56 protein-coding genes and 2 pseudogenes (2 of these 58 running past the window's edge) are annotated in these 57,671 nt (G+C 36.2%); 16 read left to right on the forward strand and 42 right to left on the reverse strand.

The window, feature by feature from the left end:
- The 3 genes in view from phnC to ACTNEP_RS09345 are tightly spaced (at most 25 nt apart) and all read left to right on the forward strand, a layout consistent with a single transcriptional unit that may run on beyond the window.
- Positions 1–588: the 3' portion of a phosphonate ABC transporter ATP-binding protein gene (gene phnC, locus ACTNEP_RS09335; protein WP_441161619.1), read on the forward strand. The gene continues 177 nt to the left of window position 1, outside the view; 588 of the gene's 765 nt are visible here — the last part of the coding sequence; its start codon lies off the left edge, out of view; it ends in the stop codon at positions 586–588.
- Positions 578–1,375 (forward strand): phosphonate ABC transporter, permease protein PhnE, encoded by a 798-nt coding sequence (gene phnE, locus ACTNEP_RS09340; RefSeq protein ID WP_441161620.1) that lies wholly within the window; start codon positions 578–580, stop codon positions 1,373–1,375. Before phnC ends, phnE begins: the two co-directional genes overlap by 11 nt.
- 25 nt (positions 1,376–1,400) lie before the next feature.
- Complete coding sequence (locus ACTNEP_RS09345) at positions 1,401–2,000, forward strand: histidine phosphatase family protein (protein ID WP_441161621.1); 600 nt, start codon at positions 1,401–1,403, stop codon at positions 1,998–2,000.
- Positions 2,001–2,395: 395 nt separating this feature from the next.
- Here ACTNEP_RS09345 and ACTNEP_RS09350 read toward each other — a convergent pair whose 3' ends face one another.
- From ACTNEP_RS09350 to ACTNEP_RS09385, 8 genes are all read right to left on the reverse strand, one after another.
- A complete protein-coding gene (locus ACTNEP_RS09350) occupies positions 2,396–5,602 on the reverse strand; it encodes an SNF2 helicase associated domain-containing protein (RefSeq protein ID WP_441161622.1) in 3,207 nt (1,068 codons plus the stop codon).
- A 242-nt stretch (positions 5,603–5,844) separates the two neighbouring features.
- Positions 5,845–6,714 (reverse strand): ribokinase, encoded by an 870-nt coding sequence (rbsK, locus tag ACTNEP_RS09355; RefSeq protein WP_441161624.1) that lies wholly within the window; start codon positions 6,712–6,714, stop codon positions 5,845–5,847.
- Positions 6,715–6,741: 27 nt separating this feature from the next.
- A complete protein-coding gene (locus tag ACTNEP_RS09360; protein WP_441161626.1) occupies positions 6,742–8,238 on the reverse strand; it encodes a tripartite tricarboxylate transporter permease in 1,497 nt (498 codons plus the stop codon).
- A 15-nt stretch (positions 8,239–8,253) separates the two neighbouring features.
- Positions 8,254–8,736, reverse strand: coding sequence for a tripartite tricarboxylate transporter TctB family protein (locus ACTNEP_RS09365; protein ID WP_441161627.1), 483 nt, complete (start codon positions 8,734–8,736; stop codon positions 8,254–8,256).
- Positions 8,737–9,711 carry a tripartite tricarboxylate transporter substrate binding protein gene (locus tag ACTNEP_RS09370; RefSeq protein ID WP_441161629.1) on the reverse strand — a complete coding sequence of 325 codons (975 nt, stop codon included), beginning with the start codon at positions 9,709–9,711 and terminating at the stop codon, positions 8,737–8,739.
- A gap of 13 nt (positions 9,712–9,724) precedes the next feature.
- Complete coding sequence (locus ACTNEP_RS09375; RefSeq protein WP_441161631.1) at positions 9,725–10,738, reverse strand: LacI family DNA-binding transcriptional regulator; 1,014 nt, start codon at positions 10,736–10,738, stop codon at positions 9,725–9,727.
- A gap of 74 nt (positions 10,739–10,812) precedes the next feature.
- Positions 10,813–11,715 (reverse strand): dihydrodipicolinate synthase family protein, encoded by a 903-nt coding sequence (locus tag ACTNEP_RS09380; protein WP_441161632.1) that lies wholly within the window; start codon positions 11,713–11,715, stop codon positions 10,813–10,815.
- 553 nt (positions 11,716–12,268) lie between these two features.
- Positions 12,269–12,442, reverse strand: coding sequence for a Spo0E family sporulation regulatory protein-aspartic acid phosphatase (locus ACTNEP_RS09385; protein ID WP_441161634.1), 174 nt, complete (start codon positions 12,440–12,442; stop codon positions 12,269–12,271).
- Positions 12,443–12,838: 396 nt separating this feature from the next.
- Between ACTNEP_RS09385 and ACTNEP_RS09390 the strand changes: the two genes are divergently transcribed.
- Entirely contained in the window at positions 12,839–13,066 is a 228-nt protein-coding gene (locus ACTNEP_RS09390) for a helix-turn-helix domain-containing protein (RefSeq protein WP_441161636.1), read from the forward strand.
- Between the two features lie 153 nt (positions 13,067–13,219).
- Here the strand turns inward: ACTNEP_RS09390 and ACTNEP_RS09395 are convergent, their stop codons facing one another.
- The 7 genes and pseudogenes from ACTNEP_RS09395 to ACTNEP_RS09425 form a co-directional block, all read right to left on the reverse strand.
- Positions 13,220–13,624 carry a cupin domain-containing protein gene (locus tag ACTNEP_RS09395; protein WP_441161638.1) on the reverse strand — a complete coding sequence of 135 codons (405 nt, stop codon included), beginning with the start codon at positions 13,622–13,624 and terminating at the stop codon, positions 13,220–13,222.
- Positions 13,625–13,648: 24 nt separating this feature from the next.
- On the reverse strand, positions 13,649–14,482 hold the full coding sequence (locus tag ACTNEP_RS09400; RefSeq protein WP_441161639.1) for a carbohydrate ABC transporter permease: 834 nt from the start codon (positions 14,480–14,482) through the stop codon (positions 13,649–13,651).
- 3 nt (positions 14,483–14,485) lie between these two features.
- Positions 14,486–14,962 carry a carbohydrate ABC transporter permease gene (locus tag ACTNEP_RS09405; protein WP_441161641.1) on the reverse strand — a complete coding sequence of 159 codons (477 nt, stop codon included), beginning with the start codon at positions 14,960–14,962 and terminating at the stop codon, positions 14,486–14,488.
- Between the two features lie 42 nt (positions 14,963–15,004).
- A pseudogene (locus ACTNEP_RS09410) lies at positions 15,005–15,073 on the reverse strand (hypothetical protein); the annotation flags it as partial.
- Positions 15,074–15,274 (reverse strand): annotated as a pseudogene (tnpA, locus tag ACTNEP_RS09415) (IS200/IS605 family transposase); the annotation flags it as partial.
- Between the two features lie 178 nt (positions 15,275–15,452).
- A complete protein-coding gene (locus tag ACTNEP_RS09420; protein ID WP_441161642.1) occupies positions 15,453–16,403 on the reverse strand; it encodes a formylglycine-generating enzyme family protein in 951 nt (316 codons plus the stop codon).
- Entirely contained in the window at positions 16,319–16,654 is a 336-nt protein-coding gene (locus ACTNEP_RS09425) for a hypothetical protein (RefSeq protein ID WP_441161644.1), read from the reverse strand. Before ACTNEP_RS09425 ends, ACTNEP_RS09420 begins: the two co-directional genes overlap by 85 nt.
- Positions 16,655–17,275: 621 nt before the next feature.
- Here ACTNEP_RS09425 and ACTNEP_RS09430 point away from each other — a divergent pair.
- The 6 genes from ACTNEP_RS09430 to ACTNEP_RS09455 all read left to right on the forward strand — a co-directional run bounded on the left by ACTNEP_RS09430 (position 17,276) and on the right by ACTNEP_RS09455 (position 24,339).
- A complete protein-coding gene (locus ACTNEP_RS09430; protein WP_441161645.1) occupies positions 17,276–18,064 on the forward strand; it encodes a TSUP family transporter in 789 nt (262 codons plus the stop codon).
- Between the two features lie 112 nt (positions 18,065–18,176).
- Entirely contained in the window at positions 18,177–19,058 is an 882-nt protein-coding gene (locus ACTNEP_RS09435; RefSeq protein WP_441161647.1) for a LysR family transcriptional regulator, read from the forward strand.
- A gap of 205 nt (positions 19,059–19,263) precedes the next feature.
- Positions 19,264–19,761 carry a PTS sugar transporter subunit IIA gene (locus ACTNEP_RS09440; RefSeq protein WP_441161648.1) on the forward strand — a complete coding sequence of 166 codons (498 nt, stop codon included), beginning with the start codon at positions 19,264–19,266 and terminating at the stop codon, positions 19,759–19,761.
- 248 nt (positions 19,762–20,009) lie between these two features.
- The gene (locus ACTNEP_RS09445; RefSeq protein ID WP_441161650.1) at positions 20,010–20,789 is read left to right on the forward strand and encodes a MurR/RpiR family transcriptional regulator; all 780 of its coding nucleotides are present in this window, start codon (positions 20,010–20,012) and stop codon (positions 20,787–20,789) included.
- Between the two features lie 319 nt (positions 20,790–21,108).
- Complete coding sequence (locus tag ACTNEP_RS09450; protein ID WP_441161651.1) at positions 21,109–22,476, forward strand: PTS transporter subunit EIIC; 1,368 nt, start codon at positions 21,109–21,111, stop codon at positions 22,474–22,476.
- Positions 22,477–22,560: 84 nt separating this feature from the next.
- Positions 22,561–24,339, forward strand: coding sequence for a sulfatase (locus ACTNEP_RS09455; protein ID WP_441161653.1), 1,779 nt, complete (start codon positions 22,561–22,563; stop codon positions 24,337–24,339).
- A 390-nt stretch (positions 24,340–24,729) separates the two neighbouring features.
- Here ACTNEP_RS09455 and ACTNEP_RS09460 read toward each other — a convergent pair whose 3' ends face one another.
- The 9 genes from ACTNEP_RS09460 to ACTNEP_RS09500 all read right to left on the reverse strand — a co-directional run bounded on the left by ACTNEP_RS09460 (position 24,730) and on the right by ACTNEP_RS09500 (position 34,802).
- Positions 24,730–25,992 carry an MFS transporter gene (locus ACTNEP_RS09460; RefSeq protein WP_441161655.1) on the reverse strand — a complete coding sequence of 421 codons (1,263 nt, stop codon included), beginning with the start codon at positions 25,990–25,992 and terminating at the stop codon, positions 24,730–24,732.
- A 375-nt stretch (positions 25,993–26,367) separates the two neighbouring features.
- Positions 26,368–26,631 (reverse strand): hypothetical protein, encoded by a 264-nt coding sequence (locus ACTNEP_RS09465; protein ID WP_441161656.1) that lies wholly within the window; start codon positions 26,629–26,631, stop codon positions 26,368–26,370.
- Positions 26,628–26,990 (reverse strand): DUF2252 family protein, encoded by a 363-nt coding sequence (locus ACTNEP_RS09470; protein WP_441161821.1) that lies wholly within the window; start codon positions 26,988–26,990, stop codon positions 26,628–26,630. The genes ACTNEP_RS09465 and ACTNEP_RS09470 overlap by 4 nt, the downstream gene beginning before the upstream one ends.
- A gap of 255 nt (positions 26,991–27,245) precedes the next feature.
- A complete protein-coding gene (locus tag ACTNEP_RS09475) occupies positions 27,246–27,983 on the reverse strand; it encodes a glucosamine-6-phosphate deaminase (protein ID WP_441161657.1) in 738 nt (245 codons plus the stop codon).
- Between the two features lie 18 nt (positions 27,984–28,001).
- Positions 28,002–30,512: a hypothetical protein gene (locus ACTNEP_RS09480; protein ID WP_441161658.1), complete on the reverse strand. Its 2,511-nt coding sequence runs from the start codon at positions 30,510–30,512 to the stop codon at positions 28,002–28,004.
- 9 nt (positions 30,513–30,521) lie between these two features.
- Entirely contained in the window at positions 30,522–31,346 is an 825-nt protein-coding gene (locus tag ACTNEP_RS09485; RefSeq protein ID WP_441161660.1) for a carbohydrate ABC transporter permease, read from the reverse strand.
- A 2-nt stretch (positions 31,347–31,348) separates the two neighbouring features.
- A complete protein-coding gene (locus ACTNEP_RS09490) occupies positions 31,349–32,209 on the reverse strand; it encodes a carbohydrate ABC transporter permease (RefSeq protein ID WP_441161661.1) in 861 nt (286 codons plus the stop codon).
- Between the two features lie 95 nt (positions 32,210–32,304).
- Positions 32,305–33,576 carry an ABC transporter substrate-binding protein gene (locus ACTNEP_RS09495; RefSeq protein WP_441161663.1) on the reverse strand — a complete coding sequence of 424 codons (1,272 nt, stop codon included), beginning with the start codon at positions 33,574–33,576 and terminating at the stop codon, positions 32,305–32,307.
- Between the two features lie 89 nt (positions 33,577–33,665).
- Positions 33,666–34,802: an ROK family transcriptional regulator gene (locus ACTNEP_RS09500; RefSeq protein WP_441161664.1), complete on the reverse strand. Its 1,137-nt coding sequence runs from the start codon at positions 34,800–34,802 to the stop codon at positions 33,666–33,668.
- Between the two features lie 653 nt (positions 34,803–35,455).
- On the opposite strand from ACTNEP_RS09500, the gene ACTNEP_RS09505 reads away from it, so the two are divergent.
- From ACTNEP_RS09505 to ACTNEP_RS09525, 5 genes are all read left to right on the forward strand, one after another.
- Entirely contained in the window at positions 35,456–36,232 is a 777-nt protein-coding gene (locus ACTNEP_RS09505; protein ID WP_441161665.1) for a MurR/RpiR family transcriptional regulator, read from the forward strand.
- Positions 36,233–36,356: 124 nt separating this feature from the next.
- Positions 36,357–37,295 carry a 1-phosphofructokinase gene (pfkB, locus tag ACTNEP_RS09510; protein ID WP_441161666.1) on the forward strand — a complete coding sequence of 313 codons (939 nt, stop codon included), beginning with the start codon at positions 36,357–36,359 and terminating at the stop codon, positions 37,293–37,295.
- Positions 37,288–38,730 carry a PTS fructose transporter subunit IIC gene (locus ACTNEP_RS09515; RefSeq protein ID WP_441161667.1) on the forward strand — a complete coding sequence of 481 codons (1,443 nt, stop codon included), beginning with the start codon at positions 37,288–37,290 and terminating at the stop codon, positions 38,728–38,730. Before pfkB ends, ACTNEP_RS09515 begins: the two co-directional genes overlap by 8 nt.
- On the forward strand, positions 38,711–39,166 hold the full coding sequence (locus tag ACTNEP_RS09520; RefSeq protein WP_441161669.1) for a PTS sugar transporter subunit IIA: 456 nt from the start codon (positions 38,711–38,713) through the stop codon (positions 39,164–39,166). The genes ACTNEP_RS09515 and ACTNEP_RS09520 overlap by 20 nt, the downstream gene beginning before the upstream one ends.
- A 25-nt stretch (positions 39,167–39,191) precedes the next feature.
- The gene (locus ACTNEP_RS09525; RefSeq protein ID WP_441161670.1) at positions 39,192–40,103 is read left to right on the forward strand and encodes a class II fructose-bisphosphate aldolase; all 912 of its coding nucleotides are present in this window, start codon (positions 39,192–39,194) and stop codon (positions 40,101–40,103) included.
- 703 nt (positions 40,104–40,806) lie between these two features.
- Here the strand turns inward: ACTNEP_RS09525 and ACTNEP_RS09530 are convergent.
- From ACTNEP_RS09530 to ACTNEP_RS09600, 15 genes are all read right to left on the reverse strand, one after another.
- Entirely contained in the window at positions 40,807–41,757 is a 951-nt protein-coding gene (locus ACTNEP_RS09530) for a D-2-hydroxyacid dehydrogenase (RefSeq protein WP_441161671.1), read from the reverse strand.
- Between the two features lie 69 nt (positions 41,758–41,826).
- Positions 41,827–42,477, reverse strand: coding sequence for a bifunctional 4-hydroxy-2-oxoglutarate aldolase/2-dehydro-3-deoxy-phosphogluconate aldolase (locus ACTNEP_RS09535; protein WP_441161672.1), 651 nt, complete (start codon positions 42,475–42,477; stop codon positions 41,827–41,829).
- Positions 42,478–42,492: 15 nt separating this feature from the next.
- Positions 42,493–43,434 (reverse strand): sugar kinase, encoded by a 942-nt coding sequence (locus ACTNEP_RS09540; RefSeq protein ID WP_441161673.1) that lies wholly within the window; start codon positions 43,432–43,434, stop codon positions 42,493–42,495.
- A gap of 29 nt (positions 43,435–43,463) precedes the next feature.
- Positions 43,464–44,744: a TRAP transporter large permease gene (locus ACTNEP_RS09545; RefSeq protein WP_441161822.1), complete on the reverse strand. Its 1,281-nt coding sequence runs from the start codon at positions 44,742–44,744 to the stop codon at positions 43,464–43,466.
- Positions 44,745–44,775: 31 nt separating this feature from the next.
- Positions 44,776–45,267: a TRAP transporter small permease gene (locus ACTNEP_RS09550; protein WP_441161674.1), complete on the reverse strand. Its 492-nt coding sequence runs from the start codon at positions 45,265–45,267 to the stop codon at positions 44,776–44,778.
- Entirely contained in the window at positions 45,264–46,256 is a 993-nt protein-coding gene (locus ACTNEP_RS09555) for a C4-dicarboxylate TRAP transporter substrate-binding protein (RefSeq protein WP_441161675.1), read from the reverse strand. Before ACTNEP_RS09555 ends, ACTNEP_RS09550 begins: the two co-directional genes overlap by 4 nt.
- A 25-nt stretch (positions 46,257–46,281) precedes the next feature.
- Positions 46,282–47,535 carry an enolase C-terminal domain-like protein gene (locus tag ACTNEP_RS09560; RefSeq protein ID WP_441161676.1) on the reverse strand — a complete coding sequence of 418 codons (1,254 nt, stop codon included), beginning with the start codon at positions 47,533–47,535 and terminating at the stop codon, positions 46,282–46,284.
- 44 nt (positions 47,536–47,579) lie between these two features.
- Positions 47,580–48,335, reverse strand: a complete 756-nt coding sequence (locus tag ACTNEP_RS09565; protein ID WP_441161678.1) for an SDR family oxidoreductase — start codon at positions 48,333–48,335, stop codon at positions 47,580–47,582.
- Between the two features lie 15 nt (positions 48,336–48,350).
- On the reverse strand, positions 48,351–49,361 hold the full coding sequence (locus ACTNEP_RS09570; protein WP_441161679.1) for a zinc-dependent alcohol dehydrogenase: 1,011 nt from the start codon (positions 49,359–49,361) through the stop codon (positions 48,351–48,353).
- A 12-nt stretch (positions 49,362–49,373) separates the two neighbouring features.
- Positions 49,374–50,081, reverse strand: a complete 708-nt coding sequence (locus ACTNEP_RS09575) for a GntR family transcriptional regulator (protein WP_441161681.1) — start codon at positions 50,079–50,081, stop codon at positions 49,374–49,376.
- Positions 50,082–50,410: 329 nt separating this feature from the next.
- A complete protein-coding gene (locus ACTNEP_RS09580; protein ID WP_441161682.1) occupies positions 50,411–51,052 on the reverse strand; it encodes a cysteine hydrolase family protein in 642 nt (213 codons plus the stop codon).
- A gap of 19 nt (positions 51,053–51,071) precedes the next feature.
- Entirely contained in the window at positions 51,072–52,427 is a 1,356-nt protein-coding gene (locus ACTNEP_RS09585; RefSeq protein WP_441161683.1) for a uracil-xanthine permease family protein, read from the reverse strand.
- Positions 52,428–52,474: 47 nt separating this feature from the next.
- Positions 52,475–53,131 carry a FadR/GntR family transcriptional regulator gene (locus ACTNEP_RS09590; protein WP_441161684.1) on the reverse strand — a complete coding sequence of 219 codons (657 nt, stop codon included), beginning with the start codon at positions 53,129–53,131 and terminating at the stop codon, positions 52,475–52,477.
- A gap of 230 nt (positions 53,132–53,361) precedes the next feature.
- Positions 53,362–54,525, reverse strand: coding sequence for an MFS transporter (locus ACTNEP_RS09595; protein ID WP_441161685.1), 1,164 nt, complete (start codon positions 54,523–54,525; stop codon positions 53,362–53,364).
- A gap of 164 nt (positions 54,526–54,689) precedes the next feature.
- Entirely contained in the window at positions 54,690–54,872 is a 183-nt protein-coding gene (locus ACTNEP_RS09600; RefSeq protein WP_441161686.1) for a Spo0E family sporulation regulatory protein-aspartic acid phosphatase, read from the reverse strand.
- A 189-nt stretch (positions 54,873–55,061) separates the two neighbouring features.
- On the opposite strand from ACTNEP_RS09600, the gene ACTNEP_RS09605 reads away from it, so the two are divergent.
- On the forward strand, positions 55,062–55,460 hold the full coding sequence (locus ACTNEP_RS09605) for a helix-turn-helix domain-containing protein (protein WP_441161687.1): 399 nt from the start codon (positions 55,062–55,064) through the stop codon (positions 55,458–55,460).
- Positions 55,461–55,559: 99 nt separating this feature from the next.
- On the opposite strand, the gene ACTNEP_RS09610 is transcribed toward ACTNEP_RS09605, so the two are convergent.
- The 3 genes in view from ACTNEP_RS09610 to ACTNEP_RS09620 are tightly spaced (at most 51 nt apart) and all read right to left on the reverse strand, a layout consistent with a single transcriptional unit that may run on beyond the window.
- Positions 55,560–56,726 (reverse strand): nucleotide sugar dehydrogenase, encoded by a 1,167-nt coding sequence (locus ACTNEP_RS09610; RefSeq protein WP_441161688.1) that lies wholly within the window; start codon positions 56,724–56,726, stop codon positions 55,560–55,562.
- Between the two features lie 13 nt (positions 56,727–56,739).
- Positions 56,740–57,468: a nucleotidyltransferase family protein gene (locus tag ACTNEP_RS09615; RefSeq protein WP_441161690.1), complete on the reverse strand. Its 729-nt coding sequence runs from the start codon at positions 57,466–57,468 to the stop codon at positions 56,740–56,742.
- A gap of 51 nt (positions 57,469–57,519) precedes the next feature.
- A protein-coding gene (locus ACTNEP_RS09620) for a GHMP family kinase ATP-binding protein (RefSeq protein WP_441161692.1) crosses the window boundary here: on the reverse strand, positions 57,520–57,671 show its end. Its footprint extends 1,057 nt past the window's final position; the window shows 152 of its 1,209 coding nt (coding positions 1,058–1,209); its start codon lies off the right edge, out of view; it ends in the stop codon at positions 57,520–57,522.

Here is a 57,671-nt window from a genome sequence, read left to right on the forward strand (position 1 = left end):
TTACTAGGAGGTCAATCAATCCCTCATGCTAACCGAAAGGAAATGAGAAAGCTACGAACCAAAATGGGACATGTTTTCCAAAAATTTAATCTAATTCCGACGGTATCTGTATTTCAAAATGTTCTATTTGGTGCATTGAGCAGACACCCCTTCGTCTTCACGGCATTACATCCATTCGCAAAAAAGAAGCTGCGTGAGAAAGCGATGTATTGTCTTGAACGAGTGGGTCTCGCTCCTTTAGCAACAAGGCGTGTAGACCAGTTATCAGGTGGCCAGCAACAGCGAGTGGCCATTGCGCGAATGTTAATGCAAGAGCCTGCCATTATATTAGCAGATGAACCGATTGCTTCACTTGATCCAAAGGCTGGGATTGAGGTAATGGACTTACTGGTTGATGTCGTAAAAGAAAATAAAATGACGATGATTTGTACCCTTCATCAGCTCGATTTAGCCGCATCCTATGGTAGTCGCTTTGTCGGATTACATAAAGGACAGTTAGTATTAGATGAGCAGAAGAATAATCAGACAGCCCATTCGTTTGCATGGTTGTATGATGAACTGAAAGAGGTACATAGTTATGTCGAATAGCACCTATAAAGATACACCTCCACGTTTTTCGATGCCACCCGTATGGTCTTGGATTGTCATGGTTGTCTTTCTCCTGTTTTTTATCACAGGGGTAGTTCATGCCAATATTTCTTTCACACGGATTTGGGAAGGCACAGCAAATATCGGTACCTTCCTGGCACGAGCCTTTCCGCCAGACATGACTCGTTGGGATAGTATTTTATTGGCAATGCTTGAGACATTTGAGATTGCACTAGTAGGCACCGCATTTGGAGTATTGATTAGTCTCCCGACCGCTTTATTGATTTCCCAAAACACAACTCCCCATTTCTTGGTGAGTAGGGTGCTTCGCTTTATTGTTTCTGTGATGCGAACGGTGCCAGATTTAGTGTGGGCATTAATTTTTGTGATCTCGGTGGGCCTTGGTTCTTTTGCTGGTATTTTAACAATTATGGTTGATACCATCGCTTTCTGTGCCCGTTTCTTTTCCGAAAGAATTGAGGAAATTGAGAAAGGACCTGTTGAAGCAATTCATTCGACTGGCAGTAACCGCTTAGGTGTCTATGTAGCTTCGATTATACCAATTGGCTTTCCTTCCTTTGTTGCCACAAGCTTATATTCTGTAGAAAAAGCCATACGGTCTGCCGTGGTGCTTGGACTTGTTGGTGCAGGTGGAATCGGGATAGAATTATCAACGTCTATGTCATTGATGAAATACAATGAGGCTTTTATGATCATTATCATTATTTTTATTGTCGTTGTCTCTGTAGAACAGCTGTCAGCATTAATTAGGAAAAAATTAATTTAAGGTACATGTTGGAGGAGGAAGCAAATTGCTTTTTTTAATACGTCATGGAGAAACAAAATGGAATCAAGAGAAAAAACTGCAAGGACAGCTAGACATTCCTTTAAGTGAAAGGGGAATGGACCAAGTACAACGCTTAGGGGAATACTTTGATGACCACCAAATTGTTTTTGAGCATGTGTATACTAGTGACTTGTTAAGAGCACGTCAAACAAGTCAAATAATTTCAAAAAATATGCCAGTTCAACAAATTAAAACGGACTCAGCACTCAGGGAACGTTATTACGGAGAATTGGAAGGGAAATATATTGAAGAAATTTTAACGATTATGCCTGATTATCACACAAATTTTGGGGTTAAAATGCAGTATGGAGTGGAATCACTAGAGCAGGTGCAACAGCGAATGGTGTCATGTATCACAGCTATTGCCACTCAGACAGCAGGGGCTCCCACGTTAATCGTTTCACATGGAGGAGCCATTAATGCCTTTCTCCATTACATTACAAAAGGGAAGTTAGGCACAGGAAAAGGTAAGCTGGCGAACACCTCCATTACGCGCTTGCAATGGAGGGAGCCTTTATTTAATGTACAAATGTATAATGACACCCCACATTTACTGGTGAAATAAGGGGGAAGGAATGGTTCTGTTATGAAAAACGGAGCCATTTTTTATGGTCTGTTCATGTGAAATAATTTGAAGTATCTCCCCAGCAAATACGACTCTCATCTCTATCGATAGTTTTGGCACTTAATCAGTTTGCACTTTCCACCGATCACACTAAAAGAAAATCCTTGAAAAGCAATTTATCCAATCAAGGTTTTTCTTCTAATCTATTAAGTTTTAATTTATTATCAATTATACCGTTATCTTTATTCTCTCTTCCACTTGTTTTATGCTTGGCATACCATGTTGTGCACCTAATTGCTCGATTGCTATTGAAGCAGCAATATTTGCTTTGAATATAGCATCCTCTATGGCGTGTCAGAAGCTATAAAAAAAGCTAATGCACCATTAAATGTTCTTTATTGCTCCATTCTCAATAGCTCCTTAATATCTTCTTCTGTAAGTTGAATGGAAGAGTTCCCTTTGTTTCCAATAATCTCGTCAATTAGCTCTTGCTTTTTCTCTTGCAGCTCGTTCATTTTTTCTTCAATGGTCCCACGAGCAATCAGCTTGATTACCTCTACCTTTTTGGTCTGACCCATTCTGTGGGCACGATCGGCTGCCTGTTCTTCAACAGCTGGGTTCCACCAGAGGTCGTATAAGATAACGGTATCTGCACCTGTTAGATTAAGACCTGTGCCGCCTGCCTTCAATGAAATCAGAAATAGTTCACGCTCCCCTGTATTAAATCGATCACATAATTCCACTCGCTCTTCTGAAGGGGTTTGCCCATCCAAATAAAAGAAGGGTCGCCCTTGTAATGCTAGTTCATTCCCAATCAACTTCAGCATTTTCGTAAACTGTGAGAAGATGATTACTCTTCTGCCGGCTTGTTGAGACTCTTCTATCATCTGTTGTAGCTGTTCAAATTTGGCCGAACTACCTTTGTATCCAGCAACAAATAAAGATGGATGACAACAAATCTGCCTGAGTCGAGTCAATCCGGCTAGAATTTTAATCCGATTCTTTTGAAGTGCATCTTTATCCAAGTGCTTTAGCGTATCTTCTTTTAATTTTGCGAGATATGCTGCATATAACTTCTTCTGTTCGGGAAGCAATTCAATTGATTCGATTGATTCTGTTTTTTCTGGAAGCTCTGCTAGTACATCTTCTTTCAGCCTTCGAAGCAAAAAAGGCCTGATTCTTCTTGAAATCTTGCTCCTAGTAAGATTACTGTATTCCTTTAGACCAAGCAAAAGTTCTGGGAATACAACGTGGAAAATCGACCACAATTCTTCCAATGAATTCTCGACAGGTGTTCCAGTAAGGGCGAATCGGTGATTTGCTTGGATTTTTTTTACTGTTTTTGCTGTTTGCGTGTAGGGGTTCTTAAATGCCTGTGCTTCATCAAAAAATACTGTATGAAACGACTGCTTTTGATACCATAGAATATCTTTAAGTAATAACGGATAGGAAGTAATGAGCACATCAGACACATCATTGTCCATTATATCCTTCTGTAAGTTAATTCGATCTGCCTTCTTACCATCTACAATTGTTGCTTTTATTTCCGGACTATATTTATTTATTTCACTCAACCAGTTATAAGTTAATGTTGATGGACAAACAACCAGAACTGGCAGCTTCCTTTCACGGATATTCGGTAGTTCTGATACAATAAAAGCAATACTCTGTAATGTTTTTCCTAACCCCATATCATCTGCCAAAATCCCACCAAAACCATATTCAGCAATTGTTTTCATCCATCTATAGCCTTGTAGCTGATAGTCCCGCAAAATAGGTGACAAACTTACTGGTACTTTAAACGCCATTTCCTCCGGGTGTTCGATTTTTCTTAGGAATCGGCGGAAAGATTCCTCTATCGTGAAGGTTTCATCATTTACTACATCTAACAGCCTTAACCCTTGAACAAGCGGTACTTGGAACCCACTTTCAAGATCTTGATCTTGGATAGGTTCTGCATGTAAAAAGCGTCTGATCTCTTCAAACTCTTTTGTCTCCAGTGAAAGAAGTGATCCATTACGCAGTCGGTAATATTTTCGCTTTTCCTCCAAGGCGAGTAACAGCTCACGAATATGCTTTTCATGAATGCCTTCCATTTCAAATTTGAATTCCAACCAATTGGTTCGTTCTTTTTTCATTGCCACCCTTATCTTCGGACGTGCATTCCCTTTAAAAATTCGGTTACGGACAGCAGTTGTAGCATAGATCTGGACAAGAGATTCCAACTTCGGCATAACATTGTGCAGGAATTCATACTCCAGCTCTTCGTTATGCAAGAAATAGCCACCCTCTGTTTTAGCAAACGAGCTTTCATCCATCAACTTTAGTATCTCTTTTTCCTTTTCTTCGTCTCTTATAAGTGAGGTAGTTGTAGGGATTTCACGATCCTCTAATGGATTGATAAAGATATTTCCATAATGGAACTCCAACCCTGCAAGCAGGCGATTTTTGACTCTGTCTACGTATAGCTTAGCAACTAACGGTGTCTTGTCGAACCGCTCCTTTATTCCTCTTGATAGGCGTACAACTCCTAATTTCCGTAATCCGGGAACAACTTTTTCCATAAAAAGATCCATCTGTGCTTGTGGAATAGGTATTTGATTGGTTCCTGAAGCATCCAGTAATTGTTTAAGATTGGTGAGTTGCTCCATTTGTTCGTCAGCCATTTTAATAATTTTCCCATCATATAACACAAATTGATAGGATGGCATCACTGTTAACTGATTAAATCCATGTATCTTTAGATAATAATCCTTTCCATCCATTTCAGAAAATTGAAACAGTAAAGGAAGCCGTTCCTCGGATACCTGAAGATGATCATATGTATACCCCTCATATTCTATCTTCACCAGTGGTGCTTTTGTCAGTAAGGAAATCAGCATACCACTGGAGGATGGCGGAATTAGTAATAAGTGTGTCGGAGTACCATCCTTATATTTACGAAGTAGTGCATCTTGATCTTGGTTCACCTGCATAAGTTGCCTAAGAACCGCATCTGTTTCTACTGGGAAACAGTGAAGATCTGGATCATAGGTAAATGACTTGGATAATGTGACAGGTGCCCCCTCTTTCACTTGCTTCAAAAAATGATGAATATTCTTCACTCGAATTGGACCGATATTCACTTGTATGCCAAACATGTACTGTTCCTTATTAATAGGGATAGGTTTACATGTGAAGAATAAATGAAGGACTTGACGATTTTCAAAATGTGCCTGATGACTGCTTGAACGGATAGGTTGATGATGAAAAATTGTCTTAAGACCTTCCGTCAAATCTTGATTTTCTTTCATTTTCGACTCAACAATCGGCACTGTTCCTTGTCGTTGGTGCTCATTAATGGCTACCAAGACTGCTGCAATATGCTGACAATCGTGTGTGAAGGATGGTAATGTGATACAGGTACATGCTGTCTTGATTTTATCTCCCGCATTTTGGATTGTAACATGGAAGTTCTCAGATCCTTCGACAGTTGCCTCACAGCTATCAGGAGTATATTGATGAAAGGTTACTTTATTAGCTTGATGATAGGAAGTTCCTCTTTTAAAGGAGATATTCCCACACATATCTTTAACGATCTTCTGATTTAACTTTATGTTCATGCATTTTTGCCCCTCACTTGATATTCCATTTCGAAACTAATTATCACCATTATAGTATACGATTGAGGTTAGTTGAATACAAAGGGGCTATGTTTTAGTCTAAAAACACACTAAATTAATGGAAAAATGGGAAAACACACTAAGTTCCTTTTTTGGAACAATAGTGTGTCTCTTTGCCATCTCTGTTAATATAATTTGATTTGCTATCGCCACAGAAATTATCTTACCGATCGAATAGACAGCTATTTTATCTTGTTTATTCTATCTTCCACTTGTTTTAGGCTTGGCATACCTTGTTGTGCCCCTAATTGCTCTATTGCTATCGAAGCAGCAATGTTCGCCTTATATATAGCATCCTCTATTGGTATATTAGAGGCTATGAAATAAGCTAATGCACCATTAAATGTGTCTCCAGCTCCAGTAGTATCCACCACATTGGCTGGATACGTTTCTATAATATTGCCTTTATACATGGCCCCTTTGGCACCAATTGTTGTGATAAGCTTATCGTAGTAATTTTCTTTGATATTACCGAATAGATAGTTACCTTCTTCTTCGTTTGGAGTTATATATATAGCTTTCTCCAATATATTCTTTGGCAATTTCGTTGCAGGTGCAGGGTTAAGGATAAAAGGAATATTATGTTCACTGCATAGATTAGCACACCAAATAACCGTCTCTATAGGAATTTCCATTTGCATTAATACGATATCGCTATCTAAAATTTTATTCTTCCATCTATTTACGTATTCTTCATTGACGCTCTCGTTTGCTCCAGGAATGATCATTATCCTGTTATCTTTTTCATAGAGAATAATATTAGCAATACCTGTGCTTAAGTCTTGGTCAATTTCTACACCCGAAACATCGATATTTTCACTCTTTAGATGAGCTAACAAATCCTGTCCTAATACATCATTACCTACTTTACCAATAATAGATACATGTGCTCCTAATCTAGAGGCAGCTACCGCCTGGTTTGCACCCTTCCCGCCAGGCATCATTTCAAATGTTTCCCCAATCATTGTTTCTCCTTGATTAGGCAATCTAGATACTGATGTTAATAAATCCATATTAATACTTCCTATAACCGTTACTTTTGGTTTATACAATTTTGTCACCCCTTGTTTAAAGAGCTCTTATACATTTCTTCTTTTCCGCTGTATCATTTTATTTAAGACAGGCAGGATAAGAGATAATATTGCTATAATAATTAAAACTAATGATATTGGTCTTGTGAAAAATATGGAATAGGGAAAATCTCCACCCATTAATAGCGCTCTTCTAAAATTGGATTCAGCCATAGGTCCTAATAATAAACCGAGAATCAGCGGTCCTAAAGGATAATCCAACTTCCTGAATATCAGTCCTACCATACCACTAATAAACACTATCCATACATCGAAAAATGAGTTATTTAAAGCGAATGCACCGATTATACTAAATAGAATGACAGAGATCCAAATATATTCCTTGCGTATTAACATTATACGGGCAAACAAATTAGATCCGATTAACCCTAATATAATAACTAAGATATTGGCTAATAGTAATAAACCAATAATGGTATATACAATATTTGGGTCCTCCACAAATAAATTAGGTCCTGGTTGTAATCCATACATCATTAATGCTCCAATTAAAATCGCTGTTACAGCATCACCAGGGAGCCCAAGTGTAAGCATTGTAGTAAATGCACCGCCAATCACTCCATTGTTAGCAGTAGTTGTTGCTGCTAAACCAGCCAAAGATCCTTTACCATACTCTTTTTTCTTTTCTCCTTTGACAAAGCGTTTACTTTGCTCCCATGTAACAATAGATGCTATATCTCCACCTGCTCCTGGTATCGCTCCAATAATAGGAGAGAGAACGGAAGAAAATAAAAAAGGTTTTCTCATTTCTTTTCTCTCTTTTCTATTAGGTAAGATTCTATTTAAGCGTTTAGTCACATTACTCTTTCTATTATTACTTTGGTCATTTTTGGATAGAAATTGGAAAAAGACTTCACCTAACCCAAATAAACCAATCATTATCGGAATAAAGGATATTCCCTCATACAAATCACTTTGATTAAATGTAAACCTTTGAGTACTCGTGATAGGATCTAACCCGACTGTAGCAATAAGCAACCCGATAAAACCACTAATTAGTCCTTTTCTTATTGATTTACCTGAAACACTTACCATGATTGATAAACCAAAAATGGCTAATGCGAAATACTCAGCTGCTCCAAAATTCAAAGCAAATTGTGCGATAGGCTTAGAAAATATCATTAAGAATATAACACTAATGATTCCTCCTAGTCCTGAATAAATAGCATTTACTCCTAGAGCCAAGCCAGGCTTACCTTGTTTTGTTAATGCATATCCATCAAAACTCGTTACCATAGATGCAGGTGTACCGGGTGTATTAACTAATATAGCTGGTATTCCTCCAGCAAATATAGCCATACAATATATAGAGATAAGCATCGCTAAACCTTGTTCTGGCGGGAGCCAAAAAGTCATAGGGGTTAAAATGGCAACCCCCATAGTAGCACTCAACCCAGGAAGTGCTCCGATAAATAATCCTAGAATGCTACCTAACAATAAAAACAATAGTGTACTAGGCATCAATATTTGTGATATGACTTCCATGAGAATGTCTCCAATCTATAGCATTATATTAAATCCTTCAATGAAGACGAAATGTACTACTACACTTAGTCCGACAGATACTAATATAGAAGGGATTAAAGGTAGCTTAAGTACCATACAAAGTAAAAACATTGAAGCACTTGCGACCAAAATAAACGGTAAAACTCCTAAAAGACTGATGAACCCTGCAATGACTGCAATAAATAAGAATAATTGTAAAACTCGCCTTCTGCTTTCTTTAGAAAATAAACGTTTACTACTCTTGGCTCTTAGACTGAAAAATAATTCTATTATAATAGTGATCATTATCAACATTATTATTAGCCTCGGAAAGTAAGCAGGCCCTATTCCGTCTGAACCGAACATAGTAGAAAAATTGTAAGTCTGCCAATACAAAAATCCGCAGATCATCAATATCACAAGACTAAAACTAACATTAGCAATTCTCATAATCTCACTCCTGACAAGAATTTGAATGGGCCTTGCTATCGTATACATTTAGTTACTGAGGTCTATATTTGGTATCAATTCAGAAAAATACTCATACTGTTCTTGAGCAAATTGTTGAAATTCTGCTCCATCTTTATAGTTTAGATTCATTCCTCTTTCTTCTAGTAATTTTGTAAATGCCTCACTTTCAGCAGCACTTTTAAATGCAGCTTGTAAGATATCTATTACTTCATCTGGTGTGTCTTTTGGAGCAACAAATCCACCCCAACCAGAAAGATTAATATCATATCCAAGCTCTTGTAAGGTAGGTACATCAGGTACATTTGCATCACGCTCTTCACTCATGACTGCCAATACTTTGAAATCTTCACTGTCCAAACCAGCAACTACTTCCGAAGGACTAACTGACACTGCATCTACATGTCCACCCATTAAAGCTGTTACAGCAGGAGCCGCTCCATCATATGGAATGTACTCTAATTCAAGATCTAATTCCTGAGCAAAGGCTGCAGCTGCAATATGCCAAATAGAACCTGTTCCAGAATTACCTACCTTTACTTCACCTGGATTCTCTTTCGCATATGCAATGAAATCCTCTATTGTGTTATATGGCGCATCAGCACTAACAGTGATTGCAGCAGGAATTGTCATTAGTTGTCCTATCGCTTTATAGCCATCAGGAGTAATGTCTGCTAAACCTAATTCTTCTACCATCGCTAACTCAACTGGAACATATCCGATTGTATAACCATCTGGATTCGCATCTCTTGTTGCGAGCATTCCTGAAGTTCCCGAACCACCTGTTTTATTTGAAACAACAACAGGAACATCAAGTTCATTTTCCATTTCTGTAGCGATTGTACGTGATACAAGGTCAGATGCTCCTCCCGCCGCAAATGGCACCACTACTTCTATCTGATTTTCTGGAAAGTTGGAATGATCTGCACTCCCACTGTTAGAGCCACATGCGGATAATATACCTATAATTGTTAGAATGGATATAGTTACTAATAATTTTTTCATATTTATCTCCCTCTCATCGAATATCTTTCGTAGAATCTCCTTCTACATACGTTGGTTTGATAACAATCTCTTTAGGCGGAAATTCAGAATTAAGTATTAAACGGTTTTTCAACAAAATAGTGGCTTCTAATCCAATACGATTTACTGGCTGTGTCATTAATGATAACTTCGGTTCTAGAAGCTCCCATTGCTGACTATCACCAAAGGCAATGACAGATAATTGGTTTGGTATTTGGATCCCTTGCTCCTTAATCGCTTTCAACATCCCTTTAGTAATAGTATTGTTACAAGAATACAAAGCAGTAGGTGGATTAGGAGATAGTAACAATTCCATTGTTAACCGATATGCTATGTCTTCTGCAAAATTGGTTTCCTTCCATAAAGAAGTATCTACTTGTATGCCTAAATCATTAAAAGCATCAAGTGCACCAGCGTATCTGTCCCTTCCGATAGAATTTTTCTTATGACCATATAAAACACCAATCTTTGTATGGCCTAACTCATATAACTTTTTTATACTTTCATACGATCCGTAATAATTGTCGTCTACTATCAAATCCGTCTCTATACCATCTACTTTCCGATCCAATGCAATAACTGGAATATTGTTATTTAAGATTTGTTGGATCATATCAGCATTTCCGCCAGTAGGAATAATGACTAATGCATCTACTTGTTGTTCCATTATTATCTGTAAAGATGCGAATTCTGCCTCTTTCTCATCATTATGACTCAACAGAATCATATGAAGCCCTAATGAACGAATTGTCTTTTCAACTTCTTTAGCAATAGTCATTAAATATAGATTGGAAATATCCGAAATTAATACAGCTACTTTATTTGATTTTGAGGATTTTAGGCTACGCGCATTAGCATTAACGCTATAACCAAGTCGGTTAATCGAATCTATCACTTTACTTAATGTTTCTTTACTGACGTAACCCTTCTTATTTATCACTTTAGATACCGTTGCAATTGAAACATTACAGTCATTTGCAACATCTTTTATCGTTACTCTTTTCTTCATCATTTACCTCCGCGTGAACTAAAGTTACTATCTATTATAAAAAACGGAAGTATTGCATGGAACAATAAATACCATTATAGCTTCGAATATTTTTCTTTCCATTGATTAATTTCTGTTTCTAATGCGGAAACATTCTCACTATTAATATCAAGATGAGGCGCTTTCACTGAACCTGCATGAATACCTCGCAACTCTAGTGCTTTTTTAAAATAAGACATATTTGCTCCACCACGTAAAATCTGAATAATTTCATCAGCTTCATGTTGAAAGCTTAATGCCTTTTCTATTTGATTTTTTTGATAGTGTTCATATAAGTTAACAAATGACTCTGGAAATACTCCAGATACCCCTGACACTACTCCATCACATCCCATTGCCAATGCTGGTAAAAATAGCGTGTCAGCTCCTGTAAGAACAGAGAACTCCCCTGATCTAACCTTTGTATAATCCTTTAACGTAATAAAATCAGGATAGCTATATTTAATTCCCACGATATTCGGAAACTGTTCTGCTAACCTTGTAACAACCTCTAGTGATAATTTATTTCCTGATAACTGAGGAATACTATATAAATAAATCGGGAAATCATCAGGTAATTTTTCGGCAATTGTTGCATAGTAATTCTCAATTTCTAAATCACTTGCCGTAAAAAATGCCGGAGTAACTACACCGATTCCATCTGCACCTGATTGATATGCATGCTTTGCCAGATCTAATGTATCTGATGTATTCATAGCCCCTACATGAATAAAAACATTTACTCTGTTTTCTGCAGTATTAATTACTCTTTCAGCGATTTGTTTACGCTCATCAATTGTTAATTTAAACATTTCCCCAGTAGTTCCCAAAGGATACAAGCAATCTATCCCTTTTTCAATCAGAAAATTGGTTAGCTTTTCTGTCTCTTGCAAGTTAACCGTCCCATCTTCATTCATAGGAGTAACCATAGCTGTCGTTACGCCAAATAATTTTTTCATACTAATCCCCCCAAAAATAGTAAAACGTTTTACTATAACATTAAAAAAAATTGAATTATAAAATTAATAAACCATTCATAACACGTTTTTAACTAGTAAAACGTTTTATCATGATACTATCATGAATGCGTTTGCTACGCAAGTCTTTTTTTTTGTAACTGCTAAACTAAAATAGGCATAAAGTGTTCAATATGATTGAACACTTTATGCCAATATAAATGAACTATATAATTAGTTAACCAATTATTTTAACTTCTAACAAAGTGCCAAATGATTGAGGTGAGTTATTAGTAGATCCAGTAATTACTGTAGCCATGCCATATTAGATAGAATCATTCACCGAGTTCTGAAGCTATGGACCTAATTTGGTACTTAAAACAGTTTTAAGTACCAAATGCACAGAATGCCGAGACTAATTTAGTACTTATATGAAAAATTAACTGCCAAATCCATTAAATATAATTAATAAAGGAAAGTAATAAGACTATACTTTCCTTTTTACTTACTTCTAACTTAAACTTACATAGATTGTTAGCTAACCTAATAAATAATATTATCTATCACTTTTTAATTTTTGATAAATTTCTATTTGTTCATCTAATAATTCACTATATTCAATTGTAGAGGGTGCAGTTAATCCATCTCGCAACCCTATGTCCACTAATTTTTTTCGCATTATTTCAATTCGTTCTAATAGTAATTCTTTATCAATTTCACTATTACTCATAATTGAATCCCCTTTTTCCACTAGCAGGTAAGATAGATCGATTACATAATAATTCTATTTGGAGTATAGAAGATCTAGCATGAGGATAATTACTATAGAAAGTCATTAAAGCTTACTATTCAGTAAGTTATATAAAGAGCCAAGCTTTGTCATAATCTTTGGGTTAGCTATTAAAAACAGCTCTACAACAGCCCACATTGATTATAACTTTCCTTCCCAATGAATCCATCCTTCTAATTCACATAGAGCCATATACAGAAAAAGTAATTACCAAAACCTGATGTCCCATAGAGAACATTTCGCAGTTTATTGGTACTTAATAACGTACCACTCATAAGTAAATACTATGGTAAATTCAATTTAAAGTCAACTAATACTTAAATTTAAGGGTGTATTATGAATAAAAAAGTGGTCGTAAAAATTAATAGTATATTAAATAAACACAATATTTCATTAAGAGAACTTTCACGAAGAACCGATATCAGACATGCGACGCTTAGTGAGCTCTCTAATGAAAAGCGACAGAATATCAACTTCCAACATATTGAAAAAATTGCTGAAGCACTTGATATTCAAGATATTCGAGAAATCATTGATTTTAAATCAGAATATGATGATGAATGAGTAGCATTTTTAAGCGTTGGTTATTGGATTAGTTACGCTTTTCTCTTCACGTTAAATTGGGAGAAAAATTATACTCTCTAGTAGACACAAATTAGTCCTCAAATAACTTATTTCATTATGAAAGCTGCCACTAAATTATGTGACAGCTTCTTTTTAGTCATTGCTTATAAGTTCTTTTAATTTTTCAATCTGTTTACCTTTTAACTCTATTATTTCGCTATTTTCCATACTAGTATTTGGTGCTTCGATCAGTACTAACTTCGCATCTTTTGTTGTTATTGTGTTATGCCACAGCCCTTTAGGGATGTTATACACTTTACCTTGCTCCATGCGAACATTACCAAACTGCCAATCACCTGCTGATTCTTCTCCAAACACAAGGTTACATCCACCTTCTAGAAGTACAAATAATTCATCCGTTTCATTATGTTTTTCTAGACTATTGAAACCATCTATATCATTTGAAGGCTTCCAATTCTTCAAACCAACCATCCAGTCATTATTACTATATACTTTCTGCATACCTTCTTCATTAAACGCATACTGTTCAATAATCATTGATAAAGACCTCCTCTAATTCTGTTATCCTTTTACCGATCCTGCCGTCATACCTTCAATTAATTTCTTCTGTGCAAAAAAGAATAGGACACAGACTGGAATAATCGTGATAATACCTCCTGCTGTCAGTAAATCCCACTGAACACCTAATTGACCGATTAGGTTTTTTAACGTAACAGGAATTGTCCTTGTTTCTTCATTAGTAAATAAAACTGCAAACGTATATTCATTCCAAGACTGAATAAAAATATAGACACCTGTTGCGATAATAGATGGCATTAATACAGGCAAAATCACTTTAATAAAAGCTTTAGCACGATTGGCTCCATCTATCATTGCAGCTTCTTCTAATGATGAAGGTAAATCTTTTAAATAACCAGTAAGCATCCATACAGAAAAAGGTATGGTAAACGTTGCATAAGCAATAACGAGTGAAATTGGTGTATGTAGTAAATTAACACTACGCATAATCGCAAACAAAGGAATTAACAATAGAACATTGGGGAACATATTATTTGTTAAAAACAACCCCATAAATACCTTCTTACCAAAAAACTCATATCTAGTGAATGCATATGCCGCTAATGTCGACACAATCAAAGTGACAATCGTTGTGATTATTGCAACGGAAAAACTATTAAACATTGGTAATATAAAATTAAATTCGCCAAATAACTTTCTATAAGCTTCTAACGTAAAATTTTCTGGCCAGTAAGTAACAACTGGACCGTATAATTCATTTTCAGGTTTTATTGATGTAATGAATGTCCAATAAAAAGGAAAAAGCAAAAACACCATAATAATTGTAAGTGGTAAATATAATAGGAGTATCTTTTGAAATAGACCTTTCTGCTTCATTAATTATCTCTCCTTAAATGAATTCTTCAAGTATGGTATTGCAACAACTGCGAGCATCACCATTAAGAATAATGCCATACTGGAAGAATACCCTAAGTCTAGTACTGTCGCTTTGTTAAAAATATAGACACTTAAGGTTTGTGTAGAATAAGAAGGGCCTCCACCAGTCATATTATGAATAATATCTACCGAGTTTGCTACCCAAATAACTCTTAGTAAAACCGTGATAAATATTACATTTTTCAAAGATGGAATCGTAATTCGTAATAATTTCTGTAACTTAGTCGCACCATCAATATCGGCAGCTTCATACATCTCTGTAGAGATTGCTTGAAGACCGGCTAATAACATAATCGCAAAAAATGGGATTCCTTGCCAAATGATCGTAACAATTACAGACCCAAACGCTGTTGACGTTTGTGATAGAAAAATAATTGGCTGATCAATGATGCCTATTTTCATTAACAAATCGTTTAACACACCATAGTTTCCATCATAAATCCATTTATAGCCACTTCTTGCCTAAGCTGAATACAAAGCAAGACATGTATGCCCATTACTTAATACATAGCGATCCCTCTCTTCCCAACTTGATTTTAATAATGTTAAATGATCAGCCATAGCATTAGCTTCATGAATAGTTACACCTTTCGACTCACATTAATCTCGAATAATTTGGCCGATACTTCTTTTATATTTTCCATAAATGATTCGCCTTTTATATTTTGGAGCGAAAACAATATGATACGTACAATTCCACGTTGTGTGTTCTAAACTATTCTTGTCCTTCATGGGACACGCCTCCTTCTTTGGTGCGATATAGTGGTCGGGAAACCAACTTTACCTTACCATGAAGTGAGGCTTTTTTTGACCCATGCTAAAAGCTTTCCGGAACCCATAGCACAGCCAGGGGTTTTTAAAAACATTAATAAAAGACATACCCCATCGCTGGGACATGTCTAAGCTATGATTATATATCCGCCACACAACGAAAGCCCAAATTGCCTGTTGAACTGTCCATTGTATTCGCGCTACGTGCTGCTACTCGGTATCGATTACAGTAGGAATGGTGACACAGGTAGGAACCACCTCGTATCACTCGTGGTATTTGGTTTCCTGGGTATTTTAATTGTTTGGTGTTATCATTTTCAAACGGATCAGCACACCATTCCCAAACATTTCCTGAGACATTGTATAGGCCATAACCATTTGGCGGAAACGAGACAGCTGGTGCAGTACCTATATAGCCATCCTCCTTCGTATTACTCGTAGGAAATTCACCCTGCCATATATTGCAGTAATGTTCACCATTCGGGTGCAACTCATCTCCCCATGCATATTTCTTTTGTACTAATCCACCACGAGCAGCATACTCCCATTCTTTCTCAGTCGGAAGTCGCTTCCCTGCCCAGTCACAAAAAGCAACCGCATCATTCCAGGAGACATGAATAACCGGGTGGTCCATCCGCTCGTCAATCGAGGATCCGGGACCTTCTGGTTGATACCAGAATGCCTCATCCACTGCTAACCACCATGGTGTTCCTGGAACCCTTCGTTCTTCTATCACCTGTTCCTTCCGAAGAAACAAATGAAAAACAAATGACCAACCAAAATTTTCTGCTTCGGTTTTGTAGCCAGTATCATCCACGAATGCCTTGAATTCGGCATTAGTCACCGTGTGGCTATCGATATAAAAAGGCTTCACCTCTTCTTTTCTTACAGGACCTTCCTGATCAGCTGGAAAGCCGTCATCATCCTCTGTCCCCATTAGAAATGCTCCACCATCAAGTAATACCATTTTATCTTTAAATTTAATGGTTTGCTTTTTTTGATTTGTCACAGGTGACGTTTCTGTTTTTGCATCTGTAAAGCTTGCTCTGCTGACTGAACAACAAGAAGCTTGCTGATTCTCCTTTTCCACTCCAAAAACTCCTTTTTCCATGCTATATGTTCATTATAGCATGGGGTACAAGTGTATAATGAGTCCACACGTAAGGTCATATTTAATTGATAGAAAAGACGTGCCTGTTCCTCTTTAGCCACATTGTCCTTGATCCAATTTCTGATGTCATCCTCTGTTACAACAGCATTTGTTTCTTGCACGTACTGTTTCATGGCTTGTGCCTTTGTTTTATCCTTAAGTGCATGAACTAACGTAAGGTAGCCATCCATTACATGATATTTTACAAATGTTATCTCTTCCGTTACCGCTTCTTGCTCACGATTTAGTGCTACATGTTCCTTTCTTACATCTTAAACAGGATCTCTGACTTATTCATCAATACTTTGGCAAGTTTTTCTGAAATGCCTTTGGTCTGTAGGACAAAGTTTTTTTTATCTTGGATTTATCAATTTCATCGCCAACTTTATTTGGAAGGCTAATGCATTTCCTTGCTAGTTAAGCTCATTATGGGAAATAACGACATTATTATGTAATATTTTATCAACTCACATCTATCCTCTCCCTCGCGAGAAACTATAGCAATCATATTGCGACTATAAAACAAAGAAAAAACCTAAATTTGAATATAATTCGCTCCTTTTAGAAGCTTTCATTCAAATTTAGGTTTTGCCTATCCCTATAGTAACAATCCTAAAATATTAATTTGTTGTTGAAATAATAGCAGCATATTCGACATGTAATGGAAAACCTTTTCTTCGGTTCTTTTTTCCTACCCCTATATCTTTTGGTTATAGGCTATTAAAGAATGGTATTACCGAAATGTGAAAACCTCTGCTAATATTAATTTCGTCAAAACAACAAAAGAAATAGAACATCGGAGTTGAAATTTTATGTTAATTATATATTTTATCGTTGGACTCTTTGCCTCTACCCTCGGAGCAGTTGCTGGTCTTGGTGGTGGAGTCATTATTAAGCCTACTTTAGATTTACTTGGACATTTTGATTTAGCAACAATCGGAATTTTATCTGCTGCTACTGTCTTATCGATGTCATCTGTATCATTAATTAAATGCAGGAAAAACAAAGAAATGAGAGTTGATAGAACAAGTAGTTCGATAATCGCTGTAGGTTCGATTATTGGTGGAGGTACTGGAAAAGCATTATTTAATCTGCTCACTATATCACTAAATATCCCAACTATAACAGCTATTGTCCAATCAGCTGTATTAGCTAGTCTTCTCTTGTTAATCTATATCTATTTTAAGAAGAAACACAAATTAAATACCTTTGTAATAGAAAACAAGTTGATTATACTTGGAGTAGGCTTTACTCTCGGATTGCTTTCCGCATTCTTAGGTATTGGCGGTGGACCAATTAATGTAGCTGTTTTATCATTGTTTTTCTCGATGAACACCAAAAATGCAGGAATTAATTCTATCTTTATCATTTTTTTCTCCCAGTTGGCAGCCCTAGTTTTAATTGCATTCACAACAGGTTATGGCAATTCTGATTTATCTATGCTTTACTATATGATTCCAGGTGGAATTCTTGGCGGTATAATTGGTTCTACTATTGTCACAAGACTGACAAATAGGCATGTGGAAAAAATATTTAATATTAGTATTCTATTTATTATTGGTATGAATCTATACAATATTATGAAGGTTACCCTTACTTAATGACGATAACTATCCATCCGTTCTGACCTGCTACTTTTATATAAAGTAGCACTTATTGTTTAACCTTTTCATTTGGTTTATAATTATCTACGTCCTTAAGGAGGAAATACCAATGAATATCGCTACCCTACAGATGTTCTGTTTGGTTGTAGATGTAGGAAGCATTAGCCAGGCTGCCAAACTTTCTTATGTATCACAGCCAGCAGTGACTAAACAAATACACCAATTGGAAACTACGTATAACACCTTACTTTTTGATCGAAAAGATGGCAGACTAACACTAACGGAAAACGGTAAAATCTTGTATCCTTTTGCTAAATCCATTGTAGAAGATTTCAAACGATCGAAGGATGCCATAGAAGTGAACAATAAAAAATACCATGAATTCTTGAAGGTCGGTGCAAGTCTTACGATAGGAGAGTATTTATTACCAGGGTTTCTAGGTAGATTCAATAAGAAAAATCCCAACATAAATATATCACTCTTAGTAGAGAACACACCACGTGTACTTGAAGCTTTGTCTAATGGCATTATCGACCTTGCTTTGGTAGAAGGCATTATCACAGATAAAAACTTACAAGTAGAAAGTATTGCAGAGGATGAATTAATCCTCATTCATTCTCCTGATCATGCTTGGAAGGATCGTGAATCCATTACCCTTCAAGAGCTAGCAAACGAAAAAATGATTTGGCGTGAACCTACGTCTGGTACACGACTTATCATCGAGAACTTTTTAAGAGAATATGACATATTAGATAGCATCGAAAGCTACATGGATTTAGGAAGTACACAGGCAATCAAAAGTGCGGTGGAGGCTAATCTAGGAGTAAGCATTGTCTCTAGTTTAACCGTTAAGCGTGAGCTAGAAGTAGGTTTATTATGCGAAACCAAAATCAAAGACGTTGCATTTAAACGGAACCTTTGGCTAGTTACTAGAAAACAACGCTTCAGTAAGAATAGTGCGAGGGCATTTGTTGAATTTATCAAAAAGTGATTCCATCATAATTACAGTAAAGTGGAACGGTTAATGCGGCACAAACTCTCTATTAAGTGATAGGGAGTATATTATCAATCAACAGTTATAGGGTATAAATATATTGAATAACCACCCTTCTCTAAATTGTTGTAAAATTTAATTACATTAATAATAAAATTAATGTTAGATGACATAGGACAACAAAAGAGAGGATGCATGTTACATGTTAGGTAAATTGTTTTCAAAACGAAAAAAGCTAGATGAGGTATGGCTAGCACCATTAACAGGCGAGCTTGTCAATATAGAAGAAGTACCGGATCCTACATTTTCCGAAAAAATGATGGGAGAAGGATTAGCCATTAAACCTACGGAAGGTAAGGTTTTATCTCCTGTTGATGGCGAAATTATTCAAGTTTTTCCCACTAAACACGCAATCGGGATCAGATCTGCTAATGGAGCTGAAATTTTAATACACATAGGCTTGGAAACGGTGTCGCTAGATGGAGAGCCTTTTGAATTACATGTGAGCGACGCTGACAAGGTACAAGCGGGACAGTTGTTAGTATCATTTGATTTGGAGGAAATTAGTAATACGGCCGCAAACACCATTACCCCAATTGTTCTTACAAACGGTGACAGCATTGAAAATCTAGTAAAAAAAGAAAACTGTGATGTACAAGCTGGAAAAACAGAAATTGTAAGCTATCAAGTAAACAACTAGCATTCAGCTCACTGCTAAGAAGTATATCATTTTCACAAATAGTTTATAGAAAAAAGTGTTGAGACGTAGCGGTTTCTTAACACTTTTTTCTTGATCAAAAACTCTCATTTCCATTTTTTTTAAAAACAAATATATTTGGTCAAAAGAACTTTTAAGGATATAATTATGATAGGAGTACTTTCAATTCTATTACCATCAGCAAAATTTAGTAATTTATTCAAATATATGATATACAGAAGGTGTTTTCAGTGAAAATTGAGGAATTAATTAATAAAAACTACTCCGCTTTTAGTGAAGGTGAAAAAGAGCTGGCAAAATTTATGTTAAGTCATAAAGAAGACATCTATGACCTAAGTATTAATGAGTTCGCCTCTCAAAGCTTGAGCTCTAAATCGTCTGTTTTACGATTTGCTCAGAAATTAGGATTCACGGGCTATACAGAAATGAAAAATTTAATGAAATGGGAAAGCCATTTGTCAGAAGGTCATATGTCACAGGTAGATTTCGGCGAAATAGTGATCCAAAATGTGAAGAGAACCATCAGCCATTTAAATAATATCAACCTTTCCAAAGTATGTGAACTAATGGAACAAGGTGCTAACATTTATCTAATGGGAACAGGTCTCCTACAGCAAAACCTTGCCCTGGAAATGCAACGAATGTTCTTAGGTATTGGGGAAAATATGCAAATTATTCCCATGGATATCAATACGGAGATTTATCAATTGGTAACAGAGAGAATGTCAGAGGATGATCTTCTTATCATTTTTTCAAGATCCGGCAATAACCCCACCCTTAAAGACGCGCTTAGTATTCCATTGATAAAGAATGTTAAAATCCTAGCCATCACGGCTTCCGAGAATAACTGGTTAACCAACCACTCCACTTTCTTTATCCCGGTATATGTGGACCAACACTCTAAACTGATTAGTGACTGGTTTTACTCATCAAGTGCCTTTCACAGTATTGTCGAAACACTAGCTTATCATTACTTTGAATATAAAAACAGATCACTTACAGATAAATAATTATTTCATTTAAACCAAGAAACAGTGCCCTGAGATAAAACAAAGCGCCGAACAACAAGTCGAATTATATCAGATAACACTCGCCCTTGTTCAGTTACTTTTCTTTGGCGTTTTTATCGATACTCCGAATGTCTCGTTGTTGCCACCTAAGCTTATTTCATCTAAATTCAGGTGAGATTGAGGAACACTTCACTTTTTTATTCCCATCCTATGAAACCTTTTCCCGATATCCGTGTAAGCCCTTCATTTAAACAAGCACATCCACTATAATCTCATTATGGTAACGTTACCTTAACAGCTTTAGAAAGGGGATTGGACAGTGAATGATAAACAACTCGCACAGAAAATAATTGAATTATCTGACGGCGCATCGAATTTTTCAAATATAACAAACTGTATGACAAGAGTAAGAATCAGTTATAAAGATGAATCAAAAGTAGATGTAGAAAAGATTAAAGAACTAAAAGGGGTCATGGGGGTTAATCAGGAAGAAACGACCCAGATTATTGTTGGACCTGGTCGCAGTACAAAAGTAAGAGAGGAAATTGAAAATCTCCTAAGTTCTTCATCAGATGCCGAAGTAACAGGTTCTGAGGAAAACAATGAAAAAAAACAAGGATTTTTGAAAACACTAGCAAGTATATTCGTTCCTGCAATACCAGCAATTATCGCTTCCGGTGTTGCCATGGGGATTAACAACATTATTAAAAACCTTGCGACTGCTGAAGTTGCTAAACAAGGCGTAAGTGCTACAGATAGTTTAACAGCACAAGAAGTAGTACTGGAATCTTGGAATATGCTGGAGGTCAGTACACTTCTTGCCATCATTGGAGATGCTACTTTCGCATTTTTAGCTATTTACATTGGGATAACATCCGCTAGAGTATTCAAAACTGATATGATCCTTGGTGGTGCACTTGGTGCGATTACGATTGCAAGTCAACTCGAAATGCTCGGTTTGACAAGTGGACAAGGGGGACTCTTTGGTGTCATCTTAGGGGTCTATATACTGGCCAAGGTTCAAAAACTTTTAAGAAAAGTAATACCAAATATTTTAGACGTAGTATTAACACCTACTTTTACGATTTTGATAACAGCTATTATCTTTGTGTTTGCCGTAATGCCAATTGCTGGATTTGTATCTGATTGGTTAATTGAAGGAATTATGTATGTCATTGATAAAAGTGGTATTTTAGGTGGTTTCTTATTATCAGCATTATTCCCATCATTAATTGCAACAGGGTTACACCATGGGTTAGTACCCATTCACTTAGAACTAATTAATGCAACAGGAACAACTGCGATATTCCCTGTGCAGATCATGAGTAATTCAGGTCTAGTTGGCGCAGGTCTGGCGATTTATTTACTTTCTAAAAGTGAAAAAGTAAAAGAAATTGCGAAAGGTGCTGTTCCAACAACCTTCTTATCTGTTGGTGAACCGACAATGTATGGTGTTGTTTTACCTTCTGGCTTTGGTTTTATTACGGCATCCATTGGTGCTGGTTTTGGAGGTATGATGATTCGCCTACTTGATGTACAAGCATCCGCTTACGGTGCAGCCGGCATGTCTGCAATTCCATTAATTGCAGATGGTAAGTATTTACAATATCTATTATCCTATGCGGTTGGTTTTACCGCCTCCTTTATCCTTACTTATATCGTAGGAAAATTGCGAAATTACAGCTAACTGCCTCAGCAAGGGGGATTGCCTTATAGAGAATGGTCCCCCTTACATTTTATTAAACACTTTGTAATAATGGAGTTGAAAAGAATGAAAGTAATTCAAGTAATGTTTGATACGTTAAAAAGAAATTACCTAAGTCCTTATGACACCTCAGATGTTCGTACACCAAATTTCACACGACTCGCTACCAAGACGGTTCGTTTTGATAACTTTTTTGCGGGAAGTTTGCCCTGTATGCCGGCAAGACGTGATATGCAAACGGGACGTTATAACTTTTTACATCGAGGGTGGGGGCCTTTAGAACCGTTTGATGATTCGATGCCAGAGTTATTAAAGAACAATGGTATTTACACACACCTTGTCACAGATCATAAACATTATTGGCGAGATGGAGGCTCCACCTATCACCCACGTTATTCCTCCTATGAGTTGATTAGAGGACAAGAGGGTGATAATTGGAAGCCAAAAGTAAATAAAAATACAAACATTGATGGATTAGAAAAGTTAGACTCGGAAGGGCAAAAACGAAAAATGGTAAGTATGTCCCAGGATGCCATCAACCGTTCACACATGCCAAATGAGGAAGATCATCCCCTCTTTCGAACAGTAGAAGCAGGACTAGAGTTTTTAAGAGAAAACCAAGATGCAGATAATTGGTTCTTACAGATTGAAAGCTTTGATCCGCATGAACCATTTTTTGTTCCTGAAAAATATTTAGAGATGTATGGTGTTTCTCAAGAGGATTACAATGGTTGGTTACTCTATTCATATGATGATTATTCCGATGAGCATAGAAGAATTGTACAAGGCTACTACAAAGCACTCGTAACCATGTGTGATGCGTATTTAGGTAAAGTATTAGATTACATGGACGAGAAGGACCTTTGGCATGACACGATGCTCATTGTCAATACAGATCATGGCTTCATGCTAGGGGAACATGAATGGTGGGGTAAAAATATTATGCCTGTTTACAATGAGATTGCCCAGCTGCCCTTCTTTATTTGGAACCCAAGCATACGCCGTCAGAATGACAGTACGGATGAATTAGCACAAACGATTGATATTCCTGCTACCATTCTGGATTTCTTTAATATTGAAATACCTAAGGATATGCAAGGGAAATCTTTAAGCAATGTCCTAGAACACGACCAAGCTAATCATAATGGTCTGTTATTCGGTTATTTTGGCAGTAACATTAATATTACCAATGGCGAATATGTGTACATGAGGGCACCAATGCCGAATGTGGAGCATCTTTTATATGAATACACATTGTCACCTATGCGAATTAACCGACGCTTTACTATCGATGAATTACAAGGTGCGATCCTAACTGAACCATTTGATTTTACAAAAGGATTAAATGTGCTAAAAATCAAATCCAATGATATCATGGCGAAGAATTACCAAAGATTTGGCCATAAATTATTTAATTATAAACAGGACCCGAATCAGGAACACCCAATTGATGATATCTCCATCGAATATGACATGATCGTACAGTTAAAAGAATTAATGAAAGACCATGATGCTCCAGAAGAATTGTATGCCTATTATGGTTTAGACAAGATCCATTCGGAAGAAGATGTGCGTAGAGAACATGAACAAACTAAAAAGAGAAATGAAGCATTACTTCATGACATAAAGTTTGAAGAAAGTTCGGTGAAAGAAGGCTACCTTGCACTGCAATCGTCAGTAAAGGATTCTAAGCTCATAGAGTCTTTGAAACAATATTTACAGGAGGCAAGCAAAGAAAACCCGGTGACAAAAACACAATTAAGAACATGGGTAAAAGAAAAAATACCAGCAGAGAAACAATCATTTATAAGCTATCAATTGAATTTATCAATGAGAGTGCATTAAGAACGAAGATGAGAAGGGAGATTTTGAGCAATCTTCTTACCGAAACACAAAAAAGCCCCACCTTCAAACTTTAACATGCGCCCTATAGGGTACTTTAATGTATATGGGAAATACACATCTCATACTTTTGGCGTGTTATGGGATTTGGTGTTTGTTGTTGCCCTGGGGGGACAACAACACCAAACACCTCGCGCCAGCATTACATAGAATAGGAAAGCTAAAATGAGTAAGAAAACATTTACAAATAATTCGGTGTTTTCGTTAACAACATATAAAAAAACCACCTATATTCAAATAGATGGGGTTTACTGCAATTACAAGTATGTTAGTTAGCACCTATTTCAACGATCATATTATGTGCTTTAGCTAATTCTTCATCTTTCTTTCCTCTTAACTCATTGCCTTGATTTTCTTATCAGAAGGGACAAAGAATAAAACAATCATGCCTATTATAAATAGGGCGATCAAGCTTAATATACCAGCATTAGATTTCCCAGTGACTTGTGATGTAACACCTACTAATAATGGTCCTGTTACAGAAGCAAATTTTCCAAAAATGTTATAAAAGCCAAAGAATTCATTTGACTTATGTTTCGGGATTAGTTTAGCGAAGTATGATCGACTTAAGGCTTGCAATCCACCTTGAGAGGTCGCTACAAGCATAGCAAGTATCCAAAAATCAACCGCCGTTTCCAGAAAATATCCATAAATGCATACTACAATATATATCATGATCCCTATATTCAGCATTATTTTTGCGGAGAAACGATCTGCCAAGCGCCCGTATAAAATAGCAAATGGTGCCGCCACTATTTGTGTAACAAACAGCACAATTAGCAATACCGTTGCATCCACTCCCACATCTGTTCCATATGCCGTTGACATCGAGATAATCGTACCTACACCATCTATGTAGAAAAAGTAAGCAATCAGGAATATTGTTAAATACTTGTACTCTCTAATATGTGTGACTGTTTCTTTCAAACGAAGGAAACTTGTGCGAATCGGCTTAGGATCACGTTTAATCGCATGAACTTGCTTTACATTTTTCAATAGTGGAATAGAGAAAATTGTCCACCAAATACATGCGATTAAAAAGGCAATTTTACTTGCTGTAGTGCTTGAGATTGGAATAATCCCTTGCTGAGCAAGCAGAATAACAGCGATACTGAATACGAATGGGATAGCCCCTCCTATATAACCTAAACCAAATCCTCTCGCAGATACTTTGTTCATCCTCTTATTTTCTGTCACATCTACTAAAAAGGCATCATAGAAAAGATTGGCACCCGTTGACCCAAGCGAAGCCAGTGTGTAGAAAATAAGTAGTAGTAACCATTCCCCTTCAGGAACAAAAATAAGTGCGAACGTAGAGAATATACCTAACGATAAGAAGCTAATAAAAAACTTCTTTTTGTATCCTTCATAGTCTGCAATTGTTCCTAAAATCGGCCCAATAATTGCTAATATAAAGGTAAAAATAGCAATCGTGTAACCTAAATATGCTGTCGAATCTGCCCCGTCTACTCCTGACAATGTAGCTTGGGCTTTGTAAAAGATAGGAAACACTGCGGTGGTAATAATAATTGAAAAAGCATTACTGGCCCAATCATATAACATCCAGCTTGTTTCCTGCTTCGTATATTTCTTCATAGTCTCACCGTCCTTATCATACTATTCTACTAGACTGCTTCTTAAAAAACGAAAATAATGTAAAAATTTACAATAATTTAACTTCATCTGTCTTTCTTTATTCCACCCTCTTAAAGATATTATGTAAAAACAATGTTTACAAGCTACCTTGAGATTTTAGAGGGAGGGTTTTTTATGGAATAACGAAGTCCCTCCAAATAAAAAGTAGATGTCGTGCAATTGTTATATGTTTTTCTATGCATCCTGCAAAAAAGCCAATGCACACGATGTTCGAGCATCGTACACATTGACTCATCAGCGTAAACAAACTTCTAGTTATAGCTTATATCTTGCTACTCTTCCTTTTATAAATCCAAAATACGATACCACCTAAAACTAGTAGAGCCGTACCAAAAAGCAGAAAGTTAAATATCGATGTCGCTGTTTGGGTAATAATTTCTCGTTATTCTGATCCGTATCGCTTTCCGAAGAATTTTTTTCTTCTAATCGATTATTGGTTAAATCGAATACTCGTCCCTCTTTTACCGTTGTCCATTTTGCTAATTCACCGTTCAATGGCTCTTCACTTACTTCTTTTACCAATTTGCTAATAAAGCCTTCTAAATTATCCTTTGTGAAGTAGTTTTCCTGAACGTTCACGGCTCCATCCGCAACATGCTTAATTGCTTCTCTATAATACGTTCCATATTGTTCGACAGTCTCAATTCAACCTCAAGCTGCAAATTAGGTGCAGCGTCATTCAGAAGATATAGACTTGTCCCATAATTTAACAAATCGAAATAAAATAGCGCAATAGTTGCTTCATCAAAATCATTCAATTCAAAAATAGCCTCACCATTTCTATTGCCATAAAACCCCAGATTCTCTATATGCAAATCACCAGTAATCCAAGTATTGGCTTGATTAAGCGACGACCAACTTTCTGGAATTTTCACTACTTGATTCTTCACATAAAGAACAAAGAGTAAAGCCGTTCCCCGGTAAAAAGCAGCATGGATTAGCCGCTAGTCACTCAAGCTTTGATGACCTTACATTACTATTCTTAATATATTGATAATATTCCATAATATATTGCTGAACCGTATCCATTCTTTCTGACCCAGCTAATGAATTTACATCTTCCAGATTCAACAGCAGGACCATCCGATATTACAAAATCAGTATCTTCAATTTCATCATAGTAGTGCGCTACAAGAGCTTAATTAAATATTACATTGATTTACTGTTAATCGAGCTTAGTTCTAATAAAAAAATCATTTCGAAAAAGCCTCTTCATCCACAACTAATTGAAAATCAGGATGTTTTCGTAAGATACTTGCAGGGCATTGAGAGGATACCTCTTTATAAAGTAAAGATTTTACAGCATCTCTTTTTTTTCTACCATTTGCAAGCGCCATTACTTTTTGTGATTTCATAATTTGATTAATCCCTAAAGTAATTCCCATATGAGGGGCTTTCTGTTTCTCTTTGAAATATTTCTCTCCTACCTTCTGTGTAATCTCATCTAAATGAATCACGTGTGCATTACTTGAAAAATCGACACCTGGTTCATTAAAACCAATATGTCCATTAACACCGATACCTAAAATAACTAGATCCAGACCTCCTATTGCTTCTAGCTCTTTATTAATTCTTGTGCATTCCCCTGCTAAATCTTCTGAGGTGGCATCGAAGGCATGTATTTGATCTTCGGTAATATTTAATGGATCAAACAAATTTTCATAGAGGAAAAACTGACAACTACCTTTATCTTCTCGATCTAAACCTACCCATTCATCTAGTAGAAAAAAGTGACAACTCGAAAGATCTATTTTTTTCTGTTCTGTTAAATGTGACAAATAGTTTAACATTCCTCTTGGGGTATCACCACCAGCAATACACAATACGGAATCTGGCTTTTTGGTAATTTGCTCCACCAGTACATTCGCCGCTAATTGAGACATTTCATCATAGTCATTCGTAACATTCAGTAAGGTATTTATACTTTGCAATTAAAGACACCTCTCCTATTAATAAAAATTAATCTTTCCATCTATTGTTCTAGATTGTATTGTCATCTTTGTATCATTTACTTTTAGATCCTCATCCCAACTAAATGAACATGTTCCTATATGAGGATCTATCCAATAGATTTCTTGTTTATCACTTATCTCCATCTTTCCCTCGATCAGCATACGCTGAAAAGTATCAAAACTACCAAATTCTTCGCTAGATCCCATCCGTACTATCCACAGGTTATTTCTCCCGGGAGAAATAACCTCGCGATTTTTATTCATACCCTCTCCAACAAGTTGTATTCCATTCTGAGCGAATAAGCCAATGTAACTATTACCTTTTTGTAAAAAAATCCACTTATCAACTATCTTCGAAAAGTCAAAAGCAAATAAAGGTGTATAAGCATGAGTAAAATCTACATCATGTTCCTCTTCGATGTTAAATATGGCAAATGCGATGGATTTATATTGAGCTACTTTAGGCAAATATCCATTCCCTGCCCAGTAACTAGGTCTGCCACTACTCTGAACCGATTTTTCTCCTGGATGATTAACCCATACATTCGCTTCTGGACCAATACTCGCTTGTAATACATGCTCCTGATAACCCTTTTCTCCTGGTTTAAAATGTAAAGCAGAAGAAAGCATATATGCGGAGGTTTTATATGTGTACAGGTTAGCGAAATCATCTGGACCTTGTTTATGAAGATACGAAAGAGCATTGCCATTAGGAACAGACAAAAATTTTGAATATTTCACAGGTGGAATATAATCAGAAAGAGATAAAGCAACAGAACCAAATGTTGAATAATTAAGCGCTCCTTCTCCCCAAGCAAGCCAAGCCAAACTAGTAGTTTGAGTATTGTAATTTCCTTTTAACTCTTTCTCATATACACGTCCTTGTGAACATGTTAAAAACCCTTGGTAACTGTTAAGCGCAAGCCATTTAAAAATTTGATCCAATGCTCTTTTTGCATAAGTTTTCAACACACTGGAATCAATGAGATCATATAAGGTAGTTAATCCTATAACATTAATTGGTATATAAGGAGCTGAGTTCCATTCGGATAATCCTTCATTAAAAAATCGTTCAAACCATGCATGCAACCTTGCCTCTCCTCTTTGATAATGCTCCCTCCCTGAAATTCCAGCATTTGTGAAATGTTCATCTGGAAACATTTGACCGGCGAGTATTTCACATGTATGGAACATAAGTGCGTGATTTTCACTAAAAAACCACATGACATCATTACCCGGCTCATCCATCCAATATCTAAAATGAAGGATCATTTGCTTGATTTGATCAATTGTTTTTGCTGTGACGATATCACTCTTATGGTAATCACGTAGAAATCTAAAAAACATGATTAAGCTAAAGTCACTACAATCGCTACGTTCATTGATTTTCTTCATTTCACCTTCCAATATTTCATGAAACATTTTCGGATTTATCTCATATGAGCCAATGTCCTCACTACAATACAAAATTGAAAGCAGTTTATGCATATTGGGTTCACCGTGTAAAGAGGTAAAATCTAAGGCCATTCTTTTTCTATCCTCGATATGATCTGTTTGTAATTTCAAATAAACTTCAGAATATATTTCAATTCCAAAATGCTTTGTTATGCAAATATCGCCAACCATAATCTCCATTTCTATTGCTGTGTAACCAATTTGAAAATTATAAATATCCCCCAGCACTACCTCTGTACTTCCCTGCTTCACATCACATTGAATGATTTGCTTTACACACCTTTCCACTTGCATAGTAGCTTGCAACGAAAAGTGTTGTTCAACGATACGATCAAATTGCAACACAACATTACCACTTTTGAAAGTATCAACTGGAAAATAAGCTCCTTCCAACAATTGTTCTAAATGGATAATTTCAGTAGCAGAATAATTTCCAATCGGCAGTTGAATTTCTAACTCATCTTTACCCAAGTAATCCAACCTAAATGAGAATTTTGTATCTCGTTCTGCAAGGTCATCAAAATAAACTTCTATTTTATTGTTACCTTTTTTCAATGGCAAATGGATGGAAGTATAAGTTAATTGATTACGTGTAAAAGGTTCAAAATGAACTTCTGGATAATTATTCACCCATATTTTTAACCCGCCACATGTAGCTAATGAAAAGCGATACTCCCCCTCTACTTCGCAATTAATTTCCGTATATGCCCTTGATTCAAGGTGGGTAGGAACATTCCAAAAACCTTCTTTTTCAACCAACGGATTACCAAATGGCATGTAAATCAACCATTGTTTAGGAACATCTTTATAGATTTGCACTGCTCCTGGAAATATGTTAGTAGAATCCGTTACAATTGGCTCTTGAAAACTCCGCTCTTTTAAAAATTGTTTTTTGCCTGGAAATTCATGAATAGCGTGTCCCTTCAACAACCAATCATTAATATTTCCCTCTTGGGTTGACTGGTCAAATTGCTTCTTGGTTTCTAGCATTTCGAGAAGCAACCATCGATTTAATGACTCACCTTGTTTTAAAGAATATGTCAATTTATTCATCATATCCCCCTATTCTTTGACACCTGCAGCCATAATTCCCTGCACAAAGAAGCGTTGAAAAAATAAGAAAACGATAATCATAGGTACCATTGTGACAACTGCCATTGCTAAAAGCGGTCCCCAATCAACCGAATACTCTCCAACGAAGTTAGCAATTGCTAACTCTAATGTATACAACCTTGTATCTGAAATAGCAATTAATGGCCATATATAATCCTGCCAGCGCCACATTACAGAGAAAATGGTGAGCGTTGCAATAACAGGAGCAGATAATGGAATAATTACCTTCATAAAAACTTGCCATTCATTGGCACCGTCCATTTTTGCTGCTTCAATCATTTCATCTGGTAATGAAAGAATATATTGTCTAATCAGAAACACGCCAGTTGGAGTTGCTGCTGGTGGAATAATAATCCCCCATATCGAATTATATAATCCTAATGTTTTTAGAACGACAAACATAGGAATCATTAGTGCCTCTAAGGGAATCATTAAAGTAGATAAAAATAAGATCAGTATGAATGTACTCCCTTTAAACCGGAACTTTGCTAAAGCATAGCCAGACATCGTGTTAATGATTAGTGTAAGAGCGGTAGCCACTATCGTAACAAATATGGTGTTAAACAAATAACGACCAAAATTTGCCTCTTTGAAAGCACTAATGTAATTCTCAAACGTAATATCATTCGGAAAGATCGTTGGTGGCCAAGAAAACAACTCTGTACCGGATTTTAGAGAGGAACTTAACACCCATAAAACTGGAAAAAGCATGAATACGGACAATATAATTAATATGGTATAAATGAGCCATTGGGATTTTTTATTTTGTGTCATTGTTATACACGCCCCCCATCACTGATCTTCCATTGAATCAAAGTAATAACTGCCATGATGATAAACAATATCAATGAAAGTGCACTACCAACTCCGAACTCACCTTGGTTGAAACCTACATCATACGTATATTGCACGTAATATTTGGTCGAATTAATTGGACCGCCTCCCGTTAAGGAAACAACTAACGCAAACGTTTTAAAGAATTCAATAAAGCTAAGAATAATCACTAGCAATGTTATCGGTTTTAACATAGGTACCGTTATCTTGAAAAATTTTACCCTGCCGCTTGCACCATCAATATCAGCTGCTTCATAAAGAGTCGGTGAAATATTTTGTAAACCTGCTATAAAAATTACCATAAAGAAACCTACACGTGCCCATATTGTTACAATAATGACGGATAGGTTCGCCATGATTGGGTCTAATAACCAATTAACAGGATCAATTGATATCAAGGAAAGAAGATAATTAATTAATCCAGTGTCTACTTGTAATATCCAGTTCCACATTAGCCCTACTACAATGAAAGAAATCATCACAGGTAAATAGAAAATGGTCCTAAAAAAATTGGTGAATTTAATCTTCCTTGTTAATAGCCACGCTAACCCGAGGGCACTAATTACCGTAAAAGGCACGACTAAGACGACATAAATAAATGTACGTTTTAGCATATCCCAAAAGTTTGAATCCGTCAGAATTTGACGAAAGTTTTCCAATCCGACAAATACAGGACTTGAAATACCATCCCATTCTGTAAAAGAATAGTACACCCCATATATGGCAGGTAAACCAACAAATATACCAAAGATCAGCATATTTGGTAGAAGAAATGCATATGGAACCCACGAGCGTGTTTTCATAAATTTCATCTCCTAACGCTTGCAATCTCTCAGCTAGTATTTAGAAATATGCTTTTCTGATAGAAAAGCATATTTCTTAACCGTACATCTTGCTACTAATCTTCTAATTCTACATTATCTACCACATCATCCATCGCTTCTTGTGGTTCTATATCTCCAGATAAAACTTTCTGGACATTTTCTGTTATCAAAGTCTCAAATGACGGCATATTAGGATTCTCCCAATCTAATGTTGGAAGTTGAGAGGTAACTGCTAACTCATCCGCAAATACTTTCATTTCCTCACTTCTAACTTCATAATCTAATTGCGCATTGTCTACACGAGTACTTAGGAAAGATGATTTTTCTACGAATTCAGCATTCACTTCTTGTGATGCAAAATATAGTAAAAAGTCAGCAACTGCATCTTTATGTTCTGAATCATTAAACCCTACCATTTGTTTACCACCAGCCACTGAAGACCGTTGCGAACCTTCTGGCATATAGGTAACCCCCCACTCAAAGTCGGCATTTTCTTCATAGCTTTGGATATTCCAATTACCAGAGAAATGCATTGCTGCTTGGCCCGATCTAAACAAAGAATTTGGATTTTCTCCCCCCAACCAAATAGAACTAGGAATTAACTCTTGATCATGCAGATCTTTAAAATATTCCAGTGCACCTACTGATTCCGGATTGTTAATTACTAATGATTGTTGATCTTCAGAGAATATACTTCCACCATTTTGATAGATTAATGTAGAGTATCTTGAAGGTGACAAGTCATATGCTAAAGCAAAACGTGCATCACTATTTTCTTTCACTAGAGTCAAAGCCTGCTGAAATTCCTCCCAATCCCATACATCCTCAGCAGATTGTGGAACCTCTACTCCTGCTTGTTCGAAGTGTTCTTTGTTATAAAATAATCCATGAGCTGTTACATCAGTTGGAATACCAAGAATTTTATCGTCTCTTTCAACCGTTGGTATCGCAACATCCACAAATTGATCCAAAAAAGCCTGTTTATCTTCTAAATAAGGCGATAAATCTAACAAGACCTCTTGGACATGATTGACACCTGAAATTCTAGCCAAGTCAGGTGCGTCTCCGCCTGATACTCTTGTTCTGATTCTCGTCAATAGATCGTCATACGGTGTGTCAATAATGTTAAACTTAATATTGGGGTTTTCTTCTGTATATTTGTCTGTTATTTCTTTAAACACCTCTCCCTCATTACCATCACTAAACCAGATAACATCCAAAGTAACTCCCTCTTCACCTTCTTTATCTTCCTCATCTGAGGTAGTACTATCACTATTGTTAGAGCATGCGGATAATAAGATAAAAAGTCCAAGAACCAAAGACAATAAATAAATTTTCTTTTTCATTATTTATTCCTCCCATTAATCATCAATAATTAATCGCTTTCATTTCCTGTAAGGGTAATAAGTATGTGAAAATACTTATTACGTTCCTTTTACAAAAGATTATTTTCCTCTAATTCCTGATAAGCGTAATTGACTGCCCCGATCGCACCTGCCATACTACTCAAGCTTGCTAATTCGATTTTAGTTTTAATTGGTGTTAGTTCATTGACCAATCTTTGAATATGAGGTAAAACTGTTTCCATAGATTCCGATACACCACCTCCTATAATGACCTTTTCGGGATTTAATAAGTTAATGCTATTTACAATTACAACAACTATTTCATCGATAAAGTTATTAATAATCTCAACTGCTTGTGGATGTTGATTCTCGTATTCTCTGAATAATTCTTTTGCTGTATAGTCTGCTGATCTTAATCCTTCACCAGATGCTTTTTGCTCGAACAAACCAAACACACCAGGCTTACTTTTGTATCCGGATCGAATATCTTCTTTTGAAATTTGATAACCGATCTCACCGCTTTTATAATCTGCTCCATATACTAGCTTTCCATTTGAAATAATGGCACTCCCTATACCTGTTCCAATAGCGATAAAAAACATATCATCACTTTTATCACCTGATCCTAGCCATCTTTCTCCAAGTGCGGCACAATTCACATCATTATTGATAAATACGGGAAAAGGAAAAGCGTTTTGCAGGGATTCTCGAACGTTTATATTATTCCATTGTAATGCTGGTGCATCAAACACAATACCAGTTTCAGGATTGGTGAATCCTGGTACTCCTGCTCCTAAAGCAATAATTTGTTCTCTGTCTACTTTAGATTCGATAATGGCTATTTCAATAAGCTCAATAATCTCTTCAAGATTATTGGTTGCTTGTACTCTTTTTTCATATACTTGATCGCCAATTAAATCAGTCATGATGATTTGAATTTTCGAACCTCCTATATCCACACCAATCCCGATTTTGGACCTCGGGTTAAAACGAAGCATAGATCTTCTTCTTCCACCACGTTGGGTAGATTCACCCTTTCCTACTTCTTCTACAAGTTGCCTTGCTAATAGTTCTTCCACAACGGCAGACACAGTAGCCTTGCTCAATTTCAAATCCTTCGCAATTTCAGTACGACTAATCATTTCTGTTGATTTTATTCTGTCTAGAACTAAGGAACGATTAATCTTTTTAATCACATCAAATTTACTTACAGAATTGTTTTCCATATATATTACTCCTAACTAAAATTTCCTAGGTTAGTTTGTTTTAAAATCTAACTAACTTAATAGTAACAGATATCCCCCGAAATGCAAGCGCTTTTTCTGGGGATTCTATTATTTTGTTTGTGCTAACTTTAAAAGCTCTGATTTTTAAAGTTAAGTTTTACTAAATACCAATGGAATAAAATGACCGATTGCATCAATAACCTTTTCATTTAACAGAAAGAATAGCATTACAGTGCAAAATGAAAGAGTGGTGATAAAAACGATACCATCGATGAATAGACATAGGTATTAATTTGCTTATTGTCAACTATGCTTTTCAAGAAAATAATACACTACTTATAGGTCCTTCCTGATAAATGGTGCTATCTGCTTCCATTCTTTCCATTAACATGATTCAATTAGAAATATATTATCCTTTTATCAATGTAAAACTCTGTAATGTTTACTGAAAGGAGCAGTGTCCTTTTCTATAAAGTTGAGATTATGGATCAGTAGAGCGTTTTTGTTCCTATCTGATCATTGATACTTATCAGGGTGTTATTTTCCCGTTCTCCGCGCTTAGCTTTCTCGTGTTACTTGCAACTTGAAGTGAGGAGCCTTGCAGAAGATTAGCACCGTATTAAATGGTATCTAAAACGTAAGGAGGTTAACTCATGAACAACATATTATTTGATATTCCAGCTAACACTTACAAAACATTAAGTGATACAGAAAAATATTTACTCGAATATATGCATAATCACTTAGATGAAATTTCATCTATGTCGATTGTCAAATTAAGTGAACATGCTAATGTATCGACAGCTACCATCGTAAGACTCATGAAAAAAATAGGATATGACGGCTATACTTCATTTAAATACAGTCTAAAAGAAAAAGTGAAGCTGTCTGACGAAAACAATGAAATGGAAAATATTGATCAGAAGATTAAACACGCTATTCAAAAGAATGAGCATGAAGTTATTAAAACGATTCAATTACAAAGTATTGGGCAAATTGAAGATGCTGTCCAAAAGATCCATGATGCGGAGAAAATTTTCGTATTTGGTCGTGGGTTCTCTGAAATGATTGCAAAAGAAATGACGATCAAACTACAGCTAATGGGGAAAAATTGTGAGGAACATACTGACCCGAATATTATCCGAATAAAATCAAGAAGTATACAACCCAATGAGATAGCTATTTTTGTTTCACTAAATGGCGAAACAGAGGAATTAGTAGAGGCTTGTAAAAACTTAAATATTAGACAAATTACCACCATCACTCTCACAACAAGAATGGAATCCAGTCTTGGGCAGATGTCAGAGATGACGTTTGTTGGCTATAAAGGGGCCCAGTCCTATTTTCCGGATTATGAGGTTCGTTCTCGTTTACCTTTGAGCGTTATCTCCAGAATATTGTTAGACGCATATGCAATACGAATGCTATAAAACTTGGCAAATACGCCAAGTTTTTTTCTTTTACAACAAGCGAAAACCTTTACATATCCTGAAAACATTTACAACACATCCTGTGTCATAATGAAATTAACAAGACAACAAGGTAGGTGAGCACATGATATATACATTAACACCAAATCCAGCTATTGATCTGTATGTTGGATTAGACCAGTTAAAACCAAACGTCGTGAATCGAACATCTGAAGAAGACTATCAGCCAAACGGCAAAGCAATTAATGTATCGTTTATGCTCAGTAAGTTTGGAATTACTAATACTGCCATGGGCTTTATCGGAGGTTTTACTGGAGAATTTATCGAACAAGAACTACAGAAGCTTTCCATTAACACAACAATGGTTTATGTAGAAGGGATTACGAGAATCAATCTATTCGCTAACGCAGATCAAGAATACAAAATTGTCAACAAAGGGCCACTGATATCTAAGGCGAAAAGGACAGAAATGCTCGACAACATCAAGAATATACCAGCTAACAGTACACTATTTGTCTCAGGTAGTTTACCGAGAGGTATCGAAGATGATTTTTATATCCATATCGCCGACATATGCCATCAAAAAAAGATTAAACTAATTTTAGATATTAGTTCACTTGCTTTATTAGATTGCTTGAAATATGAACCATTACTAATTAAACCTAATGAAGACGAACTTGCTTCTTTTTTTCAATTATCACCAGCAGATCTCAATGAGAAGAAAATCATCGAACTAAGTAATAAACTTTTGAAAATGGGAGCTCAGCAAGTACTCATTTCTAGAGGAGAAAAAGGAGCCATTTACACTTCTTCTCAACGGATTGTGAAAGTAAGCTCGGCTAAAGGACAAGTAGTAAATACGGCTTGCGCAGGTGATGCTATGTTAAGTACTTTCATTGGGAAGTTAGAACTTCAGCATTCGTTAGAAGATGCTTTAATCTATGCCTCTGCTGCAGGAGCAGCTACAGCTTTCAGTAAAGGACTTTGTAGCCTTTCACATATGGAAGCACTTATACCAGATATTGACATACAGGAATTAAAGGAGGAGAGCTTATATGGCTAAAATTAAAATTGTCGCAGCAACAGGTTGTCCAACAGGTATAGCACATACTTTTATGGCAGAAGAAGCTTTAAAGAAAGCAGCAAAGAAGCTTGGGGTCGACATTAAAGTAGAAACACATGGCCAAGTCGGAGTTGAAAATGAGCTTACCAAAAAAGATATTGCTGAAGCTGACGGGATCATCGTTGCAGCTGATAAAGATGTCTATACGTATCGTTTCCATGGAAAACCAACAGTAGAAGTAACAGTCGCAAAAGGTATTCATGAAGCTGAACAATTAATTCAAACAATTATTGACGGGAAAGCAACCGTATTCAAAGCAAAGAAAAGTAATACCACCGAAGAAGACGAAAATGCATCACAAAAAAGTAATCATTCATTAGCTCATACCATTTACAAACATCTGATGAACGGTGTTTCCCACATGCTTCCATTTGTCGTAGGTGGCGGGGTTTTGATAGCACTATCATTTTTATTCGGTATACATTCTGCTGAACCAGGCCATCAGAGTTATAGCCCTATTGCAGCCACTTTAAATGACATTGGAGGGCTTGCCTTTCAAATGATGGTGCCAATACTGGCAGCATTTATCGCCGAGTCTATCGCTAAGCGACCAGGAATGGTAGTTGGTTTTATCGGTGGTCTGATTGCAAGTAATGGCGGAGCTGGATTCCTAGGAGGTATTGCCGCTGGTTTCCTTGGTGGTTTTATTATTGTCTTACTAGGGAAGCTACTAGAAAAGATGCCAAAATCTCTAAACGGATTGAAATCGATCTTTTTATATCCTTTAATTGGTATCCTGTTAGTCGGTGTGATCATGACTTTACTAGTAGAACCAATGACAACAATAAATGAAGGCATGATAACTTTCTTAAGCAATTTCCAGAATGCTAACCCAATTTTACTTGGTGTAATTGTTGGCGCTATGAGTGCCTTTGACATGGGTGGTCCTGTCAATAAAGCGGCCTATGTAACAGGTACGGCTTTACTTGGAGAAGGTAACTACTACTTTATGGCAGGTGTATCTGCTGCTTGTATTACACCACCACTTATTACAGCATTTGCAACGCTATTTTTCAAAAAATATTTTAATCAAGCCGAGCGCAATGCTGGTGGAGTTAACTTTATTCTTGGATCTACTCATATTACAGAAGGTGCCATCCCATTTGCAGCCAAAAACCCTATTGTTGTAATTCCAATATTAATGATTGGTTCCTCTGTATCCGCTATTCTGACATATATGATGAACATTGAAGTTCCAGCTCCACATGGTGGATTCCTTGTATTACCAGTCGTAACAGGAGCTATACAATGGGTAATTGCTATATTAGCAGGTTCCATAGTTGGGGCATTAATCTATGGCTTTTATAAAAAACGTAGTTATTTAAAAGATCAACAAACGAAAGGTGATGAAGAAGATGGACAACACATTGCTTGATATCAATCAAATCAAACTAAAACAAAAACTGACAACACAGGAAGAAGTATTCCGACTAATCGCAACGATTGCTGTTGAACAAGGGGTTGCTTCAGATCCTGATGAGGTAATAGATGGATTACTGAAACGTGAACAAGAGAGTACAACAGGCTTTCAAGACGGATTCGCGATTCCACACGCACAAGTCGATACCATTAAACGACCTGCAATCATTGTTGTATCTTCGAACGCTGGGATAGAATGGAATGCTTTAGATGGGAAACCAGCTACCTTCTTTATCGCGCTATTAATCCCAAAACAAGAAGCAGGTACGACACACATTCAAGCACTAGCTTCTATTTCAAGAATGTTAATTCATGAAGAAAAACGTGAAGCACTAGCACAAGCTGAAAACACAACAACTGTAATGGAAGAGCTCTCAGGAGCATTTGCATAATAAATTTACCTAGGGGGAGAATCATATGACACTCGTATCATCCACACCAATGCTACAAGAAGCTAGAAAGTCCGGTTATGGAATTGTCGCTTTTAATGTTCACTCATTCGATATGCTTTACTCAGTTGCCGAAGCAGCAGCGGAGATAGATGCACCTGTTATTATTCAAACAACTGTTGGAACAGTTCAAAATTTAGGACCTGATAGTATTGTAAAAACAGCACTTGCAGCATCTGAAAAATATGATATTCCAATGGCACTTCACTTAGATCATTGTACAGATATAGAAGTAATCATTCAGTGCATTCGTGCAGGTTACACTTCTGTCATGATTGATGCTTCCATGTATCCATTTGAAGAAAATGTACGTCTTACAAACCAAGTGATGGATATTGCAAAACATATCGATATTAATGTAGAAGCTGAACTTGGAAAAGTAGGTGGTGTAGAGGACGATATAGTCGTTTCTGAGAAAGATGCAGAAAAAGCAGTACCAACTGAATGCAAGGAATTTATTCATAGAACAGGTGTACCAACATTAGCCCCAGCAATCGGAACAGCACACGGCATTTACAGTGGTGACCCGGATATCGACTTCGACCGTATTGAAGAAATCGCTAACCTTGTCGATGAACCACTTGTTCTACATGGTGGATCTGCTATACCTGAAGATGATGTAAAACAATGCATATCATTAGGGATGACAAAGATGAATGTATCGACAGAATTAAAAAATGCATATTCGGAAGCTATTAAAGAACATTTTTCAGAAATGCCAGATTCTTTGGATCCTAGAAAATATTTAGCTAAGGCAAAAAATGTTGCGAAGGAATTAGCCAAGAAGAAAATGATACTAGTTGGCTCCGCTGGAAAAGCATCAGAAATAAAAGGACAGGCATATCCGAATCAATATAAATTAGATTCATTACGGGTATAATGATTAACATTGAACGATGTACTCGATTCCCACCAAAACAAGAACATCCACTTTGATGTTCTTGTTTTTTTGTTTCATTCATTATGTGAACATGTAAAAAATTTTGAGGCTACTTAGCTAAGAAGAATTTCGTCTAGATTCGGAGCTTCCTAAAATACATTAACTTATGTAGAGTAGTAGTTTTTTCTATTTCTCTACAATCATTAGTAACTATCATCTTATTTGGATACAATAACAAAAGAGATAAAATAAACCACATTGTATCATTGTTGTTTTTATGACATTTTGTAATGACCTTGCTCAGAAATGTACAATTGATAACACAGATATTGTAGTTGGCGCTACAAAATATATTATTATCTCTACATTAGGTTACCTTGAAGTCCATGCCTATTCCATCATTGGCTAAATAAGTACCATTCCCTCGACTTATCCACCTAATTTGGTACTTATAACAGTTTTAAGTACCAAGTTCATGGAATGTCGGGGCTATTTTGGTTCTTATAAAACCTACAGGGATTATATATGTGCACCTCATATTTACTAGCGTTTCATATGGCACTAAATCCTATTTTAAAAAAGACAAAAAGACAAACTTAATCATCTGTTTACGCTTTTACATTTGTCTCTAAAACTAACACAACAAGCAAAAAAGCCACCTACCAAGGCGTTTCACAATCCGGCAAGTGACATCCAATAATAACTAGTAACCCTTTAGAGTGTCTACTACGTTATGCAAAGCTTTACCATTTTTCTTATATTCCTTTAAATTCTCAGTAAATATATCTAAAGCTCTGTTATGATAGTGTGGTGAGACTCCTGATAAATGGGTCGTTACCGTTATATTTTCTTCTTCCCAAAAAGGATGATCTAAAGGAAGAGGCTCTGTCTCAAAAACATCTAAACCAGCATGAGCTATTTCTTTATTACGAATAGCCTTCAAAATATCCTCACCTCGAACTGCGTCTCCTCTCCCTATATTAATAAAAACAGTATGATTAGGCATTAACTCAAAATGCTTATACTCAAAAAAGCCCTTAGTCTCAGGTGTACTTGGCAGTATAGAGACAACGAAGTCAACCTCACTGAAATATTTGTCCATTTCATCTCGTGTTATATTATGGTCAAAGTAACTAACTGCTTTACCACTTCGTGAAACACCTATTGTTTTGATATCAAATGCTTTAGCTACCTTCGCAATTTCTTCTCCTAGAGCGCCAGTACCAGCAATAAGCATCGTTTTCCTCGTAATTTCCTCCATATGAATATCTCTGGTCCAAACCTTATTTTTTTCATTATTAAGCAATACTTTTCCTTGTTTATAGGTTAACAACATCATAAACAGGACATATTCTGACATGGGTGCTTTGTGTATTCCTTTGGCACTTGTTACGAGGATTCCTCTTTTATGTAATTCTTCAAAAGGAAGTTTATCAATGCCTGCTGCAATAACCATAACCCATTTTAAATGTGGGGCATTACTAAGTACCTCTTCAGATACATCCTCGCCATAAGTAATCAGAATATCCATTTCTTCCAAGTACTCTTTGGCTTCTTGCATATTATCACAGAAAATGAATGTATCTTCTGGGAAAGCTTCTTTTAATTTCAACTGATTTTCTATTGGCAATTTTGCTGATGATAGAATGTACAACTGTATTCCTCCTCTTAATAGTAGCTCTGATCCTATATTTTACTATATATAATCTTTCAAAAGTTAAAACTAACGCTGTCTTACTTCCTTTACAACCTTAACAAACTCACTTGCTTTCCTTTCAATTTCCGCAAAGTCTCCTCTGTTCAATGCTGCTTTATCTACTAAACTTCCTCCTAAACCAACAGCAAAGGAGCCTGCTTTTACGAATTCAGCTATATTATTTATATCAATTCCACCAGTAGGAATGATAGAGATTTGAGGTAAAGGCCCTTTCAAGCTTGAAATAAAGGAAGGTCCAACTGAATTTGCTGGAAAGACCTTCACTATATCGGCACCACCTTCTATTGCGGTTAATGCCTCTGTTGGAGTGAAAACACCAGGCATAGATAACTTCCCATTTTGCAATGTGGCGGTAACTACATCAACATTTAAACAAGGGCTAACAATAAATTCTGCCCCATTGTTTATCGCCTGCTGTGCTGAAGAAGCATTCAACACTGTTCCCGCACCAATTAATGCTTTATCACTGAATTTTCTGTTTAGTTCATTAATAGTTTCAAAAGCATCTTGGGCGTCAATTGTTACCTCTAGCGTGTCTATCCCATTTCTAATTAAGGATTCTACCAGTTGGAGTACTTTATCCTGTGGGACTTTTCTAATGATTGCTACTAGTCCATTATTTTGGATGTGTTGCATATTGCTTAATTTATTATTCAATGGATTCACCCCAATCTATCGTAATAATTGTTTATTGCCTTGTGATTGAATCTGATCGAGAAGTGGATAGCCCTCAACGTCTCCTTCTACCTCTAATGCGTAAGCACCTATTCTATTTCCAAGTTTCACAGCTTCCGAATAACTCCAACCATTAAGAAGACCCGAAATAAATCCTGCAGCAAAGCCATCCCCTGCTCCCACTGTATCTACAATATTTCTGACTTTATAACCAGATACGTAAGCACTTTCATTTCGAGTCGCATAGAAAGCTCCTTCTTCACCTAGTTTAATCACTACAACTTCTGTTTCGTATTTTAATAGGTCGTTGGCAATATCTTCTGGAATTATTTTATTTGTTAATAATTGCCCTTCTTCTAGTCCAGGCATCACGATAGTAGATTGTTTGGCTATTTCTACTAATACCTCCCTGGCTGCTTTAGAAGACCATAACTTTAACCTTACATTTGGATCAAATATTATCTTTTGGCGATTTTCTTTAGCTAGCTTTAACATGGTGAACACTGCCTCTTGCGCAGAATCACTTAAAGCAGGTGTTATTCCGGTCAGATGAAGATATTTGGCCTTTGCTATATATTCATGATCCAACTCCTGTTTACTTATTGAACTAAATGCAGAATTCTTTCGATAGTAATAAATAGCTGGATCGGAGTTAGGACGTCTTTCTTTAAAGAAAACAGATGTAGGTAATTCATTATCAAATGTAACTTGTGAAACATCCACGCCTTCACTTCTAATGAAATTTCTAACATATAGCCCAAATTCATCATGACCTAGTTTACTTATCCATCCGGTTTTATGACCTAAACGTGCTAACGCTATAGCTACGTTCGATTCTGCCCCGCCTATCTTTCTGCTAAATCTTTCGGCAAAACGGAGTGGACCAGTAGAGTCTGGTATAAATAACACCATACTTTCTCCTATTGTAATAAGATCCAAAAAATTACCCCCTTATATGCCACTAATAGTTAATTTTTTATGGAGAGTAAATCCGGTAAAAAGAGTATAATTTGCGGAAATACTGCCATCAAAACGATGAGAATGACCGATGCTAAGAGAAATGGAAAAGCCCCTTTGGTATAATCTACAATTGTAGTTCTACTAATGGATAGAACAGCGAACATGGTAACACCTAGCGGAGGTGTCATACCTCCTAATGTTACAAGAATAACCATCAATATTCCGAAATGGACTGGATCGATACCAGCTTGTTCAATAATAGGAAGAAAGATTGGCGTCAACAACAAGTTATTGGCTGTTGCCTCCATAAACAAACCTGCTATAAACACAAACAACAGAATAATAAATAATAATAAGAGTGGCACTTCAGTGATACCGGTTATGAATTGAGACATAGTCCTTGGTAAATTTTCAAAAGCAATCACATAACTGAAGATAGAAGCAGCCGCAATAATTAACATAATCATACTATTGTCGGTAACTGCATCACTTAAAGCTTTCTTCAACTTGGGTAAATTCAACTCTTTATGTATAAAAGCACCAACTAACATGGCGTAAACAACTGCTACAGCTCCCCCCTCAGAAGCAGAAAATATCCCAAAACGAATCCCGACAATTAAAATTACCGGAAATAATAATGCCCAAAAACACTCTTTAAAACTTTTCATTAATTCTCGTAAGGAAGGTTTTTGATATTCAATCTTTTGGTCATAACCATTCTTTTTGGCTACAAAATAAACAGAAACCATTAGTGTGATAGTCAATAAAATACCTGGTACTATACCTGCAATGAACAATTCATTAATAGATACTCCGCCAATAAATCCATATAGGATAAGGCCTATACTAGGTGGAATAGTGGCTGTGATTAAAGAGCTAACTGCAATAATACCAATAGAGAACCCTTTTGAGTAACCTCTTTTTTCCATATCTAGGATTAAGATTCGACTCTGCATTGCTGCATCGGCTGTCGCAGAACCAGAAATCCCGCCCATCATCGCACTTAATACAATAGTGCAATGGGCCAAGCCTCCGATTAAGTGTCCCGTCAATATATTCGCGAATTTAATTAACCGACTGGTAATACCGGATACATTAAGAATATGTCCTGCTAACACAAAAAAGGGAACAGCCAGCAATGGAAATGATTGTGTACCTGTTGCAAATTGTTGTACAGAAAGAATGTTTGGTAAGTTAGGTGATAAGATAAAATATGTTGCACTTGAAATCCCAATAGCAAAGGCAACGGGCATATTTAAAAAGAGTAACAAGAAAAAAATTAACAGCATTAATATCACGGTCTCACCTCCTACACCAAATTTAGTTTTTTATCTCTTTTACTTTTGCTAGCATCTGCCCAGAGGCAGTTACTAACATTAGTAAGCTGCCTACTGGTATAGATAATGTAATGAACGAATATCGTATACTGGTTCCACTTATTATTCGCCCAGTATTGGACGTAACCATTTCTGTACCGAAATACAATAAGTAGATTAAAAATAAAACAATTAAGGTACTCATTAATATTTCGATAGCAACTCGCACCTTCTTATTTACTAACTGTGTTAATGCATCGATACCGACATGTGCTTTTTTACGCAACGCCTGATTAGCTCCTAGAAATGTAACCCAGATAAAAAACAACTGAGCTACTCCAACGGACCAAGTGGTAGGGCTTCCAAATGCACGAAGGATAACTTCCATAAATACCAATCCGACTAGTAGTAGCAGAATAATATTGGTAAAATATGTTTCAAAGCTAATCCAGCCTAACTTTATCTTTTGGTATATGCTTCTATCCTTTGCGTTCACTTTTCCAACACTCCATGCACTTCATCCCTTAATTCTTCCATATCTAGTGATTGATAAACTTCATTTGTTAATTGCTCAAATTCAGCCCTATCTACCTCATGAAATTCAACACCAGCTTCTGTCATCAGTTCCTCGTATTCCTCAGATTTTTCTAAAGCTATTTCTGACGCTGTTTCTCCTGCAGCTTTAGCTTCTTCCAGCACGATAGTTTGGTATTCCTCTGGTAAACTATTAAACCAATCAGCGCTAACAATCAATCCTGAGACTAATTGATAGTGGTTCGTTTTGGCAATATGATTGATCACTTCATACATGCTCGATTCATAGATAGCTAAATTATGTGCTTCTACCCCATCTATAACTCCTTGTTCAAGTCCTGGATAAGCTTCTGTCCAAGGCATACCACTAGGAGCCCCTCCCATAGAGGATATTGTAGCGTTTACAATTTCTGCTCCACTTGTTCTAATAACGTTTCCTGATAAATCTTCTGCTGATTCAACCTTATTAATTGTTGCTATATTTCTTCCACCCAATTGGAAGTTAAATGAAAGAATCCTGATACCTTGATCCATAAATTCCTCTACCCATTGTTGATAAAGATCTGTTTCAGTAAACTTCTCGATTTCATCATAATCAGTAAACATATACGGTGACTGTATAATAGAAAACTCCTTCTTAAGATCTCCTATTTGTGCCGCATCAGTGATAGTACCAACACTTGTACCTACAGAAGCTTGCTCGATTAGATCTGGAACACTTGCTAACTGGTCACTATGATATGTCTCTACTGCAATGGCACCATCCGTTCTTTCTTCAACAGCCTCTTTAAACTGAACAATGCCTTCATATTCAGCATTTTCAGAGTTTTGCGTAATACCTATCCGTAATATATATTCCTCATCGTTCCCGCCCTCATTAGCCTGGGAACTACATGCACTTAATACAACTAACACGAACAATAATTGGATAAATATCATTTTTTTGATCATAAGTCTACCCCTTTATTTTAAATTATTAAGGTTTTACCGAAGTTCCATCAGGAGTTCTTGCTAATGTCCACTCTGGCAATTTTCCGTGAGGAGGATACTTTTTAGCTTCCTCTTCATTGAAGTCAATTCCTAAACCTGGTTGATCTGTTACATAGGCATAACCATTCTTCACAACAGGTCCACCTGGAAATACACTTTTTAGTTCTTCATTCATTGGTGTCCATTCTTGAATACCAAAATTGGATATCGCGAAATCCAAATGAATATTTGCTGCAGTTCCTACTGGGGAAAGGTCACCAGGTCCATGCCAAGCCGTCCTCACTCCATACAATTCACCAAATGCAGCTAGCTTTCTTGCAGGCGTGATCCCCCCTATTGCACTTATATGTGCTCGAATAAAGTCAATTTGTTGGTTAACTATTAAGCTTTTCCAATCATTTGGATGACTAAATAATTCTCCCATAGCGATAGGAGTGGAAACTTGTTCTCTTAACATTTTCAACCATTCTGTATGTTCAGGAGCAAATGGATCCTCTAAATAGAATAAATCATAGGATTCCAATTTCTTAGCAAGGCGAATTGCTTCAATTGCAGGGATTCTTTCATGAATGTCATGAATCAACTCCACACTATTTCCTAATGTAGACCTCAAATGTTCAAATAAATTAGAGATTTTTTTGGCATATGCTTCAGGATCAAAGTATTGACCAGGTCTACTATTTTCTGGGGACCTTTTCCCGCCTAAGTCCTTTGCCTGCTTCATTTTCTTTGAAATCAACCCTGTATCATTAGTACCTGCTCCACCATACATTCCCATTTGACATCTAACATATTGAAAGCCTTCGTCCATGATCGCCCTGACATTCGCTTCTACCTCTTCGTATGTAGCTCCATCGGCATGACGGTAAAGTGCTACTCCATCTCTTGCCTTTCCTCCTAGTAAGGAATAAACAGGTAGATCTGCTAGCTTACCTTTAATGTCCCATAAAGCCATATCGACTCCAGAAAGGGCGTTATTCATTACTGGGCCATTTCTCCAGTAAGCGTTAACATTTGCGCTCTGCCAAATATCTTCTATTTCAGACGGATCTTTCCCAATAAGAAAAGGTTTTAAGTAATCCTCAATGGCATGCTTCACTGGGTAAATTCGTTGCGTAAATGTCGCACATCCTAATCCATATAACCCCACTTTATTGGTCTTCACTTTAACTACTACCAAATCAATATTGTTTGGAGCTGTTAAAAACACTTCTACATCTTTTATCTGTAAATTTTTCATTTGTTCACGTCCTTTTACAACTATTAGATATCCATTACTTATCTCTATCTCCCCAACCAACCACCATCAACAGCTAGGAGATGACCATGTACATAATCTGATGCGGATGAAGCTAAGAAAACAGCCGCTCCTTTCATATCATCTGGTTCTCCCCATCTACCGGCAGGAATTCTATCTAAAATTTGTTTACTTCTTTCAGGGTCATTTATTAGTGCTGTATTCATATCTGTAGCAAAATAACCAGGAACAAGTGCATTTACGTTCACTCCAAGAGAAGACCATTCATTAGCCAATTCTTTTGTCAATTGCCCAACAGCACCCTTAGCAGCAGTATAAGCTGGTACAAGAATACCGCCTTGAAAAGAGACTAAGGACGCAACATTAATAATTTTGCCTTTCCTTTGTTCGGTCATTATCTTCCCTGCTTCTTGACATAAAATCCAAACAGATTTTAGGTTCACCTTTATAACTTCATCCCACTCTTCTTCTGGAAATTCTACAGCAGGATATCTACGCTGAATTCCAGCGCTATTAACAAGGATATCTACTGATCCCATTACAGATTTCACTTCAGGAATCAGTTCTCGAACCCGTCCTAAATCGCCAAGGTCACCATTGAAAATTTCACATTTTACTCCGAGCTTTTCAATTTCTTGCTTTGTTTCTTCATTACCAGATCGTTGAATTAACGCAATGTTAGCCCCTACCTCTGCAAGTCCTATCGCAATAGCTTTTCCAATCCCTCTTGTCGCACCTGTAACGACAGCTACCTGATCATGTAAATCAAATGATGCCTTCATCGTCCAACATCTCCTTTATGAATAATATAAAACTTTCATTGATTCTGTTGAGCTTGTCATTAACTCAAAACCCTTATTAAATTCTTCCAATGGGAGTTTATGGCTTATTAGCTTTGATACATCTACTTCCCTTTCACTCAACAGTGTTATTGCTTTATTAAAGTCTTCAGCTGTAAAACAGCGTGTTGTTGTTAAGGATATCTCTCTATAGTGCATTTCCGCTAAATTAACTGTTGGCGGCTGCTTATAAACACTTACTACAACTATTTCTCCTTGTGTTCTAATAGCGTCTATCATTTGATTTGCTGTGATTTGATTACCTGCCACTTCAAAAACAACATCAGCTCCTATTCCGCCTGTGTGTTCTTTCGCTACTTCCTCTGCTTTACCAACACGAGCGTCTACAGCATGAAAGCCATAAGATTCAGCCAATTGCAACCTATAGTCACTTACATCGGAAATGATGATTCGTTCAGCACCAGCTTTTTTGGCAATCATGCCAATTAGCATACCTATCGGTCCTGCACCGAGAATTACTACATTATCACCAACTTTAAGTTTAGAACGTCGAACAGTATGTATTGCCACAGAAAGTGGTTCTATTAGAGCTGCTTCCTCATCCTCAACAGTTTCTGGAAGAGGAATTAAGTTTTTAATAGGGACACTAACATACTCAGCAAAGCCACCATTCATATCGATACCTATATACTTCAGGTTATCGCAAACATGGTATTGACCAGATTTACAAGCTACACATCGCCCACATGAATTTAAAGGATTAATAGCAACCCTATCTCCCTCTATTAATCTCTCATTAGGTTCCATTTCTTCTATTACTCCCGAAAACTCGTGTCCCATCACCAATGGAGTCGTCGCTCTGGGATGTAAGCCTGAATAAATCATCATATCTGTCCCACAAATTCCAGCATATGAGACTTTCACAATAGCCTCTCCGTCTTCCACAGTTGGAGATGGCATTTCTTTAACAGCTAATTGTTTAGCCCCTAAATAGACACCTGCCTTCATATTCTTCCCCCTCTATTCTTTGTTCACATCTTGAAAAATACCTTCTATTACAGTTTTTCTTGTATCTATAAAATGAATATTTAATGCTTCATCAATTTTCTTTGCATCACCGTTTTTAATAGCCACTACAATATCTTCATGTTTCTTAATTAAAAACTCGATTTGATCTTTTTCCATGGTTAATCTTTTCTCAGTAGCAATAAGAAGAGCAGTAGTAACTATATTTTTGATTCCTTTCCATACATGGAGAAACCTTGTATGGTTGCTTGCTTTTATAATTGCTTCATGGAAAGCAATATCCTGAATAGAAAATTCCAAAAAGTCATTACTAATGGAAGAAATTCTCATTTTTTCTAGTGTATAGTTCAGAAAAGCAAACAGAGAATCGTTATCTTGTTTTGAACATGTCTTCATACAAAAGCCTTCTAATAAGAATCTAACATCATTAATCTCTTCCATATCTTTTTTCGTTAATCCAATAATTACTGCTCCCATTCGTTCTAAACGAACTAACCCCTCATTTTGAAGGATACGTAAGGCTTCTCTTGCCGGCGATCTACTGATATCATATTTCTTCGCTATACTATTCTCTGAAATCGTAAAGCCTTGTGCTAACTCACCAGAGATTATTTCAAATCTCATAATATTTGCTACTTCTTCTCCTTTAGAAGAAGAAGGTAAACGGTCAACTGGGAAATTAATTTCAAACACCTCTTCCATACGTTGTATACAACATATGTAAAGAATACCATGTATACTTTTTATTGTAAACGATTTCTTTTCTTTTTTAATATTTGGTGTATGGATTATTACAATACCAAACAAGTAAGGTTGTATGGAGGCAAAGAATATTGAGAAGACAAATTCAATTAGATGGAGTTTATTTCCTATGCGTCATTTTCAATCAAAACGATTAACCCGCTCCCATATTTTTATGTTGTGTTAAATCTAAAAGCACTCTTCTCATAAGAAAGGAAGCAAGAACAGTTCCCTTGCTTCCCTTTTATTACTTCTTTTAATGACGCTGGTTCTAACGGCGGTTACTTACTTTATTTCTGAATTTTTATTTTTTCGATAACTTCGCTTGTTGTTGCAACTTGACCAAACTCATAGGCGATTGTTGTTAACGTCGCACGTTGTATTTCCTCTGCAGACACAGGACCAAAGCCCATATCTGGATAGTCCATTGCAGCATTCCCATCACTCAAAAAGATAACCTTATATTCTCGATGTGCTGCGTCTCTTACAGTTGTTTCACAGCATACATTAGTGACAGTACCACATACAATAATCGTATTGATATCTTTTGTCCTTAAAATGGTATCTAAATCTGTATCATGAAACCCACTATAAAATAATTTATCGACAATGATATCATTTTCTTCTGGTTTTAAATCTTCAATAACTTCTACTTGATCTGTTCCTCTAGCAAGTATTTCATCTACATTTGGATACATTTCCTTCATAATACCCGTATCTGATCCATCCCCTCTCACTATATGTCGTAGATATATCACAGGCATTTCTGCTTGACGAGCTAGACTTGTTAATTCTTGTATATTTGGTATTATTTCTTTTGTGTTTTTTACATATAAGGCACCATCTGGCTCACAGAAGACTTTTTGCATATCCACTACAATTACGGCTGTTCTATTTACATCTATATTCCAATTTATCATTTGTTGTTTCATTTTATATATCTCCTCTCTATTATCCTACTTGCTTCATTACTTCTTTTTTAGGTTTTTTTGTTGCAAACTGTTCTATTTTTGGTCTTAAGATAATATTTACTGTTGTATTTAGGAATACTAGCAATATTAATCCGACAAGCATAGGCTCTGTAACAATACTCTGTATTGCAAATGGAAGATTTTCTGTAATATTTTCAGGTAAATATAAGGTACCTAACGATAAGATGAAGGATGTTGCCGCAACTGTCATATTCAAATCATCCCATTTCACTTTACTTAGCATCTGAATACCACTCAGTGCAATCACCCCAAACAGAATGGTAGATGCTCCAGACAGAATAGTTCCTGGGATACTTGCAATTAGAATACCAATTTTCGGAATTAAACCAATGATTATCGACACTATACCAGCTGTTAGAGTCACATAACGGCTACCTATACCGGTAACACGGATAATCCCTATATTTTCAGGATAAGAAGTAGTACCTAATCCTCCAAAAATAGAACCGATCGTACATCCTAAAAACTCCCCAAATAGTCCACGATTCGCACGTTCCTTACTAATAGTTTGCTTGCTCCAACTTCCTAATAAGTTATACATGCCTATTGATTCCGCTGAAGCATGTAAAAATGCAATCAGAAACATTCCTACTGCTGCCATGGATACAGAAAATCCAAATGGAAAAATATTTGGTATGCCCACCCAGGATGCTCCTGCAACCCCACTCATATCAATTGGTTGAAGGATCGAATAGAATATTGTACCAACAATAATACCTATTAGGACCGAAGCTCTCCGAAATAATGTATTCCCCCCCAAAACCATTAACATAATTATAGCTAACACGGTTATTAAAGCTGCCAGAAAATTTACTCCTGGAGAATCATTCGAAAACCAGCCACTTAAGCCAAGCTCGGCTAATTGGGCACCAATGATGACTAATAAAGTTCCATAAACAATTGGTGGGGAAACAAACTTCACAATATAAGCCATTAACCCAAAACGTTTAATTGGGATGGAAAGTAGCATAAATATTATACCTGCAATCATCATTGAACCGAATGCAGCCCCTAAGCCTTGCGCTTGTCCAACAGACAATATAATTGCAAAAAATACTGCTGTAGGACCTTGTACTACAGGTAGCCTTAGCATTCTCCCTGACTGCAAAATCGTTACGATCCCCGTAGTAATAAAACATGCTTGTATTAGATAACCAACCACACTTGTTTCAAGATCCATGGCTTGTCCAATTAGTACTGGAAACAGAAAGATTCCTGTTAATCCTAAAAGATGTTGTATCCCATATAATACCGTTTGACTTCCCTTTAATTTATCCTCTATACCTACCTGTAACGTTTCTTGATTATCCTGCATCTAATTCCTCCTTGGGTGACTTAAACATATATTCATCTGATGTTTTATTACATCATTTTTATATTAGCTTCTGTCCAAAATTTAGCATCTTCCACATTTTGGTTTTGTATAGCAATATAAATATTATTATGGAAACTTGTGTTATCATTATAACTTGCGTCCAAAATCAAACTACTTAACATTTGATGGATTTCCCCTACGAGTGTCTGATACATGTTTATCATTAATTCATTATGAGACGCATAACATATAGCCAAATGAAAATCAATATCGGCATTCACATAACTAGAATATTGCCCTTTTTTAAGAAATTCACATCTTAGATCCAAACATTCCTTTATTTTATGCAACTCTCCCTCTGTTCGATGAATTGCTGCTAGACCTGCAAGTTTAATTTCTAACATATTTCTTACTTCTATAATATCTTGCTTTTTTGCCCCTTTTACTTTACTCTGAAATGTTTCAATAGGTAGGGCTATAACATAAGTTCCATCCCCTTGTCTTACTTCCAAAACGCTTGCGTGTACTAAAATTTTGACTGCTTCTCTAACTGTAGATCGTCCTACATCAAACATCTGCATTAATTCTGTTTCAGTTGGAAGTTTCTGACCGATAGAATACTTTCCAGATTGTATAATAGACTGTAAATTTTTTAATACTTGATCAACAAGTCTCCTTCTTTGGACCTTGTATGCTTCCTGCAATAGATTCACCTCTTGTTTATGAAAATCATTGAAAATACATCATATGTTTAATTGAATTCTAGTTGTTATTTGTTTAGATATGAAGCAAATTGTAAAATAATATAACAGACAATTTTCATCCATCGTTTTCTTGTCGTTTCAGTAACGTAATCCTAAAAAAAGCACTTGTTGCAAAAGAGAGTATTCCCTTTGCAACAAGTGCTTTTCTTTAAAACTAGATTTATATTATTTTATGGTAAACGAGTAGCAAGTACTAAGCTAACTCCCAACATACAAGCAAACACGATAAAAGGCAATGTTATGGTGCCAATACTCATCAACAAGGCCGTTAAAATTGGGCCAATGCTTGCTCCTACGAACAAAATAAAGGTATACACAGATGTAACGATTCCTTTATTCTTTCCACTTAAATTTCCTACTAATGTAATTAAAGTTGGTACGATTAATGAAATCCCGCCAACAAAAAATATACTAAAAGCGACAATTAGGTAAAGGTTGTTGCTAACTCCTAATACAAGTAAGCTTATAATTGACACAGAAAGACTTATTTTAAGTAGTCGAGTTAGCCCCATTTTTTTAGACACCAATCCGGAAAACGGTGAAAATAGAATACCAATTATGCCTAGCGCCCTTACGACAAAAACGTTTTTCTGATTAAAGTCAAAATTCAGGGTCAAATATTCCCCTAAAGCCGCGTACATACCAACAAATGCCATTAAAATCGTTACAGCAATACAATAAATAACATTGATTTTCTTACTTTGGAATGGAACAGATAATTTATTTAAAAAAGTAGTTTTTATTCTCTCCCTTTTTACAGGAACATCTTTTGGCAAAAAAACTAATAAGATAACTGCCAAGAAATAAATACCTCCAAAAAGATAGAATACAGAACGCCAACCAATGTGTATATTGATAGTACTACTTATTAGTTGTCCTATAATTCCTGCTAATAGAAAGCCAAAGCTTATAATTCCTATTGTAGTGCGTCTTTTTTCCACAGGAAATAGGATGCCGACATACGTCAACGCCACTGGAGAGAATGTAGCTGCGAAACCTCCTTGTACTGCTCGTAAAAATAAAAAAGAAGCGTAACTTGCTGAGAAACCAGTAAGGATTGTAGCAATACTCATACCTATCATTCCGAGAAGCATTACTAATCTCATTCCAATTTTCTCAGATAGAATCCCTACTATCAAACAACCCAAAGAAAAGAATATAGAAAACATACTCCCTGCCCATGCTGCTTGTTCGGTTGTAATATTGAATTCTATCTCAAGGCTTTTAGAGAGTGGTATGGTCATATATAAAGAGGATAATATGCTTAAGCCACCAAAAAATAAGATAAAAGTTGATATATTAATCTGATATATATTTTCTAATTTAATCATCATTGTTTCCTTTCCCAAACATAATTAATAAACATATGATGTATCCAGGTAATCCTATTTAATCATGTTTTAGAAAGCTAATAATATGATATATTAATTTGATTGATTTTTCAAATTAGTTTCTATCTATTTAAAATGTTATTAAATTACCAATTCTATGAGATAACTTATGTATCCCTTAACATTTTTTGATAAATTTCTATTTGCTCATCTAATAATTCACTATATTCAATTGTAGAAGGTGCTGTTAAGCCATCTCGAAAACCTATAGCTACTAATTTTTTTCTCATTATTTCAATTTGTTTTAATAACAATACTGCGTTTGTATCATCATTACTTTCCTTAGCCATAGATTCTTGATTTCCCCCTTGTCCCTTAAAACAACGTAAATGTATGAATAATCGTTGCCTACATCTTCATTCTAATAATATTATATACAACAATATGTTGTTTGTAAATATAACCAATGACTTTTTGTTGTTTATGAGATACTCATACAAGTTTCCGTTGTATAATGCATCCAAGAAAGGGAGTTTCTTATGTTAATATTCCGAGAAAGATTAAGAAGTTTAAGAGAAGAAAAAGAATTAATGCAAGAGGATATTGCATCAAAGTTAAATATTTCAACAAGTGCTTATGGATATTATGAACAGGGAAGAAATGAACCATCGCTCGAAACTGTAAAAAAATTAGCTGAAATATTTGACGTAACTGCTGATTATTTACTAGGTTTAATTGATACTAAACAACACCCTATCCAATTGTCGGAGGACTTAGTTTTAACAAAAGATGATATTAAAACGATTCATCTTATGAAGAAAGCAAATCTTTTGGAGCAAGTTAATGCTGATCCAGACAATAACATTCGAAGAATCCAACAAATTTGGGATATTATAAGAGATGAAATTAATCAAGAAAAAAAGAATTTTTCTAACTAAAACTAAAAAATCTCCACCTTCAACCTTCGAAGATGGAGATTTTTCATGTATTAGGTGATTTAAATAAAGTTCATAAGCAATCTGCGATAGAGTTAACAATCAATCCCTACTAAACAAATCCCTCGTATAGACCTTCTCGCGTACATCTTTCAGGTCATCCGTCAATCGATTAGCTACGATCACATCTGAGATCTCTTTAAACTCATCAAAATCCTTCACTACTCGTGAACCGTTAAACTCTTCTTCCTCCAACACTGGTTCATAGATAACAATTTCAATACCTTTTGCTCTAATACGCTTCATCACACCTTGGATGGCAGATTGTCTGAAGTTATCAGAGTCAGTCTTCATTGTAAGACGATAGATGCCAACCACTTTTGGATTCTTCGCAAGAATGCTGTCTGCAATGTGATCCTTTCGAGTTCTGTTAGCATCAACAATTGCTCCGATAATATTATTCGGTACATCCTGATAATTGGCTAATAATTGCTTTGTATCCTTCGGTAAGCAATAACCACCATAACCAAAGGAAGGGTTATTATAGTGAGTACCAATACGAGGGTCAAGCCCTACACCTTCAATAATTTGCTTCGCATTCAAGCCACGGATCTCTGCATATGTATCCAACTCATTGAAAAAGGCAACACGCATTGCTAAATACGTATTGGCAAATAACTTGATTGCCTCCGCTTCTGTTGAATCAGTAAAGAGAATATCAATATCCTCTTTAATTGCACCTTCTGCTAAAAGATTAGCAAATACTTTCGCACGTTCTGATCTTTCCCCAACAACAATTCGTGATGGATACAGGTTATCATATAATGCCTGTCCTTCACGTAAAAATTCAGGGGAGAAAATAATATTGTCTGTATTATATTTCTCACGTACTTCTAATGTATATCCAACTGGGATCGTGGATTTAATCACCATTACTGCATCTGGATTAATTTCCAATACCGTCTCAATCACATTCTCCACTGTGCTCGTGTCGAAATAATTACGATCAGGATCATAATTGGTTGGTGTAGAGATAATGACATAATCGGCATTTTCATATGCTTTCTGAACATCTGTTGTAGCTACCAGATTTAAATCTTTTGTTTCTAAATAGGTTTCAATCTCTTTGTCGACAATTGGTGATTTCTTGTTGTTAATCAGGTCGACTTTCTCTTCCATAATGTCAAGTGCCACTACTTCGTTATGCTGGGCTAATAAAACAGCATTCGATAATCCGACATAGCCTGTCCCTGCTACTGTTATTTTCATTTCTTATTCACCTCTAAAATAATTCTTGTACTTTATTATAACTATCAATGGTACCAATATCATATCGTAAGCCTTCAAATTTAAATGCGTATACTTTTTTATGCTGAATCAACCATGGAATAAAGTTCCCAGGTGCATCAGGATTATTCCCTTCCGCTAAATATTGCTTAAATAAAGGTAGTGTGTCTGCCTTGTATAAATAAAAAGGTGGTACAGCTAAATTCGACTTCGGTTCTTCTGGTTTCTCTTCAAATGAAATGACCATGCTATCCTCATTTACTTCGACAATGCCAGTTCGTTTCATTTCTTCAGGGTCATCTAACTCATGTGTTGTGATGCTGTCTGCCTTCACCTCTTGATAAAAATGAACAAAGTCCACTAATTCAAAATCAAAAAGATTATCACCAGCTAAAACCATGATATCTTCCTCAATATGATGGTGATCCAATACATACTGGATATCAGCAATAGCACCTAATCGATTGTCATTGGTTGTTGTATGGTCATTCACAACAATTATTTGTTTATCTCCTTGATAGCTTGCAGCCCAGTCTTGAAAACTTGGAGTGAATTTCTCATTTGTAACAATATATACTTCGTCTAATAGCTCGACTTTTTCGACCTTTTCCATAATATGATTTAAAATTGGTCTCCCTGCAACTTCTAATAAAGGTTTCGCTTTATTTCTTGTCAAAGGGTATAACCTCGTTGCATAGCCCGCAGCCAGGATAATACATTTCATCTTGTTCCCTCCAAAATGCTCCGAACAGACCATTAAAGGACTGTCCTATTTTTATTTGAGGACAACTCCCCTGTTACCCTGCCCTATCAAACGTGATCCATGACTCGTTTTACAGAAGTGTACTTTGTATACGTCTTTGTAAGCTGGATGTTTCACTGGATATACAGCATCAATCTGTGCTTTGATTCGTTCTTTATATGCTG

The organism is Gracilibacillus sp. HCP3S3_G5_2, assembly GCF_052063305.1.
In the GTDB taxonomy this organism is placed as follows: Bacteria; Bacillota; Bacilli; order Bacillales; family Amphibacillaceae; genus Gracilibacillus.

Excerpts from the sequence above, each read along its gene's own strand:
- phnE (WP_441161620.1), top strand. The coding sequence starts at position 578 with ATGTCGAATAGCACCTATAAAGATACACCTCCACGTTTTTCGATGCCA.
- ACTNEP_RS09350 (WP_441161622.1), bottom strand. The coding sequence starts at position 5,602 with ATGAACATAAAGTTAAATCAGAAGATCGTTAAAGATATGTGTGGGAAT.
- ACTNEP_RS09360 (WP_441161626.1), bottom strand. The coding sequence starts at position 8,238 with ATGGAAGTCATATCACAAATATTGATGCCTAGTACACTATTGTTTTTA.
- ACTNEP_RS09365 (WP_441161627.1), bottom strand. The coding sequence starts at position 8,736 with ATGTATACGATAGCAAGGCCCATTCAAATTCTTGTCAGGAGTGAGATT.
- ACTNEP_RS09370 (WP_441161629.1), bottom strand. The coding sequence starts at position 9,711 with ATGAAAAAATTATTAGTAACTATATCCATTCTAACAATTATAGGTATA.
- ACTNEP_RS09375 (WP_441161631.1), bottom strand. The coding sequence starts at position 10,738 with ATGAAGAAAAGAGTAACGATAAAAGATGTTGCAAATGACTGTAATGTT.
- ACTNEP_RS09380 (WP_441161632.1), bottom strand. The coding sequence starts at position 11,715 with ATGAAAAAATTATTTGGCGTAACGACAGCTATGGTTACTCCTATGAAT.
- ACTNEP_RS09385 (WP_441161634.1), bottom strand. The coding sequence starts at position 12,442 with ATGAGTAATAGTGAAATTGATAAAGAATTACTATTAGAACGAATTGAA.
- ACTNEP_RS09390 (WP_441161636.1), top strand. The coding sequence starts at position 12,839 with ATGAATAAAAAAGTGGTCGTAAAAATTAATAGTATATTAAATAAACAC.
- ACTNEP_RS09395 (WP_441161638.1), bottom strand. The coding sequence starts at position 13,624 with ATGATTATTGAACAGTATGCGTTTAATGAAGAAGGTATGCAGAAAGTA.
- ACTNEP_RS09400 (WP_441161639.1), bottom strand. The coding sequence starts at position 14,482 with ATGAAGCAGAAAGGTCTATTTCAAAAGATACTCCTATTATATTTACCA.
- ACTNEP_RS09425 (WP_441161644.1), bottom strand. The coding sequence starts at position 16,654 with ATGGATGGCTACCTTACGTTAGTTCATGCACTTAAGGATAAAACAAAG.
- ACTNEP_RS09430 (WP_441161645.1), top strand. The coding sequence starts at position 17,276 with ATGTTAATTATATATTTTATCGTTGGACTCTTTGCCTCTACCCTCGGA.
- ACTNEP_RS09435 (WP_441161647.1), top strand. The coding sequence starts at position 18,177 with ATGAATATCGCTACCCTACAGATGTTCTGTTTGGTTGTAGATGTAGGA.
- ACTNEP_RS09440 (WP_441161648.1), top strand. The coding sequence starts at position 19,264 with ATGTTAGGTAAATTGTTTTCAAAACGAAAAAAGCTAGATGAGGTATGG.
- ACTNEP_RS09455 (WP_441161653.1), top strand. The coding sequence starts at position 22,561 with ATGAAAGTAATTCAAGTAATGTTTGATACGTTAAAAAGAAATTACCTA.
- ACTNEP_RS09460 (WP_441161655.1), bottom strand. The coding sequence starts at position 25,992 with ATGAAGAAATATACGAAGCAGGAAACAAGCTGGATGTTATATGATTGG.
- ACTNEP_RS09480 (WP_441161658.1), bottom strand. The coding sequence starts at position 30,512 with ATGAATAAATTGACATATTCTTTAAAACAAGGTGAGTCATTAAATCGA.
- ACTNEP_RS09485 (WP_441161660.1), bottom strand. The coding sequence starts at position 31,346 with ATGACACAAAATAAAAAATCCCAATGGCTCATTTATACCATATTAATT.
- ACTNEP_RS09490 (WP_441161661.1), bottom strand. The coding sequence starts at position 32,209 with ATGAAAACACGCTCGTGGGTTCCATATGCATTTCTTCTACCAAATATG.
- ACTNEP_RS09495 (WP_441161663.1), bottom strand. The coding sequence starts at position 33,576 with ATGAAAAAGAAAATTTATTTATTGTCTTTGGTTCTTGGACTTTTTATC.
- ACTNEP_RS09500 (WP_441161664.1), bottom strand. The coding sequence starts at position 34,802 with ATGGAAAACAATTCTGTAAGTAAATTTGATGTGATTAAAAAGATTAAT.
- ACTNEP_RS09505 (WP_441161665.1), top strand. The coding sequence starts at position 35,456 with ATGAACAACATATTATTTGATATTCCAGCTAACACTTACAAAACATTA.
- pfkB (WP_441161666.1), top strand. The coding sequence starts at position 36,357 with ATGATATATACATTAACACCAAATCCAGCTATTGATCTGTATGTTGGA.
- ACTNEP_RS09515 (WP_441161667.1), top strand. The coding sequence starts at position 37,288 with ATGGCTAAAATTAAAATTGTCGCAGCAACAGGTTGTCCAACAGGTATA.
- ACTNEP_RS09520 (WP_441161669.1), top strand. The coding sequence starts at position 38,711 with ATGGACAACACATTGCTTGATATCAATCAAATCAAACTAAAACAAAAA.
- ACTNEP_RS09525 (WP_441161670.1), top strand. The coding sequence starts at position 39,192 with ATGACACTCGTATCATCCACACCAATGCTACAAGAAGCTAGAAAGTCC.
- ACTNEP_RS09545 (WP_441161822.1), bottom strand. The coding sequence starts at position 44,744 with ATGCTGTTAATTTTTTTCTTGTTACTCTTTTTAAATATGCCCGTTGCC.
- ACTNEP_RS09555 (WP_441161675.1), bottom strand. The coding sequence starts at position 46,256 with ATGATCAAAAAAATGATATTTATCCAATTATTGTTCGTGTTAGTTGTA.
- ACTNEP_RS09560 (WP_441161676.1), bottom strand. The coding sequence starts at position 47,535 with ATGAAAAATTTACAGATAAAAGATGTAGAAGTGTTTTTAACAGCTCCA.
- ACTNEP_RS09565 (WP_441161678.1), bottom strand. The coding sequence starts at position 48,335 with ATGAAGGCATCATTTGATTTACATGATCAGGTAGCTGTCGTTACAGGT.
- ACTNEP_RS09570 (WP_441161679.1), bottom strand. The coding sequence starts at position 49,361 with ATGAAGGCAGGTGTCTATTTAGGGGCTAAACAATTAGCTGTTAAAGAA.
- ACTNEP_RS09575 (WP_441161681.1), bottom strand. The coding sequence starts at position 50,081 with ATGGAAGAGGTGTTTGAAATTAATTTCCCAGTTGACCGTTTACCTTCT.
- ACTNEP_RS09580 (WP_441161682.1), bottom strand. The coding sequence starts at position 51,052 with ATGAAACAACAAATGATAAATTGGAATATAGATGTAAATAGAACAGCC.
- ACTNEP_RS09585 (WP_441161683.1), bottom strand. The coding sequence starts at position 52,427 with ATGCAGGATAATCAAGAAACGTTACAGGTAGGTATAGAGGATAAATTA.
- ACTNEP_RS09595 (WP_441161685.1), bottom strand. The coding sequence starts at position 54,525 with ATGATGATTAAATTAGAAAATATATATCAGATTAATATATCAACTTTT.
- ACTNEP_RS09600 (WP_441161686.1), bottom strand. The coding sequence starts at position 54,872 with ATGGCTAAGGAAAGTAATGATGATACAAACGCAGTATTGTTATTAAAA.
- ACTNEP_RS09605 (WP_441161687.1), top strand. The coding sequence starts at position 55,062 with ATGTTAATATTCCGAGAAAGATTAAGAAGTTTAAGAGAAGAAAAAGAA.
- ACTNEP_RS09610 (WP_441161688.1), bottom strand. The coding sequence starts at position 56,726 with ATGAAAATAACAGTAGCAGGGACAGGCTATGTCGGATTATCGAATGCT.
- ACTNEP_RS09615 (WP_441161690.1), bottom strand. The coding sequence starts at position 57,468 with ATGAAATGTATTATCCTGGCTGCGGGCTATGCAACGAGGTTATACCCT.